53 protein-coding genes (2 of these 53 running past the window's edge) are annotated in these 55,419 nt (G+C 66.3%); 27 read left to right on the top strand and 26 right to left on the bottom strand.

Annotated features, from left to right (window positions below; all coding sequences use genetic code 11):
• Both BXU08_RS11140 and BXU08_RS11135 read left to right on the top strand, forming a co-directional pair.
• Positions 1-1,040, top strand: the 3' portion of a protein-coding gene (locus BXU08_RS11140) for a methyl-accepting chemotaxis protein (RefSeq protein WP_171982603.1). 286 nt of this gene lie to the left of the window's left edge; the window shows 1,040 of its 1,326 coding nt (coding positions 287-1,326); the start codon falls outside the window, past its left edge; its stop codon occupies positions 1,038-1,040.
• 10 nt (positions 1,041-1,050) lie between these two features.
• Complete coding sequence (locus tag BXU08_RS11135; protein ID WP_077510118.1) at positions 1,051-2,415, top strand: methyl-accepting chemotaxis protein; 1,365 nt, start codon at positions 1,051-1,053, stop codon at positions 2,413-2,415.
• Here the strand turns inward: BXU08_RS11135 and BXU08_RS11130 are convergent.
• Entirely contained in the window at positions 2,412-2,813 is a 402-nt protein-coding gene (locus BXU08_RS11130) for an NUDIX domain-containing protein (RefSeq protein WP_077510117.1), read from the bottom strand. The genes BXU08_RS11135 and BXU08_RS11130 overlap by 4 nt on opposite strands.
• Before the next feature lie 66 nt (positions 2,814-2,879).
• Here BXU08_RS11130 and BXU08_RS11125 point away from each other — a divergent pair, with 66 nt between their 5' ends.
• Entirely contained in the window at positions 2,880-3,581 is a 702-nt protein-coding gene (locus BXU08_RS11125) for an SDR family NAD(P)-dependent oxidoreductase (RefSeq protein WP_077510116.1), read from the top strand.
• The gene (locus tag BXU08_RS11120) at positions 3,571-4,512 is read left to right on the top strand and encodes a 50S ribosomal protein L11 methyltransferase (RefSeq protein WP_077510115.1); all 942 of its coding nucleotides are present in this window, start codon (positions 3,571-3,573) and stop codon (positions 4,510-4,512) included. The genes BXU08_RS11125 and BXU08_RS11120 overlap by 11 nt, the downstream gene beginning before the upstream one ends.
• A gap of 3 nt (positions 4,513-4,515) precedes the next feature.
• Here BXU08_RS11120 and BXU08_RS11115 read toward each other — a convergent pair whose 3' ends face one another.
• The gene (locus BXU08_RS11115) at positions 4,516-5,061 is read right to left on the bottom strand and encodes a DUF6882 domain-containing protein (protein WP_216352869.1); all 546 of its coding nucleotides are present in this window, start codon (positions 5,059-5,061) and stop codon (positions 4,516-4,518) included.
• Positions 5,061-5,927, bottom strand: a complete 867-nt coding sequence (phhA, locus tag BXU08_RS11110) for a phenylalanine 4-monooxygenase (RefSeq protein WP_077512303.1) — start codon at positions 5,925-5,927, stop codon at positions 5,061-5,063. Before phhA ends, BXU08_RS11115 begins: the two co-directional genes overlap by 1 nt.
• 64 nt (positions 5,928-5,991) lie before the next feature.
• Here phhA and BXU08_RS11105 point away from each other — a divergent pair, with 64 nt between their 5' ends.
• Positions 5,992-6,621 carry a TIGR02117 family protein gene (locus BXU08_RS11105; RefSeq protein WP_150125510.1) on the top strand — a complete coding sequence of 210 codons (630 nt, stop codon included), beginning with the start codon at positions 5,992-5,994 and terminating at the stop codon, positions 6,619-6,621.
• Entirely contained in the window at positions 6,612-7,346 is a 735-nt protein-coding gene (locus tag BXU08_RS11100) for a triacylglycerol lipase (protein WP_253190345.1), read from the top strand. The genes BXU08_RS11105 and BXU08_RS11100 overlap by 10 nt, the downstream gene beginning before the upstream one ends.
• A 243-nt stretch (positions 7,347-7,589) precedes the next feature.
• Here BXU08_RS11100 and BXU08_RS11095 read toward each other — a convergent pair whose 3' ends face one another.
• Both BXU08_RS11095 and BXU08_RS11090 read right to left on the bottom strand, forming a co-directional pair.
• Positions 7,590-7,874: a hypothetical protein gene (locus BXU08_RS11095; RefSeq protein ID WP_077510113.1), complete on the bottom strand. Its 285-nt coding sequence runs from the start codon at positions 7,872-7,874 to the stop codon at positions 7,590-7,592.
• 5 nt (positions 7,875-7,879) lie between these two features.
• On the bottom strand, positions 7,880-8,887 hold the full coding sequence (locus BXU08_RS11090) for a glycerophosphodiester phosphodiesterase (protein WP_077512299.1): 1,008 nt from the start codon (positions 8,885-8,887) through the stop codon (positions 7,880-7,882).
• A gap of 125 nt (positions 8,888-9,012) precedes the next feature.
• On the opposite strand from BXU08_RS11090, the gene BXU08_RS11085 reads away from it, so the two are divergent.
• Entirely contained in the window at positions 9,013-9,927 is a 915-nt protein-coding gene (locus BXU08_RS11085; RefSeq protein WP_077510112.1) for an XdhC family protein, read from the top strand.
• On the top strand, positions 9,914-10,507 hold the full coding sequence (locus BXU08_RS11080) for an NTP transferase domain-containing protein (protein ID WP_150125508.1): 594 nt from the start codon (positions 9,914-9,916) through the stop codon (positions 10,505-10,507). The genes BXU08_RS11085 and BXU08_RS11080 overlap by 14 nt, the downstream gene beginning before the upstream one ends.
• 32 nt (positions 10,508-10,539) lie before the next feature.
• On the opposite strand, the gene BXU08_RS11075 is transcribed toward BXU08_RS11080, so the two are convergent.
• From BXU08_RS11075 to BXU08_RS11060, 4 genes are all read right to left on the bottom strand, one after another.
• Entirely contained in the window at positions 10,540-11,745 is a 1,206-nt protein-coding gene (locus BXU08_RS11075) for an ABC transporter permease (RefSeq protein WP_077510111.1), read from the bottom strand.
• Positions 11,746-11,869: 124 nt separating this feature from the next.
• Positions 11,870-12,601: an ABC transporter ATP-binding protein gene (locus BXU08_RS11070; protein WP_376787758.1), complete on the bottom strand. Its 732-nt coding sequence runs from the start codon at positions 12,599-12,601 to the stop codon at positions 11,870-11,872.
• Positions 12,573-13,982, bottom strand: a complete 1,410-nt coding sequence (locus BXU08_RS11065) for an efflux RND transporter periplasmic adaptor subunit (protein WP_077510110.1) — start codon at positions 13,980-13,982, stop codon at positions 12,573-12,575. Before BXU08_RS11065 ends, BXU08_RS11070 begins: the two co-directional genes overlap by 29 nt.
• Positions 13,972-15,462 carry an efflux transporter outer membrane subunit gene (locus BXU08_RS11060; RefSeq protein ID WP_077510109.1) on the bottom strand — a complete coding sequence of 497 codons (1,491 nt, stop codon included), beginning with the start codon at positions 15,460-15,462 and terminating at the stop codon, positions 13,972-13,974. Before BXU08_RS11060 ends, BXU08_RS11065 begins: the two co-directional genes overlap by 11 nt.
• Before the next feature lie 174 nt (positions 15,463-15,636).
• Between BXU08_RS11060 and acs the strand changes: the two genes are divergently transcribed.
• Positions 15,637-17,574: an acetate--CoA ligase gene (gene acs, locus BXU08_RS11055; protein ID WP_077510108.1), complete on the top strand. Its 1,938-nt coding sequence runs from the start codon at positions 15,637-15,639 to the stop codon at positions 17,572-17,574.
• Positions 17,575-17,643: 69 nt separating this feature from the next.
• Complete coding sequence (locus BXU08_RS11050) at positions 17,644-19,686, top strand: M13 family metallopeptidase (RefSeq protein WP_077510107.1); 2,043 nt, start codon at positions 17,644-17,646, stop codon at positions 19,684-19,686.
• Between the two features lie 311 nt (positions 19,687-19,997).
• Here the strand turns inward: BXU08_RS11050 and BXU08_RS11045 are convergent, their stop codons facing one another.
• Positions 19,998-21,791 carry a peptide MFS transporter gene (locus BXU08_RS11045; RefSeq protein ID WP_077510106.1) on the bottom strand — a complete coding sequence of 598 codons (1,794 nt, stop codon included), beginning with the start codon at positions 21,789-21,791 and terminating at the stop codon, positions 19,998-20,000.
• 193 nt (positions 21,792-21,984) lie between these two features.
• Between BXU08_RS11045 and BXU08_RS11040 the strand changes: the two genes are divergently transcribed.
• Together BXU08_RS11040 and BXU08_RS11035 are read left to right on the top strand one after the other, a co-directional pair.
• Positions 21,985-22,581, top strand: coding sequence for a nitroreductase (locus BXU08_RS11040; RefSeq protein WP_077512295.1), 597 nt, complete (start codon positions 21,985-21,987; stop codon positions 22,579-22,581).
• Positions 22,582-22,599: 18 nt separating this feature from the next.
• A complete protein-coding gene (locus BXU08_RS11035) occupies positions 22,600-22,956 on the top strand; it encodes a GntR family transcriptional regulator (protein ID WP_077510105.1) in 357 nt (118 codons plus the stop codon).
• Positions 22,957-23,119: 163 nt separating this feature from the next.
• On the opposite strand, the gene BXU08_RS11030 is transcribed toward BXU08_RS11035, so the two are convergent.
• Entirely contained in the window at positions 23,120-24,328 is a 1,209-nt protein-coding gene (locus BXU08_RS11030; RefSeq protein ID WP_077510104.1) for an LL-diaminopimelate aminotransferase, read from the bottom strand.
• 131 nt (positions 24,329-24,459) lie between these two features.
• Between BXU08_RS11030 and BXU08_RS11025 the strand changes: the two genes are divergently transcribed.
• From BXU08_RS11025 to clpS, 3 genes are all read left to right on the top strand, one after another.
• Complete coding sequence (locus BXU08_RS11025; protein ID WP_077510103.1) at positions 24,460-26,193, top strand: alpha/beta hydrolase; 1,734 nt, start codon at positions 24,460-24,462, stop codon at positions 26,191-26,193.
• Between the two features lie 116 nt (positions 26,194-26,309).
• Positions 26,310-27,077 carry a phasin family protein gene (locus tag BXU08_RS11020; protein ID WP_077510102.1) on the top strand — a complete coding sequence of 256 codons (768 nt, stop codon included), beginning with the start codon at positions 26,310-26,312 and terminating at the stop codon, positions 27,075-27,077.
• 180 nt (positions 27,078-27,257) lie between these two features.
• A complete protein-coding gene (gene clpS, locus BXU08_RS11015) occupies positions 27,258-27,590 on the top strand; it encodes an ATP-dependent Clp protease adapter ClpS (RefSeq protein ID WP_150125643.1) in 333 nt (110 codons plus the stop codon).
• A gap of 28 nt (positions 27,591-27,618) precedes the next feature.
• On the opposite strand, the gene BXU08_RS11010 is transcribed toward clpS, so the two are convergent.
• Positions 27,619-28,329, bottom strand: coding sequence for a Crp/Fnr family transcriptional regulator (locus tag BXU08_RS11010; RefSeq protein ID WP_077510100.1), 711 nt, complete (start codon positions 28,327-28,329; stop codon positions 27,619-27,621).
• Between the two features lie 151 nt (positions 28,330-28,480).
• Here BXU08_RS11010 and murA point away from each other — a divergent pair, with 151 nt between their 5' ends.
• Positions 28,481-29,764 carry a UDP-N-acetylglucosamine 1-carboxyvinyltransferase gene (gene murA / locus BXU08_RS11005; RefSeq protein WP_077510099.1) on the top strand — a complete coding sequence of 428 codons (1,284 nt, stop codon included), beginning with the start codon at positions 28,481-28,483 and terminating at the stop codon, positions 29,762-29,764.
• A gap of 167 nt (positions 29,765-29,931) precedes the next feature.
• Here murA and BXU08_RS11000 read toward each other — a convergent pair whose 3' ends face one another.
• Entirely contained in the window at positions 29,932-32,457 is a 2,526-nt protein-coding gene (locus BXU08_RS11000; RefSeq protein ID WP_077510098.1) for a glycoside hydrolase family 9 protein, read from the bottom strand.
• 197 nt (positions 32,458-32,654) lie between these two features.
• On the opposite strand from BXU08_RS11000, the gene BXU08_RS10995 reads away from it, so the two are divergent.
• Complete coding sequence (locus tag BXU08_RS10995) at positions 32,655-33,551, top strand: iron-containing redox enzyme family protein (protein ID WP_077510097.1); 897 nt, start codon at positions 32,655-32,657, stop codon at positions 33,549-33,551.
• A gap of 60 nt (positions 33,552-33,611) precedes the next feature.
• Complete coding sequence (locus BXU08_RS10990) at positions 33,612-35,372, top strand: bifunctional UDP-sugar hydrolase/5'-nucleotidase (RefSeq protein WP_077510096.1); 1,761 nt, start codon at positions 33,612-33,614, stop codon at positions 35,370-35,372.
• Between the two features lie 88 nt (positions 35,373-35,460).
• Here the strand turns inward: BXU08_RS10990 and BXU08_RS10985 are convergent, their stop codons facing one another.
• From BXU08_RS10985 to BXU08_RS10970, 4 genes are read right to left on the bottom strand one after another with little or no spacing between them, the layout of a single operon-like run.
• Positions 35,461-36,768, bottom strand: a complete 1,308-nt coding sequence (locus BXU08_RS10985; protein ID WP_077510095.1) for a cystathionine gamma-synthase family protein — start codon at positions 36,766-36,768, stop codon at positions 35,461-35,463.
• A gap of 52 nt (positions 36,769-36,820) precedes the next feature.
• Positions 36,821-37,585 carry a peptidoglycan editing factor PgeF gene (gene pgeF, locus BXU08_RS10980; protein ID WP_077510094.1) on the bottom strand — a complete coding sequence of 255 codons (765 nt, stop codon included), beginning with the start codon at positions 37,583-37,585 and terminating at the stop codon, positions 36,821-36,823.
• Positions 37,582-38,088, bottom strand: coding sequence for a GNAT family N-acetyltransferase (locus tag BXU08_RS10975; RefSeq protein WP_253190344.1), 507 nt, complete (start codon positions 38,086-38,088; stop codon positions 37,582-37,584). The genes pgeF and BXU08_RS10975 overlap by 4 nt, the downstream gene beginning before the upstream one ends.
• The gene (locus tag BXU08_RS10970) at positions 38,085-39,185 is read right to left on the bottom strand and encodes a class I SAM-dependent methyltransferase (RefSeq protein ID WP_376787757.1); all 1,101 of its coding nucleotides are present in this window, start codon (positions 39,183-39,185) and stop codon (positions 38,085-38,087) included. The genes BXU08_RS10975 and BXU08_RS10970 overlap by 4 nt, the downstream gene beginning before the upstream one ends.
• Before the next feature lie 99 nt (positions 39,186-39,284).
• Here BXU08_RS10970 and BXU08_RS10965 point away from each other — a divergent pair, with 99 nt between their 5' ends.
• A complete protein-coding gene (locus BXU08_RS10965) occupies positions 39,285-39,509 on the top strand; it encodes a hypothetical protein (RefSeq protein ID WP_077510093.1) in 225 nt (74 codons plus the stop codon).
• Between the two features lie 100 nt (positions 39,510-39,609).
• Here the strand turns inward: BXU08_RS10965 and lgt are convergent, their stop codons facing one another.
• Complete coding sequence (gene lgt, locus BXU08_RS10960) at positions 39,610-40,494, bottom strand: prolipoprotein diacylglyceryl transferase (RefSeq protein WP_253190343.1); 885 nt, start codon at positions 40,492-40,494, stop codon at positions 39,610-39,612.
• 110 nt (positions 40,495-40,604) lie between these two features.
• Between lgt and BXU08_RS10955 the strand changes: the two genes are divergently transcribed.
• The 4 genes from BXU08_RS10955 (at position 40,605) to BXU08_RS10940 (ending at position 45,949) form a co-directional block, all read left to right on the top strand.
• Positions 40,605-42,845, top strand: a complete 2,241-nt coding sequence (locus BXU08_RS10955) for a xanthine dehydrogenase family protein molybdopterin-binding subunit (protein WP_077510091.1) — start codon at positions 40,605-40,607, stop codon at positions 42,843-42,845.
• Positions 42,842-43,846, top strand: a complete 1,005-nt coding sequence (gene hemH / locus BXU08_RS10950; protein ID WP_077510090.1) for a ferrochelatase — start codon at positions 42,842-42,844, stop codon at positions 43,844-43,846. The genes BXU08_RS10955 and hemH overlap by 4 nt, the downstream gene beginning before the upstream one ends.
• A 36-nt stretch (positions 43,847-43,882) precedes the next feature.
• Positions 43,883-44,605: an acetoacetyl-CoA reductase gene (phbB, locus tag BXU08_RS10945; RefSeq protein WP_077510089.1), complete on the top strand. Its 723-nt coding sequence runs from the start codon at positions 43,883-43,885 to the stop codon at positions 44,603-44,605.
• Between the two features lie 318 nt (positions 44,606-44,923).
• Positions 44,924-45,949 (top strand): esterase-like activity of phytase family protein, encoded by a 1,026-nt coding sequence (locus BXU08_RS10940; RefSeq protein WP_077512289.1) that lies wholly within the window; start codon positions 44,924-44,926, stop codon positions 45,947-45,949.
• 20 nt (positions 45,950-45,969) lie between these two features.
• Here the strand turns inward: BXU08_RS10940 and rpmB are convergent, their stop codons facing one another.
• Positions 45,970-46,269, bottom strand: a complete 300-nt coding sequence (gene rpmB / locus BXU08_RS10935; RefSeq protein WP_077510088.1) for a 50S ribosomal protein L28 — start codon at positions 46,267-46,269, stop codon at positions 45,970-45,972.
• Positions 46,270-46,432: 163 nt separating this feature from the next.
• Between rpmB and BXU08_RS10930 the strand changes: the two genes are divergently transcribed.
• The 3 genes from BXU08_RS10930 (at position 46,433) to BXU08_RS10920 (ending at position 47,420) form a co-directional block, all read left to right on the top strand.
• Positions 46,433-46,720, top strand: coding sequence for a hypothetical protein (locus tag BXU08_RS10930; RefSeq protein WP_077512287.1), 288 nt, complete (start codon positions 46,433-46,435; stop codon positions 46,718-46,720).
• Positions 46,720-46,917: a YqaE/Pmp3 family membrane protein gene (locus BXU08_RS10925; RefSeq protein ID WP_077510087.1), complete on the top strand. Its 198-nt coding sequence runs from the start codon at positions 46,720-46,722 to the stop codon at positions 46,915-46,917. The genes BXU08_RS10930 and BXU08_RS10925 overlap by 1 nt, the downstream gene beginning before the upstream one ends.
• Positions 46,918-46,991: 74 nt before the next feature.
• Positions 46,992-47,420: a nucleoside deaminase gene (locus BXU08_RS10920; protein ID WP_077512285.1), complete on the top strand. Its 429-nt coding sequence runs from the start codon at positions 46,992-46,994 to the stop codon at positions 47,418-47,420.
• 478 nt (positions 47,421-47,898) lie between these two features.
• Here BXU08_RS10920 and BXU08_RS10915 read toward each other — a convergent pair whose 3' ends face one another.
• The gene (locus BXU08_RS10915; protein ID WP_077510086.1) at positions 47,899-48,576 is read right to left on the bottom strand and encodes an OmpA family protein; all 678 of its coding nucleotides are present in this window, start codon (positions 48,574-48,576) and stop codon (positions 47,899-47,901) included.
• A gap of 135 nt (positions 48,577-48,711) precedes the next feature.
• On the opposite strand from BXU08_RS10915, the gene BXU08_RS10910 reads away from it, so the two are divergent.
• Positions 48,712-50,007 (top strand): hemolysin family protein, encoded by a 1,296-nt coding sequence (locus tag BXU08_RS10910; RefSeq protein WP_077510085.1) that lies wholly within the window; start codon positions 48,712-48,714, stop codon positions 50,005-50,007.
• 142 nt (positions 50,008-50,149) lie between these two features.
• Here BXU08_RS10910 and BXU08_RS10905 read toward each other — a convergent pair whose 3' ends face one another.
• The 6 genes from BXU08_RS10905 to BXU08_RS10880 all read right to left on the bottom strand — a co-directional run.
• The gene (locus BXU08_RS10905; RefSeq protein WP_077512283.1) at positions 50,150-50,800 is read right to left on the bottom strand and encodes a helix-hairpin-helix domain-containing protein; all 651 of its coding nucleotides are present in this window, start codon (positions 50,798-50,800) and stop codon (positions 50,150-50,152) included.
• Between the two features lie 76 nt (positions 50,801-50,876).
• Positions 50,877-52,616, bottom strand: a complete 1,740-nt coding sequence (locus BXU08_RS10900) for a VWA domain-containing protein (protein WP_077510084.1) — start codon at positions 52,614-52,616, stop codon at positions 50,877-50,879.
• Positions 52,617-52,809: 193 nt separating this feature from the next.
• Complete coding sequence (locus BXU08_RS10895; protein WP_077510083.1) at positions 52,810-54,402, bottom strand: amino acid permease; 1,593 nt, start codon at positions 54,400-54,402, stop codon at positions 52,810-52,812.
• Between the two features lie 98 nt (positions 54,403-54,500).
• Complete coding sequence (locus BXU08_RS10890; protein WP_077510082.1) at positions 54,501-54,878, bottom strand: histidine triad nucleotide-binding protein; 378 nt, start codon at positions 54,876-54,878, stop codon at positions 54,501-54,503.
• The gene (locus BXU08_RS10885) at positions 54,868-55,188 is read right to left on the bottom strand and encodes a phosphoribosyl-ATP diphosphatase (protein ID WP_077510081.1); all 321 of its coding nucleotides are present in this window, start codon (positions 55,186-55,188) and stop codon (positions 54,868-54,870) included. Before BXU08_RS10885 ends, BXU08_RS10890 begins: the two co-directional genes overlap by 11 nt.
• Before the next feature lie 48 nt (positions 55,189-55,236).
• On the bottom strand, positions 55,237-55,419 hold the 3' portion of the coding sequence (locus BXU08_RS10880; protein WP_077510080.1) for a hypothetical protein. The gene runs 9 nt beyond the window's last position; the window shows 183 of its 192 coding nt (coding positions 10-192); its start codon lies off the right edge, out of view — the gene reads right to left on this strand; its stop codon occupies positions 55,237-55,239.

The raw sequence follows: 55,419 nt of genomic DNA, 5'->3' as shown, positions 1-55,419 counted from the left end.
ATGCAGCCGACGTGCCGCCGATGGCGCTGCTGTCGATGATCAGCGCCAGCGATCGTGCGGCGCTGCAGGTGCTGATTCGCCGCGTCGGCACCGACGATACCCGCCTCGCAGCACTGATCGACACGCTGATGCGGCTGTCGGCACTCGAGGGCGACATCACCGTCGAGCTTTATAACCTGTATCGCGAACACAGCTCGCAGACCGCGCGCGACCGGCTTGCCGCCGAATTCCGCGACTCGATCGGGCTGACCGTCGAGAATGCGTCGCGCGAAGGCGACCAGCTCCGCATCCAGGCAGTGCATACTTCGGCTTCGGCACGCGGGATGTTGGGCAAGGCGAGCGAAGTCGCCGCCGCTGCCGAGCAATCGGCCGTGGCGATGCGCGAAGCCGCGCAGACTGCCGCGGGCCTGATCCGCGCGATCGAGGACGCGCGCACCGAAGTGGAGGCAGCAGCCGACATCGCCACGCGCGCGTCGAGCCAGGCGGGCGCCGCGGTGGGCATGTCCGAAATGCTGTCCGATCATGCCAAGTCGATCGAATCGATCCTCGGCCTGATCCGCGACATCGCCGGGCAGACCAATCTGCTCGCGCTCAATGCGACGATCGAAGCTGCCCGTGCCGGCGACGCCGGCCGCGGCTTCGCGGTGGTTGCGCAGGAAGTGAAGAGTCTCGCCAACCAGACTGCCCGCGCCACCGACGACATCGCTGCGAAGATCGCGTCGATCCAGTCGGCGACGCGCAGCACGGTCGAGACCAATGCCTCGATCCGCGAGACGGTGAGCGAAGTGCAGGAAAGCGCCAACCGCATCCGCAGCGCAATGGAAGTCCAGGCGCAGACGGTGACGGCGATCACCGCGGCGGTCGATGAGACCGCGCTCGCCGCCGATTCGATGTCGGCGACGATCGGCGCGATCCGCGAGGACACCGAGACGGTGGCATCCGAAATCGACCGGGTTGGCCAGGGCTTTGCTGCCCTCGACAGCCAACTCGGCACCTTGAAGTTCAGTGCCAGCGACTTCGTATCGAAAGTCGCGGCCTAGGAGAGAATAGATGGTAGGACGGCGCGAACCGGGACGTTGGAGCGGGGGCACCCGCTCGGTCGAGGAGCATCGGCGAGTCTACGACTGGGACGGGGCGGTTCTGCCGGCCTGTGCTGAGATCGACGCGATGCTCGAAGGGCATCACGAGGAGATCGCGCGCGCCTTCTGGAAGCATTTCCTGGAGATGCCGGCCAGCGCACCGATGCGCGCCGCCTTCGAGAGCGAACGCGACTTCGAAGAGCAGGTCCAGATGGGCGCACGGTATTCGCGGTTGAAGTTCGCCGCTGCCTTCACCGAGGAATGGGTGGAGATGGCGTGCGGCTATGCCGCGCAGACCTATGCCGGCGGCGTGCCGCTTCCCGCGGTGCTCGCCTCCTTCGCCTATGCCCATAGCACGATCATGCGGGTGATCCGCGACAAGGTCACCGACGCCGACCGGCTGGGCCGGCTGTGCGACGTCGTCCAGCGGCTGGCGATGGCCGAAGCCGATCTGATGGCGGGCCATCTCGGCGCGACCGACGCGGCGCAGGTCAGCGAGGAACGCCGCGACAGTTCGGCGCGATTCCGCGCCAGCATCAGTGAATCGATCGAAGGCGCCACGGCGCTGGGCAACCGTATCCGCGTCCAGGCGCAGGGGGCATCAAGCTCTGCGCGGGGCATGCTGGGCAAGGCGAGCGAAGTTGCTGCCGCTGCCGAGCAGTCGGCCGTGGCGATGCGCGAAGCTGCGCAGACCGCCGCGGGCCTGATCCGTGCGATCGAGGATGCCCGCAACGAAGTCGAGGCGGCCGCCGATATCGCCACGCGCGCGTCGAGCCAGGCTGGCGCCGCGGTGGGCATGTCCGAGATGCTGTCCGATCATGCCAAGTCGATCGAATCGATCCTCGGGCTGATCCGCGACATTGCCGGGCAGACCAATTTGCTCGCGCTCAACGCGACGATCGAAGCTGCCCGTGCGGGCGATGCCGGCCGCGGCTTTGCCGTGGTCGCGCAGGAAGTGAAGAGCCTCGCCAGCCAGACGGCGCGGGCGACCGACGACATCGCCGCCAAGATCGCGTCGATCCAGTCGGCAACCAAGTCGACGGTGGAGACCAATGCCTCGATCCGATCGACGGTCAACGAAGTGCAGGAAAGCGCCAACCGCATCCGCGCGGCGATGGAAGTCCAGGCGCAGACGGTGACGGCGATCACCGCGGCGGTCGACGAGACCGCACTCGCCGCCGATTCGATGTCGGCGACGATCGGGGCGATCCGCGAAGACACCAAGACGGTAACCAGCGAGATCGACACGCTTCAGCAGGACGTCGCCGAAGTCGACGACAGGCTCAATCAGCTGCGTTCCGCCGCGGAGACATTTTCGACTTCGGTCGCTGCCTAGCGCCGGCGCCAGGCGGCGAGCGCCTGGACCGTCGCGCTGGTGAGCGGGGCGGGCAGAGCGTCGAGCGCGAACCATTCGACGGCGGCGTGCTTTTCGGGCTCGACGTTGCGCGGCGTGCCTTCGAAACGCTCGACCAGATAGACCGGCGCGACCCAATGGATGGCGTTCGCGCGGTCGATCTGGTCGGTGAAGCACAGCAATTCGGGCGCCTCGATGTCGATGCCCAGTTCCTCGCGGACTTCGCGGACGGTCGCGTCGAGCGCGGTTTCGAACAAGTCGATCTTGCCGCCCGCCAGCCCCCAGCTTCCTGCTTCGGGCATAGTCCTTCGCTGTACCAGCAGGATGCGCCCATCGGCGATGATGGCGGCGCCGCAGCCCACTCTGGGTTCGTTCTGCATGTTCGTTCCCCCGGCGTTCGAACCGTGGCGCTAGCGCCCTCTGCGCGCTGCGGCTAGGGCTCGGCCATGTCTACTCACATCCTCGTCACCGGAAGCAGCCGCGGCATCGGCGCGGCGATCGCAGAGACCCTCACGCGCGATGGCGTGCGCATCGTCGGGCAGGGCACGCGCAGCGGCATCGCTGCCGACTTCGCCGATCCCGCCGCGCCGCAGGCGCTGTGGGCCAAGGCGCTCGATGCGCTCGACGGGCGGATCGACGTGCTGATCAACAATGCCGGCATCTTCGAGGCAACGCCGCTCGATCTCGACCATGACGACTGGGTCGCGGGCTGGGAGAAGACGATGCGCGTCAACCTGACTGCGTCGGCCGAACTCTGCCGCCTGGCAGTGCGCCACTGGCAGGCCGAGGGGCGGCCGGGGCGGATCGTCAACATCGCCAGCCGCGCCGCCTATCGCGGCGACAGTCCTGCGCATTGGCATTATGCCGCCTCCAAGGCGGGAATGGTCGGCATGACCAAGTCGATCGCACGCGGCTATGCGGCGCAGGGCATCCTCGCCTTCGCGATCTGCCCGGGCTTCACCATGACCGGCATGGCCGAGGACTATCTGGAGAGCCGCGGCGGCGACAAATTGCTCGCCGATATCCCGCTGGGCCGCGTCGCCGATCCCGAGGAAGTCGCCAAGCTGGCACGCTTCTGCGCGCTCGATGCGCCGCCCTCGATGACCGGCGCGGTGCTCGACATCAACGGAGCCAGCTATGTCCGCTGAGGTCGACAGCTGGAAGGTGACGCTGCCGTGCACCCGCGCGGAAGCCGAGGCGATCGATGCCGGCGAGTTCGCGCTCGACGCCGTGCTGATGACTACCGAAGAGGTCGAGGACGATGTCGAGCGCTGGCGGCTCGACGCCTATATGGAGGACGCGCCCGACGCGGCAATGCTCGATGCGTTGCGCGCGCTGGCGCCGAGTGCGGCAGGAGTCGAACCCGCGATCGAGGCGCTGACGCCCGAGGATTGGGTGGCGATGAGCCAGGCGGGGCTTGAGCCGATCCGGGAAGGGCGGTTCGTGGTGCATACCAGCGCGCATCCGGTCGATGCGCCCGAGGGTGGCCGCGCATTTCTGATCGATGCCGGACGCGCGTTCGGGACCGGGCATCACGCGACGACTTCGGGGTGTCTCAGGATGCTCGATGCGATGGCGGCGCGGGACTTCGCCAGCGTCATCGACGTGGGCACCGGGACCGGGCTGCTGGCGTTCGCGGCGGCGCATCTCTGGCCCGAGGCGCGAATCGTCGCGACCGATATCGACCCTTCTGCGATCGACGTGACCCGGATCAATGCCGCCGATAACGGCGTGGAAGGGCTGGAGCTGATCGTCGCCGACGGCGCGCTCAGCGATACGATCACCGCGCGGGCGCCCTATGACCTGCTGATCGCCAATATTCTTGCCGGGCCGTTGGTGTCGATGGCGCCCGAGCTTGCGGCGGTCGCCGCTTCGCGGGCGACGATCGTGCTGGCGGGATTGCTGGAGACGCAGCGCGAGCAGGTGGTCGCGGCGTTCGCGGCGTGCGGCTGCGCACTGGAGGAAGTCGATCGCCGCGGGGATTGGACGATCCTGCGCCTGAGCGCGGGCGAAGCGCGCTACGTGCCGAGCACGCCGCCCGATCCCAAGGGGCGTGACGGCTGGGCGCTCGATATCTGAGCCTCAGCCGGCGTTGGGATCGCGGATGCTGACTTCGCCATAGGTCATGAACACCAGCGCGTCGCCGGCGGGGCCGCGATAGGCGCCCTGCGCGCCGGCGAGATGGCAGGCGAGTGCGGCGAAGGTCCAGCCGTCGGTCTCGTCGGCCTCGATCTTGCGCGTCGTGAGCGCTTCGAGGCCGTGCTGCGCGCCGAAATCGCGGACAAGGCCGGCGTGTAGGGAAACCGGCGCGGGCACCGAAGGATGGTCCCAGCCCCACAGCCAGGTGCCGTCGGCGGTATTGAGCGTGCCGATCACCTGCACCGGAGCATTGATCTCCCAACCCTTGGCATTGACGAAAGTGATCGTCCCCGCCTCGAGATCGGCGGCCCAGCTCTCGCCCGATCCCAGCCCCCACAAGCCCATCGCGGCTTCGGTCTTCAGCTGCAGTTCGGCGTCGGCGCGCTCGAAAATAACATCGACGACTGCATCGGCATCATCGGATGCGGCAGGTTCCTCGATCGGCGCGGGTTTTTCCTTCTTGCCGAACAGCGAATCGAGGAACTTCATCAGGCGCGGCTCCGTGCATACTCCTGCGTACCTTGGGTTAGGACTGCGTCGCTTGGCAATATCTCGGCGATGGGGATATCCGGTTGCGGCAGAATCTCGTCGTAGAGCGGGGCGAAATCGGTTTCGAGCGTGGTGCGGAGCAGCTCGTCGAAGCTGGGGATGACGAAGTAGTTCTGCTGGAAATCGTCGATCCGATAGTCGGTGCGCATCACCCGCTTCAAGTCGAAGCCGATGCGGTTGGGGCTGGGGTCGTCGAGCGCGAAGCGGCTTTCGGCCGAGCTCGAGACGATGCCCGCGCCGTAGATGCGCAGCCCTTCGGCCTCTTGCACCAGCCCGAATTCGACGGTGTACCAATAGAGCCGCCCGAGCTGCTTCAACGCGCCCAGCTCCATCGCGCGGACGCCGCCGCGGCCATAGGCTTCGAGATAGTCGGCGAATACCGGGTCGGCGAGCATCGGGACATGGCCGAACACGTCATGGAAGACGTCCGGCTCCTGGAGATAGTCGAGCTGATCGGGGCGGCGGATGAAATTGCCCGCGACGAAACGGCGATTGGCCATGTGATCGAAGAATACCTCGTCGGGGACCAGCCCCGGCACCGCGACGACCTGCCAGCCGGTGAGCTTCATCAGCCGCGCGGACAATTCCTCGAAATTGGGGATGCCTGATTCGGACAGGCGCAGCGCGTCGAGCCCCTTGAGATACGCTTCGGACGCACGGCCCGGGAGCAGCTTGGCCTGGCGCTCGAACAGCGTGTCCCAGGTGGCGTGTTCCTGCGCGCTGTACGCCTGCCAATTCTGCGGTATCGTCCAGTCGGCGGCGGCGCCTTCGGGGGGGCGTTCGAGTATCTGGGTGTCCTTTGTCATCGCAACCGGCATAGCATTGTTACAAATGATACGAAATGGTCTCATACGGGCAATGCGCTGGACGATGCGAACGTTGCTCGGGCTGGGCGCAATGGTTCTATGCTACGTCGCGGCGGGCCTGGTGGGAAGCGCGATCCCGGCCAATGACGAGTGGGTGCCGCCGGCGCGGGGCGTGACCGTCTATGTCGCCGACAACGGCATCCACACCGATCTGGTGCTGCCGGTTTCGGCGGAGGGGGTGGCGTGGGACGATTTGCTCAGGCCCGAGCATCTCGCCGATCCGCGCCGGGCCGCAGCAAGCCATATCGCGTTCGGCTGGGGCGATCGCGACTTCTATCTGAACACGCCGACGTGGTGGGACGTGAGCCCGATTCGGGTGGGCAAGGCGCTGGTCGGCGCGAGCGCCACGGTGATGCACGTGTCGCGCATTGCAGCGCCGCGCGTCGGCCCGAACGTCAAGGCGGTGGTGTTGCGGCCCGACGAATATCGGCGGCTGGCGGCGTTCATCCGCGCGAATTTCGGCGAGGGCGCGCCGGCTCGGGGCTATGGCGGCAGCGATGCGTTCTATGTCGCGCAGGGCGGATATAGCGCGATCCGCACCTGCAATGCCTGGACCGGCAAGGCACTGCGTGCGGCGGGCGTACGAGTCGGCAAATGGACGCCGTTTCCATCGGGAGTGATGCAGTGGTTCTGAGACTTGCCGTTCCCGCCTCCGCAGACGTTCCGCCGCCCCGGCTGGCGCTGCTCTCCGAATGGCCGCGCGCGGCATGGGGCCTGGGGCGGCTGATTGCCGAATGGAAGACGCTCGACGATGTGCCGAGGGGTGATGGGCGACCGGTGATATTGCTGCCCGGGCTGGTTAATTCGGACCGCTCGAATTTCGTGATGCGGCGCTATCTCAAGCGGCTCGGCTATCGCGCAGAGGGCTGGCATCTCGGGCGCAATCTGGGCGTGCGGGCAATCGGGCAGGATGGCGAGCTGCTGATGGCGCGAGTCGCGGCGCTGCATGCGAAGACGGGCCAGAAGGTGACGCTGATCGGGGTGTCGCTGGGCGGGATCATGGCGCGGATCGCGGCGCACCGGCATCCGGAGCTGGTGCGCGAGGTCATCACGATCAGCTCGCCGTTCGCGGGGCCGCCGACCTGCACCAATGTCTGGCGCCAGTTCGAATGGCTGACCGGCGAGAAGGTCGGCGATCCGGCGGTCAATGCGCGGCTGGCGGAGGCGGCCAAGCCGCTGCCGGTGCCGGCGACGTCGATCTGGAGCCACAGCGACGGGCTGGTCAACGGTCTGATCTGCCGCGAGCCGGAAGGGTCGGATGCGCGAGCGATCGAAGTCAGCAGCAGCCATTTATGGGTACAGATGAAGCCCGAAGTGCTGCGCGCGGTGGCGCAGGTGCTGGGTCGGGGCGCGGACTAGCGCAGCGGGCGTGGGTTCTTTCGAAGGCAAAGGTCACACCAGGGTCACACTGTCGCGCATGTTTCGGCGGCGGCGTGGCCATGCGGAAAATCGCGAAGGTTCAGCCCAACGCGAGCTTGCGTTCCGGCCGGGATCGACGCTGTCAAAAGAGCGAGGGCAGTACCCCGAGCATCGATCTCAGCAGGCGAAATCCTACATTTCAAGCGGTTTGTCCCGCCGCGGCCGACCGGCCCGATGGCGGTATCAGTCCGGGTCCGACGCGCGGTAGCCGTTATAAGGCTGGCAGGTGTCGGGGTTCTTCTTGCACTCCTTCTCGGCCTTGCGGCGCGCCTTGCCTTCCTTGGCTTCCTTTTCGCGCATCTTCTTGCCGTAGTTGCGGTCGGCTTCTTCCTGGCTGGTGGTGGACCAGTCGACGACCTGGCTGCCGGCCTTTACTGGCAGCGTGGCGACGTCCCATGCGGTCTTGGCGATGCAGCCGCCCGACAGCAGCGGCAGCACGGCGACCAGGGGGAGCAGCAACTTGCGCATGGAACCTACCTTCGATGTGCGGGCGAAGCCGAAGCGGCGCGCGCGGATACGGCTATATATGGGTAATCGCTGAACAATCCGTCCACGCCAAGTCCGATGAAATACGCGATTTCCTCGGCGAGCCGACCATGTTCGGCGGGGCCGCCGGCCGAGCGGTAGGCAGGCAGGAGGAAGAAATTCTCGGCGCGGAAGGTCCAGGGATGGACCTTGAGGCCCGCTTCGTGTGCGTCGGCGACCAAAGTGGTGGCGGTGCCCGAGGTCGGCAGGATCATCGTGCGTTCGGGGCCGATTCCCGTGGCATACTGGGCGATTCGGGCGAGGCCTTCGGGCGTCGCCATCGTGGCATAGCTCGGCTCGGCGCCATCGGCGGGCCCGCCGCTCGCGCCCATCAGCTGGATGAGCGGGACTCGCGTCATGCCCTTGAGCTTTTTGAGGTTGGCGACTTCGAACGACTGGATGAACACCGGAGCGTCAGCGCGATCCCAGCCGGCAGCCTTTAGCGTTGCGACGAGCTTTTCCTCGAGCGGCAGGCCGATCGCGGCGAAATAGCTCGGGTGCTTGGTCTCGGGATAGATGCCGATGGTGCGGCCTGTGGCGCGCGACGCTTGCCTGGCGAGTGCGATGATCTCATCGAAGGTCGGGATTTCCGCCTGGCCGTCGAACTTCGTGTTGCCGGCGCGGAACTGCGGAAGGCGCTCCCTGGCGCGCAGCGTCTTGAGTTCGGCGAGGGTGAAATCTTCGGTGAACCAGCCGGTTACGGGAGTGCCGTCGATCGTCTTGGTCATCTTGCGTGCGGCGAATTCGGGGTGGCCGGCGACGTCGGTGGTGCCCGAGATCTCGTTCTCGTGGCGCGCGACGAGCACGCCGTCCCTGGTCGGCACCAGATCGGGTTCGATGAAGTCGGCGCCCTGATCGATCGCGAGCTGGTATGACAGCAAGGTGTGCTCGGGGCGTTCGCCGCTGGCGCCGCGATGGGCGATGACGATCGGCGGGGCGGCGGGCGAGATGGCCATGCGCCCCTCCTGCACCTGCGTACAGCCCTGCGCCAGCAGCAACGCTGCGAACGCCAACGATCTCGTCACGAAACTTTCCACGCGTTAGGCGGTAGTCAGCAGTTGTGACGGGAGCGAGGCGATGCGTGGCGGATAATGAAGGCGTGCTGGCAGCCGCGCGGGCCTGGGCCGGGGCACCGATGGCGCTGGCGACGGTGGTATCGACCTGGGGATCGGCGCCGCGGCCGCGCGGTAGCCATATGCTGGTACATGCCGACGGGCGCTTCGAGGGATCGGTTTCGGGTGGTTGCGTCGAGACCGATATCCTTGCGACGGCGGCCGAAGTGATCGCGGGGGCGCCCTCGGTAGTGAAGACCTATGGCGTCGCCGATGCGGCGGCGTGGGAAGTCGGGCTGCCCTGCGGCGGCGAGATCGCGGTGCTGGTGCAGCCCGTATCCGCGCAAGGATTCGAGCCGCAGTTATTCGAGGCGATCGGCGCGGCGCAGGCAGAGGGTACGCCGTTCGATGTCGCGACCGATCTGGCAAGCGGCCGGAGCGTGGCCGGCAACGCAGGCGACTTCGTCAACCGTTATGATCCGCCACGGCGACTGCTGATCGTCGGCGCGGTGCAGATCGCGCAGCGGCTTGCGGGGCTGGCGCGCGAGCTGGGGATCGTCACGCATGTGATCGATCCGCGCGGACGCTTCCTGACGCAAGAGCGGTTTCCCGGCATCGAGCTCGACGATCGCTGGCCCGACGAGGCAGTGGCGGCGTTGCGGCCCGATCCGGCGACCGCGGTGGTGACGCTCAGCCATGATCCCAAGATCGACGATGCGGCACTGATTGCCGCGCTGGCCCACCCGGCTGGCTATGTCGCGGCGCTGGGCTCGCGCAAGAGCCATGCGGCGCGGCTGGAGCGGCTTCGCGCGGTGGGCGTTGCGGAAATCGATCTGGGCCGTATCGAGGGGCCGGCCGGGATGCACATCGGTGCGATCGGGCCGGCCGAAATCGCGCTGTCGATCGCGGCTTCGATGGTGAGGAGTTTCCATGCTGACGCCTGAAAATACTGCGCTGGTACTGCTCGCCGCGGGACATTCGCGCCGCTTCGAGGGCGACAAGCTCAGCGAGCCGTTTCTCGACAAGCCGCTGGCCTATCATGTCGTGACGGCGCTGGAGAATGTGCCGTTCCTGACGCGCATCGCCGTGGTGTTCGGCACGGGTCTCGACTTTGCCCAGCGCGGCTATCAGGTCGAGCAGAACCCCGATCCTTCGCTGGGGCAGGCGCGCTCGCTGTGCCATGGCGTCGCGCTTGCAAAGCAGGCGGGCGCCGAGGCGGTGTTGGTGGCGCTGGCCGATATGCCGCGCGTGACCGCGGCGCATGTCTATCGGATGTTCGATGCGGCCGACGGCGCCGGCACGATCGTCGCGTCGAGCGACGGCAAGCAGCCCGGCCCGCCGGCGCTGTTCGGCAAGGGCATGTTCGAGGATCTGCTCAACCTGGAGGGTGACGAAGGCGCACGGCAGTTGATCAAGCGCGGACACCATGTCGTCACCAGCCCGGCGGAGCTGGTCGATGTCGATACGCGCGTCGATCTGGAGGAGCTGCGCCAGCTCTACGGGCTGCCGACCGACGGGAAGTAGCTGAATTCCTCCCCTGGGAGGGAGGAGGAATTCTATTCGTGACGGAGGGCGTCGATCGGGTTGAGGCTCGCCGCGCGCCGCGCCGGGAAATAGCCGAAGATCACCCCGATCATCGCCGAGATCCCGAACGCGATGACGTTGATCTGCGGCTCGAACATGAATTCGACCTTCATCAGCGGCGCCAGTCCGAACACGACGAGCTGGGCGACGAGCAGCCCGACAAGGCCGCCGAGACACGACAGCACCACTGCTTCCATCAGAAACTGCATCAGCACTTCGCTGGCGACCGCGCCGATCGCAAGGCGGATGCCGATCTCGCGCGTCCGCTCGGTCACCGAGACCAGCATGATGTTCATGATCCCGATGCCGCCGACGACCAGGCTGATCCCTGCCACCGCAGTGACGATCTGGGTCAAGAGCGTAGTGATCCCGGTGAGCGTCGCGCTGATCTGGGCAGTGTCGAAGATGTTGAAATCATCCTCTTTGCCGCCGGTGATCTGCCGCCGCTCGCGCAGCACCTGCTTGATCGATTCCTGGACCTGGGTGCCGTCATAGGCCGGGTCGATGCCGACGAGCATCAGCCGGATGTCGCGATTGCCGGTGAAGCGGCGCTGGACCTGCTTGATCGGCATGATCAGCGTGTCGTCCTGATCGCCGAAGCCGCCCTGGCCGCGCGTGCTGAGCGTGCCGATCACGTCGCACGACACGCCGTTGACGCGGATGCGCTCGCCGACCGCCTCGCCGCCGCGGAACAGGTTGGTGCGGATCGTATTGCCGATGATGCAGACGCCCTTGCCCGCCTGCTCCTCGGCGCGCGTGAAGATCCGGCCCGAGGCCAGCGGCCAGGGCTGGACCTGGAAAAAGGCATTGGTGGTGCCGTTGATCGTCGTCGACCAGTTGGCGCCCTGATAAATCACCGTCGCAGTCGACTGGGCCTGCGGCGCGACCGCAGTGACGCCGGCGACCTGGCGGGCGATCGCCTCGACATCTTCCTGCTCGAAATCAGGCGGGCGCGGCCCGCCGCCGCCGCGACCGAAGCCCTGGCCGGGGCGGACCTGAAGGATGTTGGTGCCGAGGCTGGCGACCTGCTGCTGCGCGGCCTTGGTGGTGGCGTTGCCGAGCGTGACCATCGCGACCACCGCGGCGACGCCGATGATGATGCCGAGCGTCGTCAGGAACGAGCGCAGCTTGTGCCGGAAGATCGATCGGATCGCGAGGATGAAGGTTGTGCCGAACATTATTCTAGCCTCTCCCCTTCTTTGGAGGGGGCGGGCAGTGCGGCAGGCGAAAGGTCTCGGTGAGACGGCCAGGCCCCACCCCCAACCCCTCTCCTGAACGGGAGGGGCTTGAGAAGTCTAGCGCTCACGCCGCCACCTCCCGCGCATGCTTTTCGATCCGTTCGACCAGTCCGTCCTTGAAGTGGATGATCGTGCGGGCGAAGGCGGCCATGTCGGGTTCGTGGGTGACCATCAGCACGGTGATGCCGCTGGTCTGGTTGAGGTCGGTGAGCAGCCGCATGATCTCGATCGAGCGTTCGCTGTCGAGGTTGCCGGTGGGCTCGTCGGCGAGAAGCACTGCGGGATTGGTGACGATCGCGCGGGCGATCGCGACGCGCTGCTGCTGGCCGCCCGAAAGCTCGGCGGGGGTATGGTCCCACCATTCCTTGAGCCCGACCTTGTCGAGCGCGGCCATCGCCGCCTCGCGCCGCGCCTTCTTCGCGTCGCCGCGATAGAGCAAAGGCAGCTCGACATTCTCCAGTGCCGAGGTGCGTGCCAGCAGGTTGAAGCCTTGGAACACGAAGCCGAGATACTTCCGGCGGAGCAGCGCGCGCTCGTCGCGGTCGAGGCGTTCGACATGCACGCCCTTGAAGCGGAATTCGCCGCCGCTCGGCACGTCGAGGCAGCCCAGGATGTTCATCGTCGTCGACTTGCCCGAGCCCGAGGGGCCCATCACTGCGACGAAATCGCCGGCTTCGATGTCGAGGTCGATGCCCTTCAGCGCCTGGAACGCCGTCGGGCCCTCGCCATAAACCTTGCTGACGCCGCGCAGCTCGATGATCGTCGAGTCACTGGGCGCCACGCTGGCCTCCCGCACCGCTCTGGCCGCCCGAACCCTGGCGCCGCTGGCCGCTGCCCTGGCGGCGCTCGCCGGTGCTGCCGCTGGCGAGCTGGCCGGTGATCACCTTCATGCCGGGCTTGAGTTCGCCGCCGGTGATCTCGGTGACGGTGCCGTTGGTGTCGCCGATCGTGACCTGGACCGGCTGGGGCAGGTTGTCCGCGCCGAGGATGTAGACGGTCTGGCCGGTGCCACGGCTGATCGGCGCCGATTTCTGTGCCTGGTTGCCGCGGCGTCCGCGCGGCGGGGCGAGCGCGCCGGTGATGCCACCCTGGCTGCTGCTCGCGGCGGGCGCGCCGTCGCTCGGCTTGAAGCGAAGTGCGGCGTTGGGGACGAGCAGGATGTTGGGCTTGGCCTTGGTGACGATCTCGGCGGTCGCGGTCATGCCGGGGCGCAGCTGCTGGTCGGCATTGGCGACGCTGAGCGTGGCGGCATAGGAAACGACCTGCGACGACGTGGTGGTCGTGCTGGTCGTCGTCGCCGACTGGGCCGAGAGGTTCGAGCCGAGATCGACGCGGGTGATCGTCGCCGGGAAGGTCTTGCCGGGGAAGGCATCGACAGTGAAGCTGGCAAGCTGCCCGTCCTTGACCGAGCCGACATCGGCTTCGTCGATCGCGACCTGCAGCTCCATCGCCGACAGATCTTCGGCGATCACGAACAGCGTGGGCGTGTTGAACGAGGCGGCGACGGTCTGGCCGGCGTCGATCTGGCGGGCGAGCACCACGCCGTTCACCGGCGACCGGATGACTGCCTTGTAGCGCCGGGTCTCGTTCGACGAGAGGCCCGCGCGCGCCGCGACGACGTTGGCTTGCGCGGCGGCCAGCGCGGCGTTGGCGCGCTGGACTGCTGCGCGCGCCTGCTCCATCTCGACCTTGGCGGGGACGCGCCCGCCCGACAGGCGGCTGACTTCCTCGAGCCGGCCGAGCTGCGCGCGCGATTCGGCGACGGTAGCCTGTGCTTGCAGGACCTGGGCCTGTTGCGCGTTGAGCTGGGCGCGGCCCTGGGTGATCTCGTCGTCGAGCTGCGAGACGTCGAGCACCGCGAGCGGCTGGCCCTTCACGACGCGATCGTTGACATCGACGGAAACGGTTTCGACCAGGCCCGAAAGCTCCGAACCGACCTGCACCTGGTTGGTCGGGGCGAGCTTGCCCGTTGCCGAGACGCTGACGGTGAGGTTGCCGCGCTCGATTTCCTCGGTGGAATATTCGGTGGCGGCAGTGCCCCCGAAGCAACGCGATAGCAGCAACCCGAGAAGCACCACGACCAGACCGATCACGATCCACTTCAGCCAGCGGCGCCACCATGGCCGCGCCGGCGTGCCGAGGAAGTCGTCGAGATTCTTGTTGGGATCAGTTGCCATCCGCGGTGCCGCCTGTGGTCGATAAGGGCCCTGTCGGGGCCGTGGGAGTGACGTTGCTGTCCCAGCCGCCGCCGAGCGACAGATAGAGCTGGATGAGAGCGGTCGATTGATCGGATTGCGCGTTCACCAGCCCGTTTCGCGCGGAAAGCAGCGCGGTTTCGGCCTGATTGAGCGTCGTGAAGTCTGTAAGCCCCGAACGATATTGCATCCGGGCGAGGATCGCCTGGTTGTCCGACGCCTCAAGCGCGATGCGGAACTCGGCCTCGCGCCGCTGCGCCGCTTCCAGCGCGACGATCGCATTCTCAATGTCCTCAAGTCCCGTGAGCACGGTCTGCTTGTACGACAGGAACGCGCCGTCGGCTGCCGCCTGCGCAGAACGGACCTGGCTGCGGGTGCGGCCCGCGTCGAAGATCGTCTGGGCGATGTTGGCGAACAGGCGCCCGGTGATCACGTCGAAGATCGAATCGAGCGCACTGCTGCCGCCATTGATGCTGCCGCCGATCGACAGCGACGGATAGAGCTGCGCCTCGGCAACGCCGATCCGCGCAGTGGCGGCGGCGAGGTTACGCTCGGCGACGCGAATGTCGGGGCGCTGGCGCAGCGCTTCGGCGGGAATGCCGGCGGCGACCTGCGCAGGGCCGCGCGGGATCGGCTTGACGGCCTCGAGTTCGGACTTAAGCGCGCCGGGCGCCTGGCCGGTCAGCACGCCTAAGCGCGAGACGAAGCCGTTGTAATTCGCTTCGAGGCTGGGGATCGTGGCCGCGGTCTGCGCGCGCTGGGCGCGGGCCTGTTCCTGATCGATCGTCGAGACGAGCCCGGCCTGGACGCGCCATTGGGCAATCTGGAGATTGTCTTCCTGAAGCGCGAGCGAATTGCGGGCATTGGCCAGCTGAGTCTGCGCGACGCGGGCGAGGACGTAGTTGCGCGCAGTTTCCGCCTCGATCGAGATCAGCACGGTCGCATAATCGAAGCCGGCGGACTCATAGCTGGCACGCGCCGATTCGATGCCGCGGCGCACCCCGCCGAACAAGTCGAGCTGGTAGCTGGCGTCGGCGCCGAGCGAGAAGCTGGTGCGGCCGCCCTGCGAGAAGGACGTGACGGTGCCGTCGGGCAGGGTGGTGGTGGTCGTGCCGCCGCGCAGCGAATCGGTGCGCGATGCGCCGCCCGACGCACTGACGCTGGGGAACAGTGATGCACGCTGCTGAACCAGCGATTCGCGTGCCTGGCGCAGTCGCGTGACGGCCTGGGCGATATCGAGATTGGCGGCCTGCGCGCGCTGGACCAGCGAGCCGAGCTGCGGATCGTCGAACTTGTCCCACCAGCGCGTGAGATCCTCACGCGCGCGCCGGTCGGCAGGGACCGAATAGCGGTCGGGAACGCCGAGCTCGGGGGCGGTGCGCGGGCGATAGTCCGGGCCCGCCGCACAGGCGGCGAGCGGCAATGCAAGGACGAGCGTCAAGGCGATGGAGCGTCTGACCATGCTGGCCTAGATGGTCGGTACGCCCGTTCGGTTCCACCGAAATTATGTCGCAGATTGTCGCAGCCCTAGAAAAACTACGGCTCGGAGCGGGTTCGTAACGGATTCTGCGGGTTGCGTGCGCGGCGCGGTTGGGGACAAGGGGGCACGAGCAAATATGCCGGGAGCGGATCGATAATGAGCGACAGCCTGTACCCCGTATCCGAAGACTGGGCGCGGCGCGCGCGGGTCGATGCCGCCGGATATGAGAAGCTGTACGGGCGCAGCATCGCCGATCCGGGGAGCTTCTGGCTGGAGCAGGCGAAGCGGCTCGACTGGATCAAGCGCCCGGAGATGGCGGGCGACTGGTCGTTCGACGAAGAGGATTTCCACATCCGCTGGTTTGCCGACGGCAAGCTCAACGTCGCGGCCAACTGCGTCGATCGCCACCTCGCCACCCGCGGCGACGCGATCGCGATCCTGTGGGAGCCCGACGAGCCAAGCGAAGAGCCGCGGCGCTACACCTATCGCCAGCTCCACGCGGAAGTCTGCCGCTTCGCCAATGTGCTCAAGGCGCAGGGCGTGCGGAAGGGCGACCGCGTCACGCTCTACATGCCGATGATTCCCGAGGCGGCATTCGCGCTGCTTGCCTGTGCGCGGATCGGGGCAATCCATTCGGTGGTATTCGGCGGCTTCTCGCCCGAGGCGCTGGCCGGGCGGATCACCGATTGCGATTCGAGCGTGGTGATCACCGCCGACGAAGGCCGGCGCGGCGGCAAGCGCGTGCCGTTGAAGGCCAATGTCGACGCGGCGGCGGCGCATGTGCGCTGCCTGGAGAAGGTCATCGTGGTGCAGGCCACCGGCGGCGCAGTCGAAATGCAGCCGGGCCGTGACGTCTGGTATCACGAAGCGGCGGATTCGGTGTCGGCGGACTGCCCGGCAGAGCCGATGGGCGCCGAGGATCCCCTCTTCATACTCTACACCTCGGGCTCCACCGGCAAGCCCAAGGGCGTGCTCCATTCGAGCGCGGGCTATCTGCTCTGGGCTAGCTACACGCACGAGCTGGTGTTCGATTACCGGCCGGGGCAGGTTTATTGGTGCGCGGCGGACATCGGCTGGGTCACTGGGCACAGCTATATCGTCTATGGCCCCCTTGCGAACGGCGCGACGACGCTGATGTACGAAGGCGTGCCCAACTGGCCTGACGCTTCGCGGATCTGGCAGGTGGTGGACCGTCATCAGGTCGAGATCCTCTACACCGCGCCGACTGCGCTGCGTGCGCTGATGCGCGAGGGCGATGCATTCGTCGCCAGGACCTCACGCACGTCGCTCAAGCTGCTCGGGACGGTCGGCGAGCCGATCAACCCGGAGGCGTGGCGCTGGTATCATGACGTGGTCGGCGAGGGGCGCTGCCCGATCGTCGATACCTGGTGGCAGACCGAGACCGGCGGGCAGATGATCACGCCGCTGCCCGGCGCGACCGCGCTTAAGCCGGGATCGGCGACCTTGCCGCTGCCGGGTGTCGATCCGCAGATCGTCGATACCGAAGGCAAGGTGCTGCACGGCGCGACCGAGGGAAACCTGGTGATCGCCAGGAGCTGGCCGGGGCAGATGCGCACCGTCTGGGGCGATCACGAGCGCTTCTTCCAGACCTATTTCACGACGTACGAGGGCAAGTATTTCACCGGCGACGGCTGCCGCCGCGACGAAGACGGCTACTACTGGATCACCGGCCGCGTGGACGACGTGATCAACGTCTCGGGGCACCGGATGGGCACTGCCGAAGTCGAGAGCGCGCTGGTGCTCCATCCCAAGGTCGCCGAGGCGGCGGTGGTCGGGATGCCGCACGACATCAAGGGGCAGGGCATCTACGCCTATGTCACGCTCAACGCGCATATCGTGGCGGACGACACGCTGCGAAAGGAGCTGCGCGATTGGGTGCGGACTGAGATCGGGCCGATTGCGACGCCCGACGCGCTCCAGTTCGCGCCGGGGCTGCCCAAGACGCGCTCGGGCAAGATCATGCGGCGGATTTTGCGCAAGATCGCCGAGGGGGATGTATCGTCGCTCGGCGATACCAGCACGCTCGCCGATCCCGCCGTGGTCGAGGATCTGGTCGCCAATCGGGTGGGATAATCTCGATTGTGTCGGGCCTTGGCCGGCGATATGGTAACATAACACACCAGATCCGAAGGGGCCTCTGACATGACCAAGAATCGCATCCTGCTGCTGGCAGGGGCCGGCTTGCTGACGCTCGCCGCGCCGGGCTTTACCCAGACCGCACCGACTCCGGCCGGCGCGCGCTACGGCGCGTTCGGCATCGACCTTGCCTCGCAAAAGACCGGGGTGAAGCCGGGCGACGATTTCTGGACCTTCGCCAATGGCGGCTGGGCCGAGCGTACCGAGATCGCTGCCGACCGCGCCTCCGCGGGCTTCGGCACCAAGCTTTCGATCGAGGCCGAGGCGAATGTCCGCGCGATCCTCGACGACATGGCGAAGAACCCCGCCGCCTATGGCGCGACCGGCCGTCAGGTCGGCGACTTCTATGCGAGCTGGATGGACGAGGCGGGGATCGAGGCGCGCGGGATTGCGCCGCTCAAGCCCTATCTCGGCCGGATCGCCGCAGTGAACGATCTCACGGGCCTACAGGTGCTGTTCGCCAGCACCGGCTATGCAGCGCCGATCGGCCTTGGCGTGATCCCCGACCTTGCCGATCCGACGCGCTATACCGCCGTCGCCGGGCAGGGCGATCTGGGCATGCCGCGCGATTATTACCTGCTCGACGGCGAGAAGTACGTCGCGTTCCGCACCGCGTATCGCGCCTATGTCCAGAAGATCCAGGAACTGGCCGGCATCCCCGATGCCAGCGTCAAGGCCGATGCGATCGTCGCGCTGGAAACCGCGATGGCTAAGCAGCAATGGTCGCCCGAGCAGAGCCGCGACATCGCCAAGCTCAACGATCCGCAGACGGTGGCGGGCCTGAAAGCCAAGGCGCCCGAGTTCGACTGGGCGCTGCTGCTCAAGACCGCCGGACTCGATTCATCACCGACAGTGCTGATGACCCAGAACACCGCGATCGCGGCGATGGGCAAGATCTTCGTCGCGACGCCGCTCCAGGGCTGGAAGGATTATCTGGCGTATCGCTTCGTCAGCGATCACGCGCAGTTCCTGCCAAAGGCGTTCGACGATGCGCGCTTCGACTTTTATTCGAAGACACTGAACGGCGTGCAGGTCCAGCGCGACCGCTGGAAGCGCGGCGTGCAGCTCACCAACGGCGCGCTCGGCGAAGCGGTCGGCGCGATCTATGTCGCCAAACATTATCCACCGGCGGCGGCGAAGCAGATGGGCGAGCTGATCGAGAATCTGCGGGCCGCCTATCAGGAGCGGATCACTGGATCGACCTGGATGGACGACGCCACGCGCAAGGCGGCGCTCGCCAAGCTGGCGGCGTTCGAGCCGCGCATCGGGCATCCCGAGAAATACATCGATTACGCCGCGTTCAAGGTCGAGCGCGGGGATCCGCTCGGCAATGCGATGCGCTCGGCAGAGTTCGAGCATCAGCTCGAGCTCCAGCGTTTCCCCAAGCCGGTGGATCGCTCGCTCTGGGGCATGACGCCGCAGACGGTGAACGCCTATTACAACCCGCTGGCGAACCAGATCACTTTCCCGGCCGCGATCCTGCAGCCGCCCTATTTCGATCCCAATGCCGATCCGGCGGTGAACTACGGCGCGATCGGCGCGATCATCGGCCATGAAATGGGGCATGGCTTCGACGATCAGGGCAGCATGTTCGGCCCGACCGGCAAGTTCGAGAATTGGTGGAGCGATACCGCCAAGACCGGCTTCAAGGAGCGTACCGCGGCGCTTGCCGCGCAGTATAACGGCTATGAGCCGATCCCGGGGACCAAGGTCAACGGTGCGCTGACGCTCGGCGAGAATATCGGCGATCTCGGCGGCGTCGAGGCGGCCTATGCTGCGTATCAGAAATACCAGGCCAAGCATGGCAAGGCGAAGGTGATCGGCGGGCTGACCGGCGACCAGCGCTTTTTCCTGTCCTACGCCCAGGCGTGGCAGACCAAGGTGCGCGAAGGGGCGCAGCGCCAGCAGCTGCTCACCGATCCGCACTCGCCGGCGATGTTCCGGGTCAACGGCATCGTCCGCAATGTCGATGCCTGGTACAAGGCGTTCGACGTCAAGCCGGGCGACGCGCTGTATCTGCCGCCCGCGCAGCGCGTGCATATCTGGTAAGCGCCGCATTACGCTGAACTGGATCACCCCGGCAGCAATGCCGGGGCGATTTACGTCGGAATGAAAAGCAGCGATTGCATTTTGTGCATTCGGCACCCGGACAAATCACATTTGCGATAATCCGGCTTCGACCCGAAATGCCGCCTATGCTGCATTGCAGCACAGGTATCATAAAGGGTGTCCGATGTTCTCGCTGATCTCGCTCTATCTCGCGCACCGCCGCAACGCTGCGCGCTGAGCCTTCCCGGCTCTTGAAATGAAAAAGGGGGAGCGGCGACGCTCCCCCTTTTCGTATCCGGCGCCGGCGGGGCTTATTTGACGCCGTGCATCCACTTCTTGAGCGGCCAGCTGAGCAGCAGCAGCAGGACGCCGAGCCCGATCGCCCACCAGGAGACCAGCGTGAACATATCGAGATAGGTGTTCAGGCTGACCTTGAGGTTGGTCACCTGTCCGCCGACCGTATCGACGCTGGCTGCCTGCGCGATCATTCCGGCGAAGAACTGCGCCACCGAGATCGACAGGAACCACACGCCCATCATCAGCCCGACCACGCGCGCGATCGACAGCTTGGTGATCATGCTGAGGCCCACCGGCGAGATGCATAATTCGGCGAAGCTGTGGACGAAATAGAGCCCGGCTAGCCACCAGATCCCGACCTGGAACCCCGCATCGGCGAAGCTGGCGCCCCAGACGAGCAGCAGGAAGCCGCCCGCGACGCCGATCAGCGCGATGCCGAACTTTACCGGGATCGACGGCTCGAGCCCGCGCTTGGCCAGCGAGGTCCACAGGATCGACATGAACGGGGCGAGCAGGATGATGAAGGCGGCGTTGAAGAATTGAGTCTGCGGCGCAGTGATGCTGAACAGCCCGAACACCGACAGATCGGTATTGCGGTCGGCGAACAGGGTCAGCGAAGAGCCGGCCTGCTCGAACAGGGTCCAGAACACGACGTTGAACACGATCAGCGTCATCGCCGCGAGCATCATCTGGAATTCCTGGCGGTTCCCCGCAACGAACGACCAGATCAGGATGCCGGGGACCGAGAGCAGGAAAGTGCCGAACAGGAACTTGCCCATCAGCGGCAGCGACGCGATGTAGCCGATGATCCCCGATCCGGGCGCCGGCTCGACCGAGTTCATCAGGTTGACGTAGAGGAAGTAGAAGACCGGGACGATCAGCAGCGCGCCGGCATAGATAAACCATTGCTGGCGCTCGACTTCGGGCCGGGCGGGCGGCTCCCCATAGCCGGCCAGCGAATTGCCGTTGAACTGGATCAGCGCCCAGGAAACCATCATGCCGATCGCGGCGAGGCCGAAGCCGGCCCACCAGCCGAGCACCACTGCGAGCAGCGGGCAGAGAATCTGCGAGAAGAACGATCCGATGTTGATGCCCATGTAGAAGATGGTGAAGCCGGCATCGCGCCGCCGGTCGCCGACTTCGTACAGTTCGCCGACCATCGTCGAGATATTGGGCTTGAAGAAGCCGTTGCCCGTCGAGACCATCGACAGGCCGATCAGCATCACCATCACGTAGAAGGGGCTGCGGTCTGCGTCGGATTCGAAGCTGCCCTTGGCAACCTTGCGCACCGACGCGCCGTTTTCCAGCAGATCGACCGAACCGTCGTCATTGCCCTTGATCTCTAGCTTGCGGGCGCCGTCGACGACGTAGCGGACTTCGCGCTCGGCTGATTTCTCGATCGAAACTTCGTAGCGCTGGCCGTCGATCTTGGCATGCGGCTGCGCGGTCGGGCCGCCGAAGCACAGGATGAGATAGCCGAGCGACATCACGATCGCGCCGAACTTCACTGCGCGCTTCGAACCGAGGAACTGGTCGGCGAGATAGCCGCCGATCAGCGGGGTCAGATAGACGAGCGCGGTGAACCCGCCATAGATGCCGGTCGCCTGGCGGTCGCCGAACATGAAATGCTGCGTGAGGTAGAGCGTCAGCAGCGCCCGCATGCCGTAGAAGCCGAAGCGCTCCCACATCTCGGTAGTGAACATCCGCGCGAGCTGGCGGGGGTGACCGAACCAAGTCTTCTCCGCGGCGGGATTGACGTGGCTGATATCTGGTTCTGCCGGACTGTCGGCGGTGGGGGTTTCGACCATGCGGGATTTTTGCCTTTAAACTATCGGTTTCCGGGGCTTGCCCGGCGCATGGGCGGTCAAACTAGAGCGAAAGGCGCGGGTGTAAAGCAGCACGTATTTTGTTGCGTCCGCGTGCGCATGGCGGGCGCAATATCGATCGCCCCGCGACAGGAGCGATATTGGCGGCCGCGCCCGGCCACCCTAGATGGCGGGCATGTTCAACGACACTTCTTCGCCGCTCGCCCTTCTCCGCACCCGCCGATCGGGCAAGCCGCGCGATATGGTCGCGCCGGGGCCGAGCCCCGAGCAACTGCGCGAGATGGTGGCGACCGCGGCGCGAACCCCCGATCACGGCAAGCTGGCGCCCTGGCGGTTCGTGATCGTGCCCGACGAAGCGCGGCCGGCGCTGGCGCTCCGACTCGTCGAGATCCAGCGCGCCGAAAAGACCGATTGCACCGCGCGAGACGATGAGGCCGCGGCGCAGTTCGTCATGCAGGCTCCGACTTTGGTGGTAGTGCTCTCGGCGCCGGTGATCCCGCACAAGATCGCGCTGTGGGAACAGGAACTCTCGGCGGGGGCGGCGTGCATGAATCTGCTCCACGCGGCGCATGCGCATGGGTTAGTCGGCAGCTGGCTGACCGGCTGGGCGGCCTATTCGGAGGCGGTACGCGACCTGTTCGGCAAGGCGCCGCAGCGGATCGCGGGGTTCATATTCATCGGTACGCCGGGACGCGATCTGGAGGAGCGGCCGCGAGGCCAACTGTCCGAAATCGTACACGAATGGAATCCGGGGTATGGACCGGATCGCTAATTGGTGTATTAAGTCAGCATGACAGCGCTCGAGCACGACGACTCACCCGTTTATCTCAAGCTTCGCGCCACCATCGCCGCGGCGATCCTGCGCGGCGAATATCGCGCGGGGGACCAGCTCCCCTCTGTACGTGCGCTGGCCGCCGAGCATGGCGCCAATCCGCTGACCGTCGCCAAGGCCTATCAGAGCTTCCAGGACGATGATTACGTCGAGGTCCGCCGCGGCGTCGGGATGTTCGTGCTGCCGGGCGCGGTCGAGCGGCTGCGCGTCGCCGAGCGCGAGCGCTTCCTGAAGGGGCATTGGCCGCGGGTGCGCGATCACATCGCGCTGCTCGGGCTCGACGTGAACGAATTGCTCGGCCGCGAACTGGCTTAGAGTCCGGCTCGGAAGCCCGGGCCGGTCGAGGCCATGGCTGTCGCAGCAGGACTGCGCAGTTTGCGAAGCCAGGGGTCACACCAGGGCCGCACTGTCGCGCATGTTCCAGCCGCGGCGTGACATGGTGGACCCCGGCACAAGGCCGGGGTGAGGGTGGGAGTGTTTAGCCTGCCTTTGCGCTTGGTGTATTGACGCCCATCGACTGCAGATACTTCCGCACGTTGCGCGCCGCCTGACGCAGGCGCTGCTCGTTCTCGACCATCGCGATGCGGACGAAGCCCTCGCCATTCTCGCCATAGCCGACGCCGGGCGCGACTGCGACCTTGGCGTGGCTGAGTAATTGCTTCGAGAATTCGAGGCTGCCGAGATGGGCGAGCGCCGGCGGCAGCGGCGCCCAGGCGAACATCGATGCTGCGGGTGAGGGAATGTCCCAGCCGGCGCGGCCGAAACTTTCGACCAGCACGTCGCGGCGCTTGTGATAGAGCTGGCGGTTCTTCTCGACGATGTCCTGCGGGCCGTTGAGCGCGGCGCACGCGGCGGCCTGGACGGGCGTGAACGCGCCATAGTCGAGGTACGACTTCACCCGCGTCATCGCGGCGATCAGATGCTTGTTGCCGACCGCGAAGCCGATCCGCCAGCCGGCCATCGAATAGGTCTTGCTGAGCGAAGTGAACTCGATCGCGACGTCCTTGGCGCCCTTGACCTGGAGGATCGAGACAGTCGGCTTCCCGTCATAATAGAGCTCGGAATAAGCGAGGTCGGAGATGATCCAGACCTGGTTCTCCTTCGCCCACGCGACCAGCCGCTCGTAGAATGCGAGATCGACGGTCTCGGCGGTCGGGTTCGATGGGTAATTGACGACTAGGATCGACGGGCGCGGCACGGTAAAGTTCATCGCGCGCTCGAGACTCTCGAAATAATGCTCGTCGGGCGTGGTCGGCACGGCGCGGATCGTGGCCCCGGCGATTATGAAGCCGAAGGTGTGAATCGGGTAGGACGGGTTCGGCGCGAGGACCACGTCGCCGGGCGCGGTGATCGCGGTGGCGAGGCTCGCAAGCCCTTCCTTCGAGCCCATCGTCACGACGACTTCGGTCTCGGGATCGACTTCGACGCCGAAGCGGCGGCCGTAATAGTTCGCCTGGGCGCGCCGCAGGCCGGGGATGCCCTTGGACTGCGAATAGCCGTGCGCGTCGGGCTTCGACGCCACTTCGCACAACTTTTCGATGACGTGCGCCGGCGGCGGCAGATCGGGATTGCCCATGCCGAGATCGATGATGTCCTCGCCCGCCGCCCGCGCCGCTGCCCGCATGCCGTTTACCTCGGCGATGACGTAAGGCGGCAGCCGCTTCATGCGGTAGAACTCTTCGGACATTTCCACTTCTCTCTCGAATTTGGGCGCTGCATTGCGCCGTGGGGCGTTCCTACGCCATTCCTGCGTGTGCGGGAATGACGAGTTGGCTTGTCGGCGCTAAAGCGACCGTACGCGCCGCTGGAGAGGAATGCATGGCTGATACCCCGACTGCGACGCCGAGCCTGGAAGAGCTGCAGCACTGGACCTGGGTGCTGGGCAAGGCGCAGCAGATGATGCTCGAACATGGCATCGACCTGATGGAGCAAGTGCCCGCTGCGCCGATGTTTGGCGGGATGTTCGATCCCGCTGCGCAGATGCGCGCAAGTGCGAACTTCTGGGCGGACACGATGCAGCTGTGGCAGCGCTTCCTCGATCCCACCAACGCCGCGCCGTTCGAGGAGACGCCCGAACAGGCGCGCGACAAGCGCTTCAAGGCGCCGCAATGGCGCGAAGAGCCGGTGTTCGATTTCCTGCGCCAGAGTTATTTCGTGATCGCCGATCACATGCTGAAGGGCGTCGATGCGCTGGAAGGCGTCGATCCGCGGCAGAGGGACCAGATCCGGTTTGCGACCAGGGGCTTCATCGACGCAGTGAGCCCAACCAATTTTCCCGCGACCAATCCACTGGTGCTCGAGAAGATCGTCGAGACCAAGGGCGAGAGCCTGCTCAAGGGCCTGCAGAACATGCTGTCGGACATCGCCAAGGGGCAGATGACGCAGACTGCGGAAGGCGCGTTCGAGCTGGGCAGGAACCTGGCGATGACGCCGGGCAAGGTGGTCAGGCGCACGCCGCTGTACGAGCTGATCCAATATTCGCCGGTGACCAAGCAGGTCCACGAAATCCCGCTGATCATCTTCCCGCCCTGGATCAACCGCTTCTACATCCTCGATCTCACCCCCGAGAAGAGCTTCATCGGCTGGGCGGTGGCGCAGGGGCTGACGGTGTTCGTCGTGTCGTGGAAGTCGGCGGACGCGAGCATGAAGGACGTGGTCTGGGACGATTATGTCGAGCGCGGCCAGATCGACGCGATCGACACGGTGCGCGAGCTGCTCGGCGTCGAGGGCGTCCATGCGATCGGCTATTGCGTGGCGGGCACGACGCTTGCCGCCACGCTGGCAGTGCTGGCCGCACGCGGCGAGCCGGAGAAAGTGAAGAGCGCGACCTTCTTCACGGCACAGGTCGATTTCTCCGACGCCGGCGAACTCGGCCATTTCGTGACCGACGACCAGCTCGCGATGATCAAGAGCCTGGGCGGGGAGGGGTTCCTGGACGGGCGCTACATGGCGGCGACCTTCAACCTGCTGCGTGGCCGCGACCTGATCTGGAACTATGTCACCAACAATTACCTGATGGGCCAGGACTATGTGCCGTTCGACCTGCTCCACTGGAATTCGGACGTTACCAACCTGCCGTCGACCTGGCATCTGAGCTATCTCACCGACTTGTACCGCGACAACAAGCTGGTGGTGCCGGGGCTGCTGACGATCGACGGCACGCCGATCGACCTGGGCAAGGTGGCGACGCCGACCTATGTCCAGGCGGGGCGCGAGGATCATATCGCGCCTGCAGCAAGCGTCTGGAAGATCACCCACCACTTCAAAGGGCCTCTCAAGTTCGTGCTGGCGGGCTCCGGTCATATCGCCGGGGTGGTGAACCCGCCTGCAGCCGGGAAGTACCAATATTGGGTCAACGACCAGAAGGTCGAGACGCTTTCCGAGTTCATGGCCAGTGCCAGGGAAACCAAGGGCAGCTGGTGGCCCGATTGGGTGGAATGGATCGAAAGCGTGGATAGCCAAAAGGTAGATGCAAAAGGCGCACGTGTGCCCGGAAAGGGCAAACTAAAAGCAATCGAAGACGCGCCCGGGAGCTATGTTCGCACGCGCTGAAAGGCCAAATTCCGTAACGTAAACTGCATTATGGTGCAGTGCACAATAATGCTCTTGCAACGCACGCAACGGCTCCTTATATGCTGCATTGCAGCAATAGTCAGGGGACGATTCGCATGGCCACCAAGGGACCGAAGTCGACGGCAAAGCCCGCCGCTCCGCAGCCCGCGGCGCGCGCCAAGAAGCCGGCCGCGCCCAAGGCTCAAGCTGTTGCACCCAAGGCTGAGAAGCTCGCGCCGGTTGCCATCATCGAAGCAGCAGCTCCGTTGAATGCATCCGGACCGGCTCCGGTCGTGGAAGCAGCGTCGCAGGAAGTAGTCGAGACCGTCGAACTCGCGGCAGAGCAGGCACAAGCCGCCGTCGCGGAAACCACCAACGTAGCCGAGGTCGTCGCCGAGACGGTCGCGGAACCCATCGTGAAGGAAACCACCACCATGGCTACCAATTTCGAAAACACCGCCACTGCCGGCACCGCCAAGGCGCAGGCTCTGTTCGCCGATTTCAACGATCGCACCAAGGCTGCGGTTGAGAAGTCGACCAAGCTGGTCGAAGACGCCAACGAGTTCGCCAAGGGCAACCTCGAGGCCGTCGTCGAGTCGGGCCGCATCGCTGCCAAGGGCTTCGAGACGCTCGGCCAGGAAGCTGCCGAATATGGCCGCAAGTCGTTCGAGAGCGCGACTGCCGCGATGAAGACCTTCGCGACCGTCAAGTCGCCGGCTGATTTCTTCAAGCTCCAGAGCGACTTCGTTCGCGGCGCGTTCGACGCGTATGTCGCCGAAGCTTCGAAGAACACCGAAGCCGTTATCAAGCTCGCCGGCGACGCCGCCCAGCCGCTTTCGAACCGCTTCGCGGTCGCGGCCGAGAAGGTGAAGACTGCAGCCTGAGTGCTTGCGCGCTCCAGTAAACGCGTAGCGGGGCGGCTGCCGAAGGGCGGCCGCCCTTTTCGTTTTTGACGAAGCGTGGTCTTTTTGAAGATTGAAGGCAGGGCTGTGGCCTTGCCTCGCCTGCGGCGAACCCATATTTTCAGCAGTAACATGGCCAAACCCAGCAAAATCCAGATCCAGATGGCCGAAGACGGCGACGACGATGCGGGCACCCGCGATCCGTCGGTCGGTCTGGCGACGCGCACCCGCACGCGCACCAAGAAGCCGACGCCGTACCGCGTGCTGATGCTCAACGACGATTACACGCCGATGGAGTTCGTCGTGCTGTGCCTGCAGCGCTTCTTCCGGATGAACATGGAAGAGGCGACGCGGGTGATGCTCCACGTCCACCAGCGCGGCGTGGGCGTGTGCGGGGTGTTCAGCTATGAAGTGGCGGAGACCAAGGTCAGCCAGGTGATCGACTTCGCCCGGCAGAACCAGCATCCGCTGCAATGCACGCTGGAGAAAGCGTAGGGCGCTGCCGCCTGGCGGATGTGTCGCGCTAGCTGCGCGGCTTGGGGAGCCAGCTCAGATCCAGCCCGACATAGCGATTGACGAAGTTCGCCGCGCCGATGAGCGCGCGCTCGTCGCGTAGCGTGACGCGGCCGCCTTCGCGGGCGATCAACCCGTCTTCCTCGAGTTGGCGTAGCATCCGGTTGACGTGCACGGCGGTGAGGCCGGTGGCGTCGCCGACTTCCTCCTGGGTCAGACCCAGCGCGAAGACATTGGCGATGGTCTTGTCGGTCGCGCGCAGGCGGTTGCGCAGTTCGAGCAGCAAGGCAGCGACGCGCGCCTTGGCGCTGGTACGGCCCAGCGCAGCGAGCCGATCGGTCAGCGCGACGCGCTCGATCTGGCAATAGACTAGGATCAGCGCAGAGAGCCGGGGATGTTGGCTCATGATTTCGGACAGCGCAGTACGGTCGAACGGCGAGACTACGCAGTCGGACAAGGCTGCAAGCGTCTCGGGCGCTTCCTTGTAGATCGCGCTCGATATGCCGAGCATGTCGCCGGGGAACAGGAAGCGCAGGATCTGCCGGCTGCCGTCGTCGAGCAGCACATAGCTCATCATCAGTCCCTTGCGGAGGATGAACAGCTCGGTGCACGCCTCGTTCTCGCGCAGCAGCACCGCCCCGCGGCGTACATGCCGCTGACGCTCCTCCAGCTTTTCGAGCGCTGCGCTCTCACCCCCGGTAAGATCGACGAGTCCGCTCAATATGTCCGCGAAACAACTACCCGACACGCGTTGATATTCCCCCCACGCTCCGTGCAAAGCAGTGCCGCGGAATCAATGCATTAAAGTCGATCAATCCGTTTCACGGACTGTCGCGCTTGCGTGCGGGCAGCGAGGAGCTAGAAGCTCGGACATGGACCGTATCCTCATCCGTGGCGGGAACCGCCTCTCCGGTAAAATCGCCATCTCGGGCGCCAAGAACGCGGCGCTGACGCTGATGCCGTGCGCGCTGCTGACTGACGAGCCGCTGACGCTGCGAAACCTGCCGCGACTCGCCGATGTCGACAGCTTCGGGCATCTGCTCAACGAGCTCGGCGCGTCGACTGCGATCGAGGGGACGCGGCCCAATGATTTCGGCCGGGTGCTGACCACGCGCGCCGGCAAGCTGACGTCGACGGTCGCTCCGTACGATATCGTACGCAAGATGCGTGCGTCGATCCTGGTGCTCGGGCCGTTGCTCGGCCGCGCCGGCGAGGCGACGGTGTCGCTGCCCGGCGGCTGCGCGATCGGCAACCGGCCGATCGACCTGCACCTCAAGGCATTGCAGGCGATGGGCGCCGAGATCGAAGTCGCCGCAGGCTATGTGAAGGCGTCGGCGCCGGGCGGGCGGATTTCGGGCGGGCGCTTCCGCTTTCCGGTGGTGTCGGTGGGTGCAACCGAGAATGCGCTGATGGCGGCAGTGACGGCCAAGGGCACCACAGTGCTCGAAAACGCCGCACGCGAGCCCGAGATCGTCGATCTGTGCAACCTGCTGGTGGCGATGGGTGCTGCGATCGACGGGATCGGCAGCGAGACGCTGACGATCGAAGGCAAGGATCGCCTTCACGGCGCGACCTATGCGGTGATGCCCGATCGGATCGAGGCGGGCAGCTATGCCTGCGCCGCGGCGATCACCGGCGGCGATGTCGAGCTGGTCGGTGCCGATGCGGGCGATATGCGCGCGACGCTGGATGCACTGATCGATGCGGGCGTTACCATCGAGGAGAAGCGCGATTCGATCCGCGTCGCTGCGCCCAACGGGATCAAGCCGCTGACGCTTTCGACGGCGCCGTTCCCGGGCTTCGCCACCGACATGCAGGCGCAGTTCATGGCGATGCTGTGCAAGGCCGACGGCGCCAGCGTGCTCACCGAGACGATCTTCGAGAACCGCTACATGCACGTCCCCGAGCTGGCGCGGATGGGCGCGAACATCGACGTGCGCGGGCGGACCGCCGTGGTGCACGGCGTCGATCGGCTGGTCGGCGCGCCGGTGATGGCGACCGATCTGCGCGCATCGATGAGCCTGATCCTCGCCGGGCTGGTCGCCGAGGGCGAAACACAGGTCCAACGCGTCTATCATCTCGACCGCGGTTACGAGCGGCTCGAGGAGAAGCTCCAGGGTGTCGGCGCCGATATCGAGCGCGTCGGCGACGGCTGAGCGCCGCGAGGGCTGGAGCCGGCCAACGCCAATCCGGCCCAATCCCCTCATCGATACATTCATCCCGGCCTTGAGTTGGAATCCCGCTTCTTCTGGCCGGTCGCCGGAAGGTAGCGGGCCCCCCGCTCACGGCCCCGGGTGACAAGGAGGGAATAGGTGTCCTCAACTCAGGGCTGGCGCTTGCCCAGATCGATCGCGGCCTGGACGAGCTCGATATAGCTCGGGCTCATGTTCACGACATATTCGTTCTCGCCCCAGAAGAACGGCCAGTTCTCGCTGTTCTCCGGGAAATCGGGCTTGAGGATCAGCGCGCCCGGTACGACGCCGCCGGCGATGAACGAGAAGTCGGCGCGGTTGCTGCCATAGGCGACTTCCTTCGACCGCGTGCCGACGCCCGACACGAACGAGATATCCGATCCCGGATGCGTGCCGTGGAGGTAATCGAGCGCGCGGAACACCTGCGCGCCGTCGCTCAGCGCCGGAAACGCCTTGTGGATCGCGTAATCGGTGAGACCCGACTGGATCACGGCGCCGTTGCCCGCCCAGCCGCCGGTGGTGATCGGCACGCCATAGGGGTTGGCGCCGGTGGCGGGCGCGGCGCTCGCCTTGAGCTTGCGCGCTTCGGCTTCGACATTGGCGCGATAGGCTGGGCCCATCAGCGGCAGCGCCTGCAGGATGGTCTGCGCATATTGGCCGAAGCGCGGCGCGATCTCGGGCCATAGCGCCTCGATCCGCGCAGCATAGTGCGCGTCCTTCGTCGTCGTCAGCAGCTCGACGGCGGCAGTGAACTCCTCGCCCGGCAGCCAGCCGCCGGTGGTGTTGCCGTGGCTGAAGGTGTCGGGGGCGTGGCTGTGCTCCTCCGCCCAGACCTGACGGGCGATCCTGAGCGCCTTGTCGGCCAGCGCGTTGTCATAGCCGCGCAGTGCCCGGCTCGACGCCGCCAGCGCCGCCGCCGAACCATAGTTGAGCGCGCTAGACTTGCTGGTGAACACCCAGCGATCGTCCGGCGTGCCGCTGCGATTGCCCTTGCGCTCGCCGAACTTGAGGTCGGGATCGTAGATCAACCCGTCGGTCTTCGATGCGGCGTCGCCGAGATGAGTATATTGCGCGACGTCGGGCTCGACCACGCCGTGCACTGCGAAGCCGACTGCATCGTACATCGAAGCGAGATAGAGCACGCCATGCTCGATCTGCTGGAGCAAGTCGGGCCTGCCATCGGGGACGTGCATCTCGACGCGGCGGAGGAACTGGTCGACCAGCGTCTGATCACGCGCCGGCTTGTGGTCCTCCCAGATGCCGACGAGCGTGCGGATCACGGCATATTGAGTCTGGGTGCGAATGTCGAAATCGCCGGCGTCGAGCCAGCCGCCGACATTGAGGCCGGGGATATGCTCGCCCGGCTTGAACTTCGTGTCGGTGGTCGGGCCCTGGCGGTAGAGATCGACATGCTCGTGGTTGACCGGCGCCTGCCGCGCATCGTCGCGGTGGCTGTCGCCGTGCCAGACGCGATACGCCTCGTTGACCAGCATGTGATCCATCTGGACGGGCATGTAGATATCGAGGCTGGGGTGCCACGCATCGGCATAGATGTCCGGCGCGATGCGGAAGCTGTGGGTGCGCCTGCCGCCATATTCGAGCTGGTAGAGGCCCGGCTGGCGGACGCTGCTGAAGTCGAAGCTGAGATAATTGTAGCGGAGGTATTTGCCCCATGGCTTCGGCGTGGCGGACAGCGCGACCGCGGCCTTTCCGGTTTCGTCGAGGCGGAGCAGCTTCGCCGGGCCGGCGGGTTTGGCGTTGGCGTCGAGCTCGATCACCGCGGTCTTAGCCTGTGCGGGAGTGTAGCCGAGCTGCGAATGGCCGATCACCGGATCGCGCAGCCAGCCGGGAACGCTGTTGGGACTGAGTGTCCATTCGACGACGCGGCCGGTCTTGCCCGCCGGCAACAGGCTGCGCAGCACGAACCAGCCATTCTGCGCCTGGTTGCGGCCGTCGAACAGTTCGAGGCTGCCGGTGTCGGCGCGGACAGTAACGCGGCGGGCCGGGTCTTCGGGGGCGAAGACCAGGGTCTTGCCCGAAGCCATCGCCAGCGGCTCGGCCCCCGGGCCGACGTCGCGCCCGCTAGCGGCATTGCGTTCGCCGCCTGCGATCATGTCGCCGGCGGGGTAGAGCGGGAAGGCGCCGGGCTTGCCGTCGGCGAGGAAGCTCTTGTGGAAATAGGCCGAGGGCAGGAATTCGAGGTTGAATCCGGCCTTGCCGGCGAGCGCGGCGGGAAGCGGAGTATCGAGGATCACCGCGATATGGACGCCGTCGGCCCGGCGCTCGGCGCGGATGCGGTACTGGAACTTGTATTCGGGATATTCGAGCAATGCCTCGATCGAGCCGGTCTTCGGATCGGCGTCGCGCTTCACCATCCGGCCGATCGGATCCCATTGGCCGGGGGTGGGCGACAGGCGGACATCGCCGTTGGTGGCGGTGCGCTCGCCCTGCTGGACGATCTCGACGCCGCTGATCTTGGAATCGGCAAACAGGCCATCATACCAATTGGAAAAGACGAGGACGTTGACGCCGCGCGCTTCGAAATAGCCGGCGTCGTTCAGCCGCATATCGGCCTGCGCCGCAGCCGGGGGCGCCAGCATCGCCGCGCTCACCAGAAGACATGCACATGCCAGCCTGCGCCCGATCTTGCTCGTCATATCGCTCTCCTCCGTTGCCCGGTTTTCCCAGAGTTTATTGAAGTTAGCGCTAACACGAGCAGTCGGGCCACGGGAAGCCCCGCCAGGAAGTTTCGAAAAATCGTATTGATCGAAATCAGTTAGCCCGCGTGCCGCATCAAACCGCGGAACCCTCTCACCCTTTTGCCGGTTGAGGCCGCGGCAGGAGAGCAATCAACATGGCTACGCGTGCACGCGGTTTTGCAAATGATGCAGGATCGCAATTTCTCAAGGACAGCTTCCAGCGCGGGCTTGCGCACTGGAACCGGGAGCGGCTGGAGCCGGGATTCCCGAGCGACGACTGGCAGCGCGTCATGGAGCGCGACGTCAAGATGCAGCGCCTCGAAGGCGGCTTCCTAGAGGAGCTGCGCGCCGAGGTGATCGACGAGGCCGCGGCGGCGCCGACCGATGTTGAGGGTTTCATCGAATGGTTCGAGGAACTCAAGAACTCAGCGCCGGGACAAGGCGATCCGCTGTTCCCCTGGCTCGCCGAGCAGGCGACCATCGACGAGTTCCGCTGGTTCTTCGAGCAGGAAGCTGCGGGTGAGGCAGGGTTCGATGATCTCGTCGCCATGACGCAGGTCAAGCTGCCGGTACGCCCCAAGCTCGAGCTGGCGCGGAATTACTGGGACGAGATGGGGCATGGCACGTCCAAGGGCATGCACGGCCCGATGCTCGATGCGCTGGTCGAAACGCTCCAGGTGAACCCGGTTATCGAGAACACCGTGTGGGAAAGTCTGGCACTGGCCAATGCGATGACGGCGATGGCGACCAATCGCCGTTATGCCTGGCATTCGGTGGGGGCACTCGGCGCGATCGAGCTGACGGCGCCGGGGCGCTCGCAGGCGACTGCCGACGGGCTCAAGCGGCTCGGCTTTTCGGGCAAGGAGCGCCGCTACTTCTCGGTCCACGCCGTGCTCGACATCAAGCACAGCATCGACTGGAACCGCGAAGCGATCCGGCCCGCAGTCGAGGAAGATCCGCGCCGTGCGACGGCGATGGCCCAAGGCGCGCTGATCCGGCTGAAATGCGGCGCGCGCTGTTTCGAGGCCTATCGCGCGCGGCTTTGGGGCTGACGCGCGCCGACATCCCGCGGTAACATCTCCGCGCCACGGGCGTGGCATGCGGAGGTGGCAATGCGGGTAGTGGTCGGAATGCTGGCGGCGGCGATGCTCGCGGGATGCGCAGGGCATGTCGCCGAGTCCGGCGCCGCGCCGGCGGCAAAGCCGGTGTCGGTCCAGATCATTGCGTTCAACGATTTCCACGGCAATCTCGAAGCCGGCAAGCTCGCAGTGGACATTCCCGGCGAAGGCGAAACGAGCCAACGGATTGCTGCCGGCGGCGTCGCCTATATCGCCGCGGCGGTGGCGAAGCTTCGGGAGGGCCATCCGAACAGCCTGACCGTTTCCGCAGGGGACATGATCAGCGCGAGCCCCCTGATCTCGTCGATGTTCCTCGACGAGCCGACGATCCACGCGATGAACCTGATCGGAGTCGATTTCAACGCGGTCGGCAATCACGAGTTCGACCGCGGGCAGAAGGAATTGCGGCGGCTCCAGACCGGCGGGTGCGAGAAGAATACCGCGCGCCAGCCCTGCGCGATCGAGCCGTTCCCGGGCGCGTCGTTCCGATATCTCGCCGCCAACGTCGCCACGGACGGAGGCGGCACGCTGTTCCCGAGCACCGGCATCCGCAGCTTCGGCGCCGGCAAGCGGCAGGTCCGCATCGGCTTTATCGGCATGACGCTGAAGGGAACGGGGACGCTGGTGATGCCGAGCGGCGTCGAAGGGCTGCGCTTCGAGGACGAGGCGGATACGGTCAATGCGCTGGTGCCCAGGCTCAAGGCGCAGGGCGCCGACGCGATCATCGTGCTGATCCACCAGGGCGGCTATTCCAAACTCGCCTTCGACGCGAACAGCTGCGCGGGGATGACCGGCGACATCCTTCCGATCCTCACGCGGCTCGATCCGCGTGTTGACCTTGTCGTCTCGGGCCACACGCACAATGCCTATGTCTGCGACTATGGCAGCATCGATGCGAGCCGGCCGCTGCTGCTGACCAGCGCGGGCTATGGCGGCACGCTGCTGACCGACATCTCTCTGGACATTGATCCCGTCGAGGGCCGGGTCGTCGCGAAGCGGGCGAACAACGTTCTGGTCCAGGGGGAGGCGTTCACCAGCGCCAAGGGGCTGGTCGGCACCAGCGACCGTTATGCGCGTATCGCCCCCGATCCGCGGCTGACGGCGCTGGTCGCGCGCTATGCGGCGGCCGTGAAGACCTATGCCGACCGGCCGATCGGGCGGCTGACTGCGCCCGCGCCGCGCACCGACGAACAGATGCGCGAGCAAGTGCTCGGCAACCTGCTCGCCGACGTCCAACTCGCGGCGACGGCTGCGCCGGAGAAGGGCGGCGCCGAGATCGCCTTCATGAACGCCGGCAGCGCCCGCGCATCGCTGGTCCCACGCGCGGACGGTGCGATCACCTTTGGCGACATCTATGCCGCGCAGCCCTATTCCAACACGCTGGTGGTCAAGAGCCTGACCGGCAAGCAGGTGCTCGCGGTGCTCGAACAGCAGTTCGATGAAAACAAGGCGGGGGGGCGCAATTTGCTGCTGGTCTCGCGCGGTTTCGGCTTCGGCTATGATCTGGGGCGGCCGGTGGGGCAGAGGGTGATCGACCCGAAGCTGAACGGCGCGCCGATGGTGGCGGACCGGACCTATCGCGTGGTGGTCAGCAATTTCCTTGCCAATGGCGGCGACGGATTCACTACGCTGACCGCGGGCACCGAGCTGCTGACCGGCATCGGCGATCTCGATGCGATCGAGGCGTATTTCGCGCGCGGGCCGGTGACGCCCCCGGCCATCGACCGGACCCGCGATCTGACATTGCGTAATTAGGCTTGCGTGCTCCTGTGGAAGCCGGAGCCCAGTGTTACGAAGGATATGGCTCGGATCCTAGGCTCCTGCTTTGCAGGAGCCCAAGAAGTCAAACCGTCTTCAAAGCTTCCTCGAAATCGGCGATCAGGTCATCGGCATCCTCGACGCCGATCGAGATGCGGACGAGATTGTCGGTGATCCCCAGCGCCTGCTTGCGTGCCTCCGGAACCGACAGGTGCGTCATACCGGCGGGGTGGCTGGCGAGCGTCTCGGTGCCGCCGAGGCTCACTGCGAGCTTGGCGATGCGCAGCGCGTCGAGAAAGGCGAACGCTTCCTTCTCGCCACCCTTGAGATAGAGCGAGAAGGTCGATCCTGCGCCGGTGCAGTGGCGGTTGTAGATATCGGCTTGGCGGCTGCCCTCTTCGAGGAAGCCGAGATAGCCGACATGCTCGACCTTGGGGTGGGTGCGCAGGAACTCGCAGACCTTCACGGCGTTTTCGCCGGCGCGCGACATACGCAGTTCGAGCGTCTCGAGCGAACGCAGCAGCATCCACGCGGTGTTGGGATCGCAGATCGTGCCGATCGTGTTGCGCATCAGCCGGATCGTGTTGATGTGCTCCTTCGATCCAAGCACGCCGCCCGCGACGAGATCGGAATGGCCGCCGGCATATTTGGTCAGCGAATAGACGACGATGTCGGCGCCCTGCTTGAGCGGCTGCGCCCAAAGCGGGCCGAGGAAGGTGTTGTCGATCGCAATCGGCGGCTTGGCGCCCTTGAAGATTGCGTCGCGGCTGGCCGTAACCGCTTCGACATCGACTAGCGCGTTGGTCGGGTTGGCGGGGCTTTCGAGATAGATCAGCGCGACATTGCCGGTCGCGGCCTTGCTCAGCACCGCGTCGATCTCCGCGCGGGTCGCCCCGGCGGGGAAATCGAGCCAGTGGACGCCGAAGCGGCCGAGGATGCGGGCGATCAGCGTCTCGGTGGCGGCATAGAGCGGGCCGGAATGGACGATCGTGTCGCCGGGCTTGACCATCGACAGGAACAAGGTGGCGATCGCCGACATGCCGCTGGAGAAGGCGAGTGCGTCCTCGGCCTCTTCCCACACGGCGAGGCGATCCTCGAGAATTTCCTGGTTGGGGCCGTTGAAGCGCGAATAGACCAGGCCCTCGGCACCGCCGGGGCGCTTGCCGGTGACGCCTTCGAAATGGCGCTTGCCCGCGGCGGCATTGGGAAAGACGAAGGTCGAGGTCATAAAGATCGGCGGCTTGAGCGAGCCTTCCGACAGCACCGGATCATAGCCATGGCCCATCATCATCGTCGATGGCCGTAGCTTGCGTCCGCCGACCTTGTCGATGCTGGCCTTGGGGCGGCGCCGCGGAGTCGCACCGGTCAGATCGGCTTCGGTTTCGTCGGTCATCTGGGCTCTCCGGTTCGGTATCGTTTGATCGTTCCCTAGCCGAAGAACCGTTTCAATTGATACCAATTATCGCGATCTGGCGGCCGTAATCGGGTTCGCCGCGATGCGTCGCGCGGCGGAAGCTGTAGAAACGGCTGTCGTCCGAATAAGTGTCGAGCCCGAGCGTTTCGATCGTGCGGACGCCCGCGGCGGCAAGACGATGCGCGACATAGGCTTCGAGATCGAACTGGTGGTGCCCGGGCTTGCCGTCGGCGAAGAAGCGCTCATTGGCGGGGTCGGCTTGGGCGAAGCGGCGGAAGAAGTCGTCATCGACTTCGTAGCTGGCGCGCGCGATGCAGGGCCCAACTGCGGCAGCGATGCGCTCGCGTTTGGCGCCCAGGGTTTCCATCAGCGCAATCGTCGAGTCGGTGACGCCGCCGATCGCGCCTTTCCATCCGGCATGCGCGGCGCCGACGACGCCGGCTTCGCGGTCGGCGAGCAGCACCGGCGCGCAATCGGCAGTGAGGATGCCGATCGCGAGCCCTGGCCGATCGGTGACGAGCGCGTCGGCGCGGGGGCGAAGGCGATCCTCGAACGGCTCGATCACCGCGACGGCATCGGCCGAATGGACCTGGTAGAGCGTGACCAGCCGGGCGCCGGGCAGCACCGCTTCGGCAGCGCGACGGCGGTTCTCGGCAATCAACTCGGGTCCGTCGGCCGAGCCGGTGCCGACATTGAGCCCCGCGACGATACCGGTCGATACGCCGCCGCGGCGGCCGAGAAAGCCGTGGGCGACGCCGTCCAGGGCGCGGGCACGGATGACTTCGACTTCGTTCACAGGTCGAGGCTCCAGATGCGGTCGTCGTCGATATGGTCGCCGACGCGGAATTCATATTTGCCGATCTCGCGGAAACCCTGGCGTGCATAGAAGCGCTGGGCGCGATGATTGTCGATATAGACGCTGAGTACCACGCGGCTGACGCCGCCGGCCCGCGCGACGTGGATCGCCCAATCGATCAGCGCCTGCGCCGCGCCGCTGCCCTTGCCGCGTTCGGCCAGATAGAGCTGGTGCAGTTCCGTCGCAGGCGGACCCGGCTCGATCGGCAGCGTAACGGGGCCGACCGTACAATAGCCGACCAATCCGTCAGCGTCTTCCGCGACACGAAAGACATTGCCCGGTTTCGCATATTCGTGCCCCCAGGCCTCGGGAGTGAACTTGCCGAGAAAGGCTGCGAGATCGGCGGGTTTGTAGAGATGGCCGAAGGTGCCGACGAAGCTCTCGCGGTACAGCGCGTCGATTGCCGGAAGATCGGTGGCGGTGGCGTCGCGATAGTGGATCATTCGAACCCCGCGGGCGTCGGCCAGCCCGGTGCGGTGAGCGCGATGACCTTGAACAACTCGCCCATCGCGTCGTCGGCGGTCAGCCGGTCGCGATCGATGGCCAAGCTCTCGGCGCGGTCGGGCGAGGCCTTGGCGAGCGCTTCGGTGCGTGCGTCGATGCCGAGCGCCTTGAGGAACGCGCCCTGCGTGATCGGGCCGTGGACGACCAGATCCTCGGCCTCCGCCGCTTCCCTGAGCGTCGCGAAATCGACATGCGCAGTGAGATCGGCCTCGCCTGGCTTGTCGAAAGGATTGGCATATTGGTGCCCGCGCACTGCCTGGAGCGTGTCGCCGATCGCCGGGCCCTCATAGCCATAGTCGATGATCAGCGCCGCCCCGCCCTGTGCGAGCAGCCGCGCGGCGAGGTTGCGAAGGATGGCGACGCTGGCAGGCGAGGTTTCCAGGATCGATCCGGGCGCTGCCTGGAGCAGGTGCCGGGGAATGATCATGTCGAAGCTGCGGTCGCCGGCGATCGGCAGGAACAGGGTATCCTGGCAGGCGACTAGCCGCTCGCGCCAGCCTTCGCCTGTCGCGACCAACTGGCGGATCGGCAGCGCGTCGAAGAATTCGTTGGCGACGATCAGCAGCGGCGCGTCCTCGGGCAGGCCGACCAAGTCGAGATGCCATTCGGCGTGGGGCACGCGCTCGGCCTGCATGGCGCGTAGCGTCGGACTGGTCTCGACGAGATCGACGGGTGGCGCGAGCCCGGCCTTGGCCATAGCACGCAGCGCGTCCTCGGCGAGCGTGCCGCGGCCCGGCCCGAACTCGACATAGCGCGCGGGCGGACGGCCGGCGCGGTCCCACATATCGGCGAGCCACAGCCCGATCAGCTCGCCGAACATCTGGCTGATCTCGGGCGCGGTGGTGAAGTCGCCGCGCGCGCCCAGCGGATCGCGCGTGCCGTAATAATGCGCGTTGGCGGCGCCCATGAACTGCGACAGCGGGATCGGCCCGGCGAGCGTGATCGCGCGGGCAAGGCGTTCGGCGAGCAGCGGCGCGGCGGCGTTTTCGCTGCGTGGGCCGGACGGGGCGGCGAGGGGATTGTCTGCGTCGGTCACGCGGTGTCCCTAACGCCTCGCATCCCTCGCGTCATCCCGGCGAGAGGCGAGGCGAACCCTTTGCGGAGCCGGGCCGCGGGGTGGTGCGTTGGAACGTCGATGATGGACGGCAAGGAATTGGTGGCGGGGGTGCGCGAGGCGGCGGCGCGGCATCGGATCGCGTGGGGCGAACTGGTGCCAGGCCCGGACGTGCTCAATCACGCCTTCGAAGCGGCCGAGGACGCTGCTTATGTGGAGATGGAAGCAGCCAAGCAGCGGCTGCGCGACCATATCTGCGCGGAATATGGGCTCACGACTGCGGAGCTGGGCAGCTTGTTGCGGTAAGGCGCAAAGGTTTGGTTGGGGCAGTGCCTCAGGCGCGTAGGTCTCGGTGAGACGGTCGGGGCCCAACCCAACCCCTCCCCTGAAGGGAAGGGGCTTCAGGTCAGGCTACGCTCTGTGAACCTGCGATCGCCTCGACGCGCTGGCGGCGGCGGTTGGCGGTGGCGATCAGATAGATGCCGCCCACAATCATCGGGATGCACAACCATTGCCCCATGTGCAGTCCGGTCGCATCGACCAGCCAGACCAGCTGCGCGTCGGGTTCGCGGAAGAACTCGACCAAGAAGCGGCACAGGCCATAGCCCAGGATGAAGATGCCGACGAGCTTGCCGGGCTGGTAGCGCGAATCGGTGCGCCAGAAGAAGAACCACAGGACGATGAACAGCAATATGCCCTCAAGCCCCGCTTCATAGAGCTGGCTGGGGTGGCGCGCCGGCTCGGGCAGGCCGGTCTGGACGGTGTTGCGGAAGACGACTGCCCAGGGGACGTCGGTCGGCTTGCCCCAAAGCTCGCCGTTCACGAAATTGGCGAGGCGGCCGAAGAACAGCCCGAACGGCGCCACACAGGCGACGTAATCGTGGATGCGCAGCCAATCGAGGCCGTTGCGCCGCGCCAGCAGGATGATCGCGATCGTGGTGCCGATTACGCCGCCATGGAACGACATGCCGCCATCCCATAGCCGGAAGACCTGGAGCGGCGATTCGACGATCATGTCGGGCGCATAGAACAGTACGTAGCCGAGCCGCCCGCCCAGGATGACGCCCAGCGTCGCATAGAAGACGAGATCGTCGGCGTGGCGGCGTGCCATCGGCGCGCCGGGCTGGGCGAGCAGGCGGAGTAGATACCACCAGCCGATCAGTATGCCAGCGATGTATGCCAACGAATACCATTTGATCTGGAAGAACCCGAGATTGACCGCCACCGGGCTGAGCCCGAGATCCTTGAACTGGATATGATCGCCGGCGGCGGCGAGGAGATGGAGCAGCACTTCTTGTCGTTCCCCGGCAATCGTTCTTGGCACCGCGATAGAACAGCCGTGGCGCAAACCCAAGACCGCAATGGCTGGCGCAGGCGCGAGCCGCGCGATAGAGCGGCGCGATGGCGGTGACTCCCAGCGCGCGGACCAGGCTCGATCGGCGGACTTTGCTGGTCGGCGGCGGCGTTGGCGTGGGGCTGGTGGTCGCCTGGGCGGCATGGCCGCGGACCTATCTTCCCAATCTGACTGCGGCGCCCGGCGAAAGCCTGTTCGGCGCGTGGATCAAGATCGGCGCGGACGGCCATGTCTCGGTCGCGGTGCCGCAATGCGAGGAAGGGCAGGGCGTCTATACCGCGCTGCCCCAGATCGTCGCCGATGAGCTTGGCGCAGACTGGAAGATGGTGGGAGTCGAGCCGGCGCCGCTCAATCCGCTTTACGCCAATCCGCTTGCTGCCGACGAATTGTTCGAAGCGGCGCTGGGCGCGCTGCCCGAGGCCCTGCGGGCGAGCTATGTCCGCCGGACCGGGCTGACGCTGACCGGCGCCTCGACGTCGGTGCGCAATTTCGAAGGCGAGCTACGCCGAGCGGGTGCGGCGGCACGAGTGCTGCTGTGCAAGGCGGCGGCGGCGCGCTGGGGCGTCGACTGGAAGGCCTGCGGGACGTTCAACAATCTGGTGTTCCAGGGCAACCAGCGGCTGGGATTCGGCGCGCTGGCCGAGACCGCGGCGGACCAGGACCTGCCTGGCGACGTGCCGTTGCGGACCGGCGAGGAAACCCGGCTCTACGGCCAGCCGCTGCCGCGGCTCGATGCGCCGTCCAAGGTCGACGGCACCGCCGCTTATGCCGCCGACATAAGGCTGCCCGACATGGTCTATGCCTCGATCCGGCAAGGGCCGGTCGGAGAGACCGGGCTGGCGCGCGTCGATCGTGCCGCGGCCGACAAGGTGCCCGGCATGCTCGCGGTGGTGACGACCGACGACTGGGTCGCCGCCGTCGCCAACAACTGGTGGGCGGCGGATCGCGCGATCGATGCGATGCGGCCGCGGTTCAGGACGCCCGAGCCCGTAGTCAACAGCGATACGATCGAGCAGGCGCTGACCGCGGCGTTCGACGGCGCAGGGTCGCGCATCGCCGAAGCCGGTGATCTTTCGGCGCAGTTCCGCGGCGCGCAGCTGGTGGCGGCCGAATATCGCGTCGGGCTGGCGCTGCATGCGCCGCTCGAGCCGATGACTGCCACCGCGGCCTATCGTGACGGCCGGCTGACCTTGTGGCTGCCGACTCAGGCGCCCGGGCTCGCCCGTGCCGCCGCGGCACGCGCCGCCGGGATTTCGGAGAACGCCGTGATCCTCCACCCGACGATGGCCGGGGGCTCGTTCGGCGCGAAGCTGGAGAGCGACGTCGCGGCGCAGGCGGCGCTGCTCGCGATGCGGATCGGCAGGCCGGTCCAGCTCACCTGGCCGCGTGGCGAGGATTTCCGGCGCGATCGCTTCCGTCCGGCCGCCGCGGGGCGGATGAACGCGCGAGTCGATGCGCAGGGCCGGGTGACGGGATGGCTCGCAAAGATCGCCGCGCCGTCCAGTGGGCGTGAGCTCGCCGCGCGGCTGCTCCACGGCGAGGCGCTGCCTGCCGCCGCGCTGGCGCTGGGCGGGAGCGACGCCAGCGCAGTGGCGGGCGCAATGCCGGCCTATGCGATCCCCAATTTCGCAGTCGACCACCATCCTGCCGAGATCGGCGTGCCGAGCGGCTATTGGCGCTCGGGCGCGCATAGCTACACCTGCTTCTTTACCGAGAGCTTTCTCGACGAGTTGGCCCATGTCGCCGAACAGGACGCGCTGTCGTTCCGCATGGCGATGCTGGGCCAGCAGCCGCGGCTGGCGCGCTGCCTGCAGACTGCGGCGCAGCTCGGCGGCTGGCAGGGCGGACAGCCGGGAAGCGGGCAGGGCATCGCTTGCCACAGCTTCCGCGGCTCGCACATCGCAGTGCTCGCCGAGGCGCAGCTGACCAGCGACCGGCGAGTCAAGGTCGAGCGACTGGTCGCCGCGGTCGATTGCGGGCGTGTGGTCAATCCCGATCTGGTGATGCAGCAGATTGAGGGCGGGTTGTTGTTCGGGCTTGCAGGCGCAGTCGGCTGCTCGACCGGCTTCACCGAGAATGTCGCCGATGCGCGCGACATCTCCGAGCTGCGCCTGCCGACGCTCGCCGATTGCCCGGACATCACCGTTGAGCTGATCCGCAGCGGCGCAGAGCCCGGCGGCGCGAGCGAGATCGCCGTGCCGCCGGTCGCCCCCGCGATCGCCAATGCGCTGCAGGCGGCGACCGGTGTACGCTTCCGGCGGTTGCCATTGCTTTCGGATATCGAATGATCCCTTCAGACCATCCGGTGATCCCGGCTCCCAAAATCGGCGTGCTGCTCGTCAACCTCGGTACGCCCGAGTCGCCGACGCCGAGTGCGGTGCGGCGCTATCTGGCGGAATTCCTTTCCGATCCGCGAGTGATCGAGATCCCGCGCATCGTATGGAAGCCGATCCTGCACGGCATCATCCTGCGCACCCGACCGGCCAAATCCGCCCATGCCTATCAGCAGGTCTGGACCGAAGAGGGCTCGCCGCTCGCCGCGATCACACGTGCGCAGGCCACGGCGCTGGAGGGGACATTCGGACCCGATGTGCGAGTCGAATATGCGATGCGATACGGCCTGCCCGAGATCCGCGACCGCCTCGTCTCGCTCAAGACCTATGGCGCCGAGCGCATCCTGGTCGCGCCGCTCTACCCGCAATATTGCGCGGCCACGACTGCGAGTGTGACCGACGCCGTGTTCGCCGCACTCAAGACCTTCCGCCGCCAGCCTGCGATCCGGATGCTGCCGCCCTATCACGACGATCCGGCCTATATCGACGCGCTCAAGACCTCGATCGAGCAGTCGGTCGCCACGCTGGATTTCGAGCCCGAGATGCTGATCGCCAGCTTTCACGGCATGCCGCAGCGGACGCTGGAACTCGGCGACCCCTATCACTGCCACTGCCAGAAGACCGCGCGGCTGCTGCGCGAGGCGCTGGGGCGCGATCTGACGATTACCTTCCAGTCGCGCTTCGGACGCGCCAAATGGCTCGAACCGGCGACTGACAAGGTGCTTGAGAGCCTGCCGGGCAAGGGCGTCAAGCGCGTCGCGATCGTTGCGCCGGGCTTTTCCGCCGATTGCGTCGAGACGCTGGAAGAGCTCGCGATCCGCGGGCGTGAGAGCTTCCTTGCCGCAGGCGGCACGGATTTCGCAGTGCTGCCGTGCCTCAATGCAAGCGCGGTCGGGATCGATATGCTTCGTAAGATATTGTGGCGGGAACTTGCGGGCTGGGCAGACGCTGCCTAGCGTTGCAAGAGATTAGAAACGGAGAGGATGGCTGACATGGCACGCGTAGCGATCGTGACTGGGGGAACGCGCGGCATCGGCGAGGCGATCAGCCTGGCCCTCAAGGACGCGGGCATGACGGTCGCGGCGAACTATGCCGGAAATGAGGAAAAGGCGAAGGCCTTTACCGAGCGCACCGGCATCAAGGCGTATAAATGGGACGTCGGCGATTTCGAGGCGTGCGCCGCTGGCGTGGCGCAGGTCGAGGCCGATCTGGGCCCGGTCGACGTGGTGGTCAACAATGCCGGCGTCACCCGCGACGGCACCATCCTAAAAATGTCCAAGGACATGTGGGAAGACGTGATCCGCATCAATCTGGGCGGCTGCTTCAACATGGCGCACGCCACTTTCCCGGGCATGCGCAGCCGCAAATGGGGGCGGATCGTCAACATCGGTTCGATCAACGGGCAGGCCGGGCAATATGGCCAGGTCAATTATGCCGCCGCCAAGTCGGGCATCCACGGCTTCACCAAAGCGCTGGCGCAGGAAGGCGCGCGCGCCGGCGTGACGGTCAATGCGATCGCGCCGGGCTATATCGACACCGACATGGTCGCTGCGGTGCCGCCCGAAGTGCTCGAGAAGATCGTCGCCAAGATTCCCGTAGGCCGGCTGGGCCAGGCGAGCGAAATCGCGCGTGGCGTGGCGTTCCTGGTGTCCGAAGAGGGCGGGTTCGTCACCGGATCGACGCTGTCGATCAACGGCGGGCAGCATATGTACTGACGGGCGCTGGCGCGGCGACGTCCGCGGCGATGCGCGGTCCCGCCGCGCAGCGCCCGGCACGGCCGGCTGGTCGGCTTGCAGAACCCGTCCGACGGCGGCTTTGCGGCCGCGTGGCCGAGCACCCGCCGGAAACGAAACGGGCCAGCCCCTGGTGGAGGCCGGCCCTCGATCCTCGATACGCTACGCGAGGACCTCGATACACAAACTGTAAGGGCCGCTATAACCCGCGTGCCTTGTCGTTAGCTGAACGGGCTGGTTATCTGAGGTTCATGTTGCGCGGGGCTGGCTCCCCTGCGCGGACCGGCTATGACCTTGGCGATGCGTTTCGCCGTTCCGATTTCCGTGCTCCTGATGCTGTCGCCAACCGCATCGGGGATCGAGCCGCGCGGGATACTGGGCGATAGTCCCGAGATCACCGCGAAGCCGGTGCCGCTAGATACTTCCGATCCGACGCGCCGGACGCTGGGACCCCTGACCTATCTGGGCGGCCTGGCGCTCACCAGCGCGGACCCGGCCTTTGGCGGTTTCTCGGCGATGCTGGTCGATGGCGAGCAGTTCACGCTGCTCAGCGATGGCGGAAACCTGGTCAGTTTCCAGATGGGGGCTGAGTTGCGACCATATGCGGTGCGCTTTGCGGACCTGCCCGGGCCGGGCACCGGGGCGCTCAAGCGCCACCGCGATTCCGAATCGATGACTCGCGATCCCCGCACCGGTCGGGTCTGGGTGGGTTTCGAGAACCGCAATGCGATTTGGCGCTACGATGCAAGCCTCACTCGGGCCGAGCGCAGCGTCCGACCCGCGGCGATGGCCGACTGGTCGATCGCCGGCGGTGCTGAGGCGATGGTCCGGCTGCGCAACGGCCAGTTCATCGTGTTCAGCGAGACGGCGCGGCCCAAGGGGCGGCCGGATGCGCGGATCGTGCTGCGGTTTGCCGGGGATCCGACCGAACCGCCAAGGGCGCCGCTCCCGTTCGCCTATGTGCCGCCTGCCGGCTATGATCCGACGGACGCCGCCGAGCTTCCCGACGGCCGGCTGCTGGTGCTCAATCGCCGGTTGTCGCTGCCCGGTTTGTTCACCGCCAAGCTGAGCGTGATCGACATGCGCGGCGTTCGCGCGGGCGGCGTAGTGCCGGGCATCGAGATCGCCACGTTCGAGCGTCCGCTCCAGCACGACAATTTCGAGGCGCTGGCAGTCACGCGCGAAGGCGCGGACACGATCGTGTGGATCGCGTCGGACGACAATGGCGAGTTCTGGGAGCAGTCGCTGCTGCTCAAATTCCGGCTCGACCTGCCGATGGGCGGCAGACATGCGAAAAGCCCGCCCCCCGCGAAGGGAACGGGCTGACGCCATGCCGCAAAAGGCTGTTAGGCCGCGGTCTTCTCGGCAGTCGACGCCTTGCGCACTTCGCGCTTCAGGCGACGCGCGCGGAGCGACAGATCGTCCTCGCTGGTCTTGAGCAGCCAGTTGTCGAGACCACCGACATGCTCGACCGAGCGCAGGCCGTGCGTCGAGACGCGCAGGCGGATGCTGCGGCCCAGCGTGTCCGACATCAGCGTCACGTTCTGCAGGTTAGGCAGAAAGGTCCGCTTGGTCTTGTTGTTGGCGTGGGAGACGTTGTGTCCCACCTGCCGGCCCTTGCCGGTCAGCTCGCAAATGCGCGACATCGCTTTAAATCCTGGTTCTTGGCATAAGCCGGAAAGGCCGCGCCGATAGCGGGTATGGCCGGGGGGTGTCAACCGATTCGCCAATCAAAGCGCTTGCCCGACGCAACCCGCATGGGACTATTGGCGTTATTACGCAAACGATTCGATCCGGGAGATGAAGACGATGCGTGCTATCCTCGTGCTGATCGGGCTGATTGCCCTTGGAGTCGTCGCCGCAATGGCGATGGGTATGCTGTCGTTCAACCAGCAGAGCGGCGGCAGCCTGCCGACGGTGAGCGTGCAGGGCGGCAAGCTGCCCAGCTACAGCGCCGAGACGGGCAGCGTCGGGATCGGAAACACCGCCAAGACCGTTGAAGTGCCGACAGTGGAAATGAAGAAGGCTACCGTGGTCTTGCCAACGATCGATGTGAAGCAGGCACCGGGCGCATCGCCCACGCCTGCCGCCCGATAATGCACGCCGGGCGAATTGTAGCGGCAGTGCTGCTGCCGCCGCTCGGAGTGTATCTGGCGCGCGGCGCGGGGCGGGAGTTCGCCATCGCGTGCGGGCTGACAGTGCTCGGCTTCCTGCCGGGAGTGGCGTTTGCGGTATGGACGGTGATTCGCGACGAGCGGCGGCATCACGGGCTACAGGAGCCCGTTCCCGCGTAGTCCACGTCACCCAGCGGGGTGACGTGAGGGGATAGGAACGGTAGTCCCTCCGCATGTTCCCGCTCCCCGAACCGATGCGTGCGGCGCTCGACGCCGCGCACCAGGCCGCACAGGCTGGAGAGGTACCCGTCGGCGCCGCGGTGGTCCGTAACGGCGAGGTCATCGCCGTCGCCGCCAATGCGCCGCGCACGCTGCACGATCCCACGGCGCATGCCGAGATGCTGGCGATCCGCGAGGCTGCACGGCTGCTCGGCCGCGAACGGCTGGAGGATTGCGACCTGTGGGTGACGCTTGAGCCGTGCGCGATGTGCGCCGGGGCAATCGGGCATGCGCGGATCGCGCGGCTCTATTACGGCGCGAGCGATCCCAAGGGCGGCGCAGTGGAGCATGGCCCGCGCTTCTTCGCGCAGCCGACCTGCCATCACCGCCCCGAACTCTATTCTGGCATCGGCGAGGCCGAAGCCGGGACGCTGCTGCGCGACTTCTTCAGGGAGCGGCGGTAGCCGCCCCCTTCGATTCGGAACTTGCCGAAGTTCCCTTCGACGCGCTCAGGCGGACCGACCCTTTCGGAATCCTATTCCCTCGTCACCCCGGCCTTGAGCCGGGATGACTGGAGTGTATCGATGGCCTTTGAGCCGCGATTAGGTCTGGCTCAAATGCAAGCCATGGATGGTCGAGGCGAGGGCTACCGCAGCGGGCGCGCATCTTGCGGCGGCAAAGGTCGCACCAGGGTCGTAGTGTCGCGCATGTCCGGCGGCGGCGGAGCCGTGCCAAATCTTAGAAAAATTCAGCCAACGCGATTTGCGTTCGGGGCCGGGATCGACGCTGCGAAAGAGCGAGGGCCAAATGCCCGAGCGTGATCCCAGCAGGCGAAATCCTACGTTTCAAGCGGTTTGTCAGGACCCAGGCAGACGCCGCTCATCCACCGGGAAAGCGGCCATCGCACGGTCGCCCCCGATCAAATCCAATTGGCTGCAGACCTCAGCCCAGATCCTGCTGGGTGATCGGCACCAGCTTGATCTCGACGCGGCGATTGGCGGCCTTGCCTTCTTCGGTGTCGTTGCTGGCGATCGGCTGGCTCTCGCCGAAGCCGCGGGTGCCGAGCCGGGCGCTCTGAACGCCGCGCGCAGTCAGATAATCGGCCACTGCGCCGGCGCGGCGCTGCGACAGGCTGAGATTATAGCTGTCGCTGCCGGTCGAATCGGTGTGGCCGTACACATCGACATAGGTCTGGTTGTACTGGCGCAGCACGTCCGCGACCTGGTCGAGGGTGCCGCGGAACTGCGGCTGAACGCTCGCTTCGTTGGTAGCGAAGGTGATGCCCGAGGGCATGTTGAGCACCAGATCGTCGCCCTGGCGAATCACTCGGACGTCGGTGCCCGCGGTGCGGCGGCGCAGCTCCTGCTCCTGGCGGTCCATATAGGCGCCGATGCCCGCGCCGGCGAGGCCGCCGATGCCGGCGCCGACGATCTTCTCGGTGCGATCGTTGCGGCCGCCGACGAGGTCGCCGAGCAGATAGCCGCCGAGCACGCCGACGCCGCCGCCGATTGCGGCCTTCGAGACGCGGCGCTCGCCGGTCACCGGATCGGTGACGCAGGCTGCGGTCAGCGTGGTCGCGGCGAGCGCGGCGGCAATGAGCGCCTGGCGGGCGATGGACATATTTCCTCCTGATTTGCGAACCCTGTGATGCCTCGAAACCCGTTCGCGCGCCATCTTGTTCCACTTGCGCATCGAAAGCATCGCGAAGAGGCGGTTGTTAAGCGGCGGCCAGTGCGGATATGAGGGACGCACATCATGCCAGCTCCCTTTCCCTGGATCGACGTCGCGATCATCCTCGTGCTGATCGCCATCAACGGTATCTTCTCGATGTCGGAGCTCGCGATCGTCTCCGCGCGAACTGCCCGGCTCGAGGCGCTGGCGCGGACCCGGCGCGGCGCCGCAACGGCCATCCTGCTCGCAGCCGATCCGGGCAAGTTCCTTTCCACCGTGCAGATCGGCATCACCCTGATCGGCATCATCGCGGGTGCCTATTCGGGCGCGAGCCTTGGCACCCCGGTCGCCCAGCGCATCGAGGGCCTGGGACTGGACGCAGAGACCGCGCACACCGTGGGGCTCACGCTGGTGATCGCAGTCACCACCTATGCCTCGCTGGTGGTCGGCGAGCTGGTGCCAAAGCAATTCGCGTTGCGCTCGCCCGAGCCGATCGCCGCGACGATGGCAATTCCGATGCTGTGGCTCAGCCGGATCACCGCGCCGGTGGTGTGGCTGCTCGACAAGTCGAGCTCGCTGATCTTCCGCCTGATCGGACTCAATCGCGAATCGGAGAACCGGGTCACCGCCGAGGAGCTCCACCTGATCGTCGCCGAGGCATCGAAGTCGGGCGTGATCGAAGAGCATGAGCGCTCGATCATCTCGGGCGTGGTCCGCCTCGCCGACCGGCCGGTGCGCGAGGTGATGACGCCGCGGACCGATGTCGACTGGCTCGATATCGACCTCGACGCCGCGGGCATTCGCGATGCGTTGCTCGCGACGCCGCATACCCGGCTGCCGGTGGCGGAGGGTTCGGTCGATGCCGTGGTCGGTGTGGTCCAGGCGCGCGACATCGCCGCGGCGCTGTTCCGCGGCGAGACGCTGGACCTGCGCCGTCTGATGCGGCCCGCGCCGGTGCTGCCCGACCAGGTCGATGCGATGGACGCGCTTGGGGCACTGCGCCGCGCCGAAGTGCCGATGGGCCTCGTCCATGACGAATATGGCCATTTCGAAGGCATCGTGACGCCTGCCAATCTGCTCGCTGCGATCGCCGGGGACTTTGCGTCGGATGCCGAGCCGGGGGACTCGCCGAGCCTGGTCGTGCGCGAAGACGGATCGCTGCTCGTTTCGGGGCAGATGCCCGCCGATGCGCTCGCCGAGCGGCTGGGCATCGACCTGTCCGAGGACCGCGACTACGCCACCGTCGCGGGGCTGGCGCTCGCCGTGCTCAAGCACCTGCCCGAAGAGGGCGAAGTGTTCGCCGTGCAGGGCTGGCGCTTCGAGATCGTCGACATGGACGGCCGCAAGATCGACAAGCTGCTGGTCCGCGAGGGGAAGTAGTCGGCTTAATCCTCGTCCGCGACGCGCGGGAGGTGGCGCAGAAGGCGACGGAGGCGGCATCTCCGCGAGTGCGACGCCTGTGGCTACGCCCCCCACCATTTCGTGGTCCCCTCCCTCGCTTTCGCGAGGGAGGAATTTCAGATCAAAGCTTCCCGAATACCGCTTCGTAGCCGGGCTGGTCGCCGCGGGCGAGGAAGCCGGCCTGCTCGATCCAGCGATCGCGGTGCATGCGGCCCTGGAAGGTGCCTAGCTGGGCGTCGAGCGCGTTCGCTTCTTCGGGCGACAGCGCGGCGATCTGCGCGAAGCTGGTGACGCCCAGCGCGTTGAGCCGCTCGGCGAGCTTCGGGCCGACGCCCTTCATCCGCGTGAGTTCGTCGTCGCCGCTTGTGGCGGGTGCCGGCTCCGGGACTGCCTGCGCGGCGGGAGACGCATCGAGCGGTGCCGCGGCGGCGATCGGCTCGTCCGCCATCGGCGCGGGCTCGAGAGTAGGTTCCGGCTCGGGTGTCGCGGGGGGCGCCATTATGGGCACATCGGCGATCGGCGGCGGCGAAGGGGCCACCGGCGGCGGCGTGGTCTCGCGGGCCGGCGGCGCGGGGGTGTCGCCGTTCAACAGTTCGCCGCGCTCGTCGAGTTCTGCGCGCGCCTGCTGCCGCTTCCTGGCCAGCCGCGTGCCCCAGGCGAGGACGAACAGCGCGAACAGGATTCCGATCCCGATCGCCACGAAAGATGCCGTGAGCCAAACGGGTCCACCATCGACGACCGGTCCCCCGGTCTGCCAAGCCGTATCGTTCATCATTCCCGCTCCCGACGCCATGCAGTCACTCGCAATCTCAACTGCATAGCGCCGGATTCCGCAGCGTCCAGCGCGCTCAGTCGGTCGATGGGCGCGACCTCCTGCCGCTGTCGGCCAGGCTGACCAGCCGGCCGAACTCGCTGCGCCAGTAATTGTCGGAGGTGCCGGCGAGAGCGGCGATGTCGCCATAGCCATAGCCGTTCAGATATTTGTCGCCGCGCAACCTTTGGCCGAACGCGGCCACCGACGTCACAAACGCAAGGTCGCCGCGCGGGTGCTGGGCGCCGCGGACCAGCCCGGCGGATACCGGGCGTTCGATCAACCGCGAAATGTCCTGGCCCGGCAGCTTGTAGCGAAGCCGCACATGCGCGAACTCGTCGCCGGTGGACGCCGGGGCGGCCGGGCGATTGCCCTCATAGCGCCGCGCCGGCGTCCAGCCCCTGGCTCCCGCAGGCACCACTTCGTAGAGCGCAGTGACCTGATGCCCCGCGCCGATATCACCCGCATCGACGCTGTCGTTGGCGAAATCCTCTTCGGCGAGCGCGCGGTTCTCATAGCCGATCAGGCGATACTCGCTGACTTGCGCCGGATTGAACTCGACCTGGACCTTGACGTCCTTGGCGATGGTTAACAGCGTGGAGCCAAGCTCGTCATCGAGCACCTTCTGCGCCTCCATCGCACTATCGATATAGGCATAGTTGCCGTTGCCGATATCGGCGATGCGCTCCATCAGCGCCTCGTTATAATTGCCCGTGCCGAAGCCGAGCGTGGTCAGGGTGATGCCGTCGTCTCGGTTCTTCCTGACCAGCGCCTCGAGCATCTTGTTGTCGCTGATGCCGATGTTGAAGTCGCCGTCGGTGGCGAGGAAGATGCGGTTGATCCCGCCCTGCACATAGGTCGCCCGGGCAATCGAATACGCGAGTTCAATGCCGCGCCCGCCGGCGGTGGAGCCGCCCGATTCGAGGCAGTCGAGCGCGGCCTTCACATATTCCTTCTTGCTGGTCGGCTCCAGCACCGTGCCGGCAGCGCCGGCATAGGTGACGATCGACACCCGATCGCGTGGCCCGAGCCGGTCGGCGAGCAGGCTGAGTGCCTTCTTGACCAGCGGCAGCTTGTCCTGGCTCGACATCGATCCGGAAACGTCGACCAGGAAGACGAGGTTGGCGGGCGGGCGCCCCTTGGCGGTCACGTCATAGCCGCGCAGGCCGATGCGGAGCAGCCGGGTGTCCGGGTTCCACGGAGTCTTCGCGACATCGGTGGTGATGCTGAATGGTGCCTCGCGCGAATTCGGGCGCGGATAGTCGTAGCGGAAATAGTTGATCATCTCCTCGGTGCGTACCGCTGCGGCAGGCACGTCGGCGCCCTGGGTCACGAAGCGGCGGACATTGGCATAGGCACCGGTATCGACATCGACCGAGAAGGTGGAAACGGGGTTGGCGAGCACCTGCTGGATCGCCGCGACTTCCTTGCCCTCATAGCGTTCGGTGTTGCCCGGCGCGCCATAGGGTGCCGGCCTGATCGGGAGACCCGGCGGGCGTCGCATCGCCTGCCCCGAGACCGTGAGCGCCTCCGAGGAGGGCGGCGTATAGGCCGGCGGGGGCGGGGCAGGCGGCGCCGGCATCGGCGGCGAGGACAGATACACGGGCGGTGGAGTATAGCGGGAGGGCGCCCTCGCACTCGGGTCGGCGCGGACGCAGCGAACCGGCGAGTGCCGGTCCTGCGCCGCGCCGGGCAAAGGCACCCCGGGCAGCGGAGGCGGCGCGGCGGACGTCAGCAATACGGCCGAACAACCGAGCATCAGTGCAGAACGCGACATGTGACTCTCCCCAATGGTTGCCGGCCGCTTGCGGACCGCTTCGAAGAATGTCGCCCCGCAGCGATGACCCCCCAATGAACGGTAACGATATTCTATATCTCTACTTCCGCGAAACGGGTTCGCGGCATCGGAACGCAAAAAAAGGGCCGGAGGATTGCGCCTCCGGCCCTTCGTTATCTTGTCGATGCCAGCCTCAGTGCGTGCCGGGCACTGGCGGCTGGAGATCCTCATACGCCTCGGGCTCGTGGACCTCGACCAGCCCCTTGCCGACATGGCTGTGGTTGCGGCTGTAGGCGAAGTAGACGACCAGCCCCAGCGCCGCCCAGGCGACGAACAGGCCGAGCGTGTACCAGGAGAGGCTGAAGAACAGGTACAGGCAGCCGGCCACTGCGAGCGGCGCGACGACCACGATCGCGGGCGTGCGGAACGGACGGATGCGGTTCGGATCGGTCTTGCGCAGCACCAGCACGGCGATCGCCACCATCGCGAACGCGAACAGCGTGCCCGAGTTGGAGATGTCGGCCAGCGCGCCTACCGGGAACAGCGCCGCGAACATCGCCACGAACACGCCGGTGATGATCGTCACGACGTGCGGCGTGCCGTATTTCGGATGCACCTTGCTGAGCTTCTCGGGCAGCAGGCCGTCGCGGCTCATCACGAAGAAGATGCGGGTCTGGCCGAACATCATCATCAGGATGACCGAGGGGAGGGCGATGCCGGCGGCGAGGCCGATGAGGTTGCCGATCTGCTGCCAGCCGATCGAGCGCAGCGTCCAGGCCAGCGCTTCCTTCGAGCAGACCACCGCTTCGCCCGCGATATTGGCGCAGGCCGCGGCCAGTTCGGTCGAACCCGGCGCGATGCCCTTGCCGGCCGCATCGACCAGCGGCTGCGCACCGACCGAGCCGATCACGCCGGCAGCGACGAGGATGTAGAAGATGGTGCAGAGCGCGAGCGAGCCGATCAGGCCGATCGGCATGTTGCGCTGCGGATTCTTGGTTTCCTCGGCAGCGGTCGAGACCGCGTCGAAGCCGACATAGGCGAAGAAGATCGATGCCGCGGCGGCCGAGATGCCGCCGAAGCCGAGTGGCGCGAAGGGCTGGAAATTCTCCGAGTTCATCACCGGCAGCGCCAGGATGACGAAGACGGTGAGCGCAGCGATCTTTACCATCACCAGGATGGCGTTGACGAAGGCGCTCTCCTTGGTGCCGACGACGAGCAGCCAGGTGACGAGCAGCGCGATCAGCATCGCGGGCAGGTTCACATAGCCGCCGGTGGCGATCGCGGTCTGGATGGCCTCGCTCGGCGCCGCGCCGAACAGGACCTGGATATGGGCGATCAGCGCGTCGGCGTTGACGATCGTGTCGGGCAGGGCGACGCCCAGATATTCGCGCAGCAACCCGACGAAATAGCCCGACCAGCCGACCGAGACGGCGCCAGCCGCGACGGCATATTCGAGGACCAGCGCCCAGCCGACCATCCAGGCAAGCAGCTCGCCCATCACGGCATAGCTATAGGTATAGGCTGAGCCGGAGACCGGCACCATCGACGCCATTTCGGAGTAGCAGAGCGCGGCGACCGCGCAGACGAAGCCTGCGATGATGAAGCTGAGCATCATGCCCGGCCCGGCCTTCTGTGCGGCTTCGGCGGTCAGCACGAAGATGCCGGTGCCGATGATCGCGCCGACGCCCAGCATGGTCAGCTGGAACGCGCCGAGCGTTCGCGTGAGCGATTTTCGCTCTGCGGTTAGCAGAATCGCGTCGAGAGACTTTACGCGCCCGAATATCATGAATGGTCCCCTTGCAGCGTCTTGGTGCGCTGCCCCTTAGTTCGAAAGGCGCGAGCCTAGCCGCAAAACCCGGTCGCGCAATCCCTTAGTGCGGCGGTTCAGCGCGTCAGCATCGGACCCAGCTGCCGCCCGGCAAAGAGATGGACGTGGAGGTGCGGCACCTCCTGGTGCGCGTTGATGCCGGTATTGGCGAGCAGCCGATAGCCGGGGGCGACCAGCCCCGCTTCGCGCGCAACATGGCCGACGGCGCGGACGAAGCCTGCGATCTCGGCGTCGGACGCCTTGGCGGCGAAATCGTCCCAGCTGACATAAGGGCCCTTGGGGATCACCAATATGTGTTGCGGCGCCTGTGGATTGATGTCGTGGAAGGCGAGCGCGTGATCGTCTTCATAGACGGCCTTTGACGGGATCTCGCCGCGCAGGATCTTCGCGAAGATGTTCTGATCGTCATAGGGCTGGGTGGCGTCAATCGGCATGTCGGCTGGCCTTTTCATCGATGCCCGACACGCCTTGGCGGCGGGCGAGTTCGGCGCGGACGTCGTCGAGGCTGAGCCCGGCGTCGGCGAGGAGAATGGCGAGATGGAAGACCAGGTCGGCGGCTTCGCTGACCATCCCGGCCTTGTCGTCCTCGATCGCCGCGATCACCGTCTCGACGGCTTCCTCGCCGAGCTTTTGGGCGATCTTGGCGCGGCCGCGGGCGGTCAGCCTGGCGACATAGGAGCTATCCGGATCGCCGGCGCGGCGTTCGCGGATCACGGCTTCGAGGGCGTCGAGACTATCTGCCATCCGCCCCGGCTGCGGGAGCGGCTCGCGCCTGTCAATCCTTGGAGCCTGTCAATCCTTGGACGCGTTGCGGCGGAAGCGGGCGCGCAGGCGGTTGCGCACGAACCACACGCCGAACGCGGCGCAGGCGAACAAGGCGAGGTCCGAAAGCTCGGGCATCGAGCGCGCGCCGGCAACGCCGCTGTGCGGCGCGGCGGCCAGTGCGGGGGTGGCGACCAACAAGGCAAGGGCGAT

The organism is Sphingomonas sp. LM7 (genome assembly GCF_002002925.1).
Taxonomy (GTDB): domain Bacteria; phylum Pseudomonadota; class Alphaproteobacteria; order Sphingomonadales; family Sphingomonadaceae; genus Sphingomonas.
Note: the sequence above shows the minus strand (reverse complement) of the source record. Positions and strands in the feature narration are given on the sequence as shown.

What these genes read in the sequence shown, in the direction of transcription:
- BXU08_RS11135 (WP_077510118.1), top strand. Translation starts at nt 1,051, where the DNA reads ATGGTAGGACGGCGCGAACCGGGACGTTGGAGCGGGGGCACCCGCTCG.
- BXU08_RS11130 (WP_077510117.1), bottom strand. Translation starts at nt 2,813, where the DNA reads ATGCAGAACGAACCCAGAGTGGGCTGCGGCGCCGCCATCATCGCCGAT.
- BXU08_RS11125 (WP_077510116.1), top strand. Translation starts at nt 2,880, where the DNA reads ATGTCTACTCACATCCTCGTCACCGGAAGCAGCCGCGGCATCGGCGCG.
- BXU08_RS11120 (WP_077510115.1), top strand. Translation starts at nt 3,571, where the DNA reads ATGTCCGCTGAGGTCGACAGCTGGAAGGTGACGCTGCCGTGCACCCGC.
- BXU08_RS11115 (WP_216352869.1), bottom strand. Translation starts at nt 5,061, where the DNA reads ATGAAGTTCCTCGATTCGCTGTTCGGCAAGAAGGAAAAACCCGCGCCG.
- phhA (WP_077512303.1), bottom strand. Translation starts at nt 5,927, where the DNA reads ATGACAAAGGACACCCAGATACTCGAACGCCCCCCCGAAGGCGCCGCC.
- BXU08_RS11105 (WP_150125510.1), top strand. Translation starts at nt 5,992, where the DNA reads ATGCGAACGTTGCTCGGGCTGGGCGCAATGGTTCTATGCTACGTCGCG.
- BXU08_RS11095 (WP_077510113.1), bottom strand. Translation starts at nt 7,874, where the DNA reads ATGCGCAAGTTGCTGCTCCCCCTGGTCGCCGTGCTGCCGCTGCTGTCG.
- BXU08_RS11090 (WP_077512299.1), bottom strand. Translation starts at nt 8,887, where the DNA reads ATGGCCATCTCGCCCGCCGCCCCGCCGATCGTCATCGCCCATCGCGGC.
- BXU08_RS11080 (WP_150125508.1), top strand. Translation starts at nt 9,914, where the DNA reads ATGCTGACGCCTGAAAATACTGCGCTGGTACTGCTCGCCGCGGGACAT.
- BXU08_RS11075 (WP_077510111.1), bottom strand. Translation starts at nt 11,745, where the DNA reads ATGTTCGGCACAACCTTCATCCTCGCGATCCGATCGATCTTCCGGCAC.
- BXU08_RS11065 (WP_077510110.1), bottom strand. Translation starts at nt 13,982, where the DNA reads ATGGCAACTGATCCCAACAAGAATCTCGACGACTTCCTCGGCACGCCG.
- BXU08_RS11060 (WP_077510109.1), bottom strand. Translation starts at nt 15,462, where the DNA reads ATGGTCAGACGCTCCATCGCCTTGACGCTCGTCCTTGCATTGCCGCTC.
- acs (WP_077510108.1), top strand. Translation starts at nt 15,637, where the DNA reads ATGAGCGACAGCCTGTACCCCGTATCCGAAGACTGGGCGCGGCGCGCG.
- BXU08_RS11050 (WP_077510107.1), top strand. Translation starts at nt 17,644, where the DNA reads ATGACCAAGAATCGCATCCTGCTGCTGGCAGGGGCCGGCTTGCTGACG.
- BXU08_RS11045 (WP_077510106.1), bottom strand. Translation starts at nt 21,791, where the DNA reads ATGGTCGAAACCCCCACCGCCGACAGTCCGGCAGAACCAGATATCAGC.
- BXU08_RS11040 (WP_077512295.1), top strand. Translation starts at nt 21,985, where the DNA reads ATGTTCAACGACACTTCTTCGCCGCTCGCCCTTCTCCGCACCCGCCGA.
- BXU08_RS11035 (WP_077510105.1), top strand. Translation starts at nt 22,600, where the DNA reads ATGACAGCGCTCGAGCACGACGACTCACCCGTTTATCTCAAGCTTCGC.
- BXU08_RS11030 (WP_077510104.1), bottom strand. Translation starts at nt 24,328, where the DNA reads ATGTCCGAAGAGTTCTACCGCATGAAGCGGCTGCCGCCTTACGTCATC.
- BXU08_RS11025 (WP_077510103.1), top strand. Translation starts at nt 24,460, where the DNA reads ATGGCTGATACCCCGACTGCGACGCCGAGCCTGGAAGAGCTGCAGCAC.
- BXU08_RS11020 (WP_077510102.1), top strand. Translation starts at nt 26,310, where the DNA reads ATGGCCACCAAGGGACCGAAGTCGACGGCAAAGCCCGCCGCTCCGCAG.
- clpS (WP_150125643.1), top strand. Translation starts at nt 27,258, where the DNA reads ATGGCCGAAGACGGCGACGACGATGCGGGCACCCGCGATCCGTCGGTC.
- murA (WP_077510099.1), top strand. Translation starts at nt 28,481, where the DNA reads ATGGACCGTATCCTCATCCGTGGCGGGAACCGCCTCTCCGGTAAAATC.
- BXU08_RS11000 (WP_077510098.1), bottom strand. Translation starts at nt 32,457, where the DNA reads ATGACGAGCAAGATCGGGCGCAGGCTGGCATGTGCATGTCTTCTGGTG.
- BXU08_RS10995 (WP_077510097.1), top strand. Translation starts at nt 32,655, where the DNA reads ATGGCTACGCGTGCACGCGGTTTTGCAAATGATGCAGGATCGCAATTT.
- BXU08_RS10990 (WP_077510096.1), top strand. Translation starts at nt 33,612, where the DNA reads ATGCGGGTAGTGGTCGGAATGCTGGCGGCGGCGATGCTCGCGGGATGC.
- BXU08_RS10985 (WP_077510095.1), bottom strand. Translation starts at nt 36,768, where the DNA reads ATGACCGACGAAACCGAAGCCGATCTGACCGGTGCGACTCCGCGGCGC.
- BXU08_RS10975 (WP_253190344.1), bottom strand. Translation starts at nt 38,088, where the DNA reads ATGATCCACTATCGCGACGCCACCGCCACCGATCTTCCGGCAATCGAC.
- BXU08_RS10965 (WP_077510093.1), top strand. Translation starts at nt 39,285, where the DNA reads ATGATGGACGGCAAGGAATTGGTGGCGGGGGTGCGCGAGGCGGCGGCG.
- BXU08_RS10955 (WP_077510091.1), top strand. Translation starts at nt 40,605, where the DNA reads ATGGCGGTGACTCCCAGCGCGCGGACCAGGCTCGATCGGCGGACTTTG.
- hemH (WP_077510090.1), top strand. Translation starts at nt 42,842, where the DNA reads ATGATCCCTTCAGACCATCCGGTGATCCCGGCTCCCAAAATCGGCGTG.
- phbB (WP_077510089.1), top strand. Translation starts at nt 43,883, where the DNA reads ATGGCACGCGTAGCGATCGTGACTGGGGGAACGCGCGGCATCGGCGAG.
- BXU08_RS10940 (WP_077512289.1), top strand. Translation starts at nt 44,924, where the DNA reads ATGCGTTTCGCCGTTCCGATTTCCGTGCTCCTGATGCTGTCGCCAACC.
- rpmB (WP_077510088.1), bottom strand. Translation starts at nt 46,269, where the DNA reads ATGTCGCGCATTTGCGAGCTGACCGGCAAGGGCCGGCAGGTGGGACAC.
- BXU08_RS10930 (WP_077512287.1), top strand. Translation starts at nt 46,433, where the DNA reads ATGCGTGCTATCCTCGTGCTGATCGGGCTGATTGCCCTTGGAGTCGTC.
- BXU08_RS10925 (WP_077510087.1), top strand. Translation starts at nt 46,720, where the DNA reads ATGCACGCCGGGCGAATTGTAGCGGCAGTGCTGCTGCCGCCGCTCGGA.
- BXU08_RS10920 (WP_077512285.1), top strand. Translation starts at nt 46,992, where the DNA reads ATGCGTGCGGCGCTCGACGCCGCGCACCAGGCCGCACAGGCTGGAGAG.
- BXU08_RS10915 (WP_077510086.1), bottom strand. Translation starts at nt 48,576, where the DNA reads ATGTCCATCGCCCGCCAGGCGCTCATTGCCGCCGCGCTCGCCGCGACC.
- BXU08_RS10910 (WP_077510085.1), top strand. Translation starts at nt 48,712, where the DNA reads ATGCCAGCTCCCTTTCCCTGGATCGACGTCGCGATCATCCTCGTGCTG.
- BXU08_RS10905 (WP_077512283.1), bottom strand. Translation starts at nt 50,800, where the DNA reads ATGAACGATACGGCTTGGCAGACCGGGGGACCGGTCGTCGATGGTGGA.
- BXU08_RS10900 (WP_077510084.1), bottom strand. Translation starts at nt 52,616, where the DNA reads ATGTCGCGTTCTGCACTGATGCTCGGTTGTTCGGCCGTATTGCTGACG.
- BXU08_RS10895 (WP_077510083.1), bottom strand. Translation starts at nt 54,402, where the DNA reads ATGATATTCGGGCGCGTAAAGTCTCTCGACGCGATTCTGCTAACCGCA.
- BXU08_RS10890 (WP_077510082.1), bottom strand. Translation starts at nt 54,878, where the DNA reads ATGCCGATTGACGCCACCCAGCCCTATGACGATCAGAACATCTTCGCG.
- BXU08_RS10885 (WP_077510081.1), bottom strand. Translation starts at nt 55,188, where the DNA reads ATGGCAGATAGTCTCGACGCCCTCGAAGCCGTGATCCGCGAACGCCGC.